The sequence below is a fragment of the Burkholderia sp. Bp8963 genome (assembly GCF_003854275.1).
In the GTDB taxonomy this organism is placed as follows: domain Bacteria; phylum Pseudomonadota; class Gammaproteobacteria; order Burkholderiales; family Burkholderiaceae; genus Burkholderia.
The window spans coordinates 1-55,507 of record NZ_QTQP01000022.1 but is presented as its reverse complement, the minus strand read 5'-3'; the positions used below and the strand labels follow the sequence as shown (position 1 = coordinate 55,507).

Annotated in this window: 56 protein-coding genes and 5 pseudogenes (1 of these 61 cut by a window edge); 27 read left to right on the top strand and 34 right to left on the bottom strand. The window is 66.3% G+C overall.

What is annotated here, in order from left to right; all coding sequences use genetic code 11:
• Positions 1–978, bottom strand: the 5' portion of a protein-coding gene (locus DID96_RS19655) for a hypothetical protein (protein ID WP_260463948.1). Its footprint begins 1,188 nt before the window's first position; only the first 978 of its 2,166 coding nucleotides appear in the window; it begins with the start codon at positions 976–978; its stop codon lies off the left edge, out of view.
• A gap of 67 nt (positions 979–1,045) precedes the next feature.
• A complete protein-coding gene (locus DID96_RS38965; protein ID WP_260463947.1) occupies positions 1,046–1,456 on the bottom strand; it encodes a hypothetical protein in 411 nt (136 codons plus the stop codon).
• 545 nt (positions 1,457–2,001) lie between these two features.
• Here DID96_RS38965 and DID96_RS19645 point away from each other — a divergent pair.
• The 3 genes and pseudogenes from DID96_RS19645 to DID96_RS38960 form a co-directional block, all read left to right on the top strand.
• A complete protein-coding gene (locus tag DID96_RS19645) occupies positions 2,002–2,655 on the top strand; it encodes a peroxiredoxin (protein ID WP_124600934.1) in 654 nt (217 codons plus the stop codon).
• Between the two features lie 195 nt (positions 2,656–2,850).
• Positions 2,851–3,921 (top strand): rhodanese-like domain-containing protein, encoded by a 1,071-nt coding sequence (locus tag DID96_RS19640; RefSeq protein ID WP_124600985.1) that lies wholly within the window; start codon positions 2,851–2,853, stop codon positions 3,919–3,921.
• A gap of 20 nt (positions 3,922–3,941) precedes the next feature.
• A pseudogene (locus DID96_RS38960) lies at positions 3,942–4,145 on the top strand (glutathione S-transferase family protein); the annotation flags it as partial.
• A 108-nt stretch (positions 4,146–4,253) separates the two neighbouring features.
• Here the strand turns inward: DID96_RS38960 and DID96_RS19630 are convergent.
• Both DID96_RS19630 and DID96_RS19625 read right to left on the bottom strand, forming a co-directional pair.
• The gene (locus tag DID96_RS19630; RefSeq protein WP_124600933.1) at positions 4,254–4,946 is read right to left on the bottom strand and encodes a phosphatase PAP2 family protein; all 693 of its coding nucleotides are present in this window, start codon (positions 4,944–4,946) and stop codon (positions 4,254–4,256) included.
• 504 nt (positions 4,947–5,450) lie between these two features.
• Positions 5,451–6,683: an MFS transporter gene (locus DID96_RS19625; RefSeq protein ID WP_124600932.1), complete on the bottom strand. Its 1,233-nt coding sequence runs from the start codon at positions 6,681–6,683 to the stop codon at positions 5,451–5,453.
• 100 nt (positions 6,684–6,783) lie between these two features.
• Between DID96_RS19625 and DID96_RS19620 the strand changes: the two genes are divergently transcribed.
• Complete coding sequence (locus DID96_RS19620) at positions 6,784–7,767, top strand: LysR family transcriptional regulator (protein ID WP_124600931.1); 984 nt, start codon at positions 6,784–6,786, stop codon at positions 7,765–7,767.
• Positions 7,768–7,816: 49 nt separating this feature from the next.
• Here the strand turns inward: DID96_RS19620 and DID96_RS19615 are convergent, their stop codons facing one another.
• The 5 genes from DID96_RS19615 to DID96_RS19595 form a co-directional block, all read right to left on the bottom strand.
• Positions 7,817–8,536: a Crp/Fnr family transcriptional regulator gene (locus tag DID96_RS19615; RefSeq protein ID WP_221624591.1), complete on the bottom strand. Its 720-nt coding sequence runs from the start codon at positions 8,534–8,536 to the stop codon at positions 7,817–7,819.
• A complete protein-coding gene (locus DID96_RS19610; RefSeq protein ID WP_124600930.1) occupies positions 8,529–9,167 on the bottom strand; it encodes a 2-hydroxychromene-2-carboxylate isomerase in 639 nt (212 codons plus the stop codon). The genes DID96_RS19615 and DID96_RS19610 overlap by 8 nt, the downstream gene beginning before the upstream one ends.
• Positions 9,164–9,871, bottom strand: a complete 708-nt coding sequence (locus DID96_RS19605; protein ID WP_124600929.1) for a 3-oxoacid CoA-transferase subunit B — start codon at positions 9,869–9,871, stop codon at positions 9,164–9,166. The genes DID96_RS19610 and DID96_RS19605 overlap by 4 nt, the downstream gene beginning before the upstream one ends.
• A 36-nt stretch (positions 9,872–9,907) precedes the next feature.
• The gene (locus DID96_RS19600; RefSeq protein WP_124600928.1) at positions 9,908–10,675 is read right to left on the bottom strand and encodes a CoA transferase subunit A; all 768 of its coding nucleotides are present in this window, start codon (positions 10,673–10,675) and stop codon (positions 9,908–9,910) included.
• Between the two features lie 200 nt (positions 10,676–10,875).
• A complete protein-coding gene (locus tag DID96_RS19595) occupies positions 10,876–11,361 on the bottom strand; it encodes an SRPBCC family protein (protein ID WP_124600927.1) in 486 nt (161 codons plus the stop codon).
• 283 nt (positions 11,362–11,644) lie between these two features.
• Between DID96_RS19595 and DID96_RS19590 the strand changes: the two genes are divergently transcribed.
• Complete coding sequence (locus DID96_RS19590; RefSeq protein WP_124600926.1) at positions 11,645–12,178, top strand: GNAT family N-acetyltransferase; 534 nt, start codon at positions 11,645–11,647, stop codon at positions 12,176–12,178.
• 160 nt (positions 12,179–12,338) lie between these two features.
• Here the strand turns inward: DID96_RS19590 and DID96_RS19585 are convergent, their stop codons facing one another.
• Positions 12,339–12,923, bottom strand: coding sequence for a TetR/AcrR family transcriptional regulator (locus tag DID96_RS19585; RefSeq protein ID WP_124600925.1), 585 nt, complete (start codon positions 12,921–12,923; stop codon positions 12,339–12,341).
• Between the two features lie 351 nt (positions 12,924–13,274).
• Here DID96_RS19585 and DID96_RS19580 point away from each other — a divergent pair, with 351 nt between their 5' ends.
• Complete coding sequence (locus DID96_RS19580; RefSeq protein ID WP_124600924.1) at positions 13,275–13,979, top strand: SDR family oxidoreductase; 705 nt, start codon at positions 13,275–13,277, stop codon at positions 13,977–13,979.
• A gap of 103 nt (positions 13,980–14,082) precedes the next feature.
• On the opposite strand, the gene fabV is transcribed toward DID96_RS19580, so the two are convergent.
• Complete coding sequence (gene fabV, locus DID96_RS19575; protein ID WP_124600923.1) at positions 14,083–15,285, bottom strand: enoyl-ACP reductase FabV; 1,203 nt, start codon at positions 15,283–15,285, stop codon at positions 14,083–14,085.
• A 359-nt stretch (positions 15,286–15,644) separates the two neighbouring features.
• Between fabV and DID96_RS19570 the strand changes: the two genes are divergently transcribed.
• From DID96_RS19570 to DID96_RS19550, 5 genes are all read left to right on the top strand, one after another.
• Positions 15,645–16,178 (top strand): GbsR/MarR family transcriptional regulator, encoded by a 534-nt coding sequence (locus DID96_RS19570; RefSeq protein WP_026044422.1) that lies wholly within the window; start codon positions 15,645–15,647, stop codon positions 16,176–16,178.
• Between the two features lie 199 nt (positions 16,179–16,377).
• On the top strand, positions 16,378–17,631 hold the full coding sequence (locus tag DID96_RS19565; RefSeq protein ID WP_124600922.1) for an SDR family oxidoreductase: 1,254 nt from the start codon (positions 16,378–16,380) through the stop codon (positions 17,629–17,631).
• Entirely contained in the window at positions 17,628–18,098 is a 471-nt protein-coding gene (locus DID96_RS19560; RefSeq protein WP_124600921.1) for a DUF2269 domain-containing protein, read from the top strand. Before DID96_RS19565 ends, DID96_RS19560 begins: the two co-directional genes overlap by 4 nt.
• Positions 18,099–18,192: 94 nt before the next feature.
• Positions 18,193–19,194, top strand: coding sequence for a DUF393 domain-containing protein (locus DID96_RS19555; protein WP_124600983.1), 1,002 nt, complete (start codon positions 18,193–18,195; stop codon positions 19,192–19,194).
• A gap of 127 nt (positions 19,195–19,321) precedes the next feature.
• A complete protein-coding gene (locus DID96_RS19550) occupies positions 19,322–19,945 on the top strand; it encodes a glutathione S-transferase family protein (RefSeq protein WP_124600920.1) in 624 nt (207 codons plus the stop codon).
• A gap of 78 nt (positions 19,946–20,023) precedes the next feature.
• On the opposite strand, the gene DID96_RS19545 is transcribed toward DID96_RS19550, so the two are convergent.
• Together DID96_RS19545 and DID96_RS19540 are read right to left on the bottom strand one after the other, a co-directional pair.
• Positions 20,024–21,451: a serine hydrolase gene (locus DID96_RS19545; RefSeq protein ID WP_124600919.1), complete on the bottom strand. Its 1,428-nt coding sequence runs from the start codon at positions 21,449–21,451 to the stop codon at positions 20,024–20,026.
• Positions 21,452–21,787: 336 nt separating this feature from the next.
• Entirely contained in the window at positions 21,788–22,966 is a 1,179-nt protein-coding gene (locus DID96_RS19540) for a YncE family protein (protein ID WP_260463946.1), read from the bottom strand.
• A 283-nt stretch (positions 22,967–23,249) separates the two neighbouring features.
• Here DID96_RS19540 and DID96_RS19535 point away from each other — a divergent pair, with 283 nt between their 5' ends.
• The 8 genes and pseudogenes from DID96_RS19535 (at position 23,250) to DID96_RS19510 (ending at position 28,276) form a co-directional block, all read left to right on the top strand.
• Positions 23,250–23,669 (top strand): HIT family protein, encoded by a 420-nt coding sequence (locus DID96_RS19535; protein WP_124600918.1) that lies wholly within the window; start codon positions 23,250–23,252, stop codon positions 23,667–23,669.
• 288 nt (positions 23,670–23,957) lie between these two features.
• Complete coding sequence (locus DID96_RS38360) at positions 23,958–24,122, top strand: hypothetical protein (RefSeq protein ID WP_185732302.1); 165 nt, start codon at positions 23,958–23,960, stop codon at positions 24,120–24,122.
• Positions 24,123–24,287: 165 nt separating this feature from the next.
• A complete protein-coding gene (locus DID96_RS19530; RefSeq protein ID WP_124600917.1) occupies positions 24,288–24,947 on the top strand; it encodes an isoprenylcysteine carboxylmethyltransferase family protein in 660 nt (219 codons plus the stop codon).
• 421 nt (positions 24,948–25,368) lie between these two features.
• Complete coding sequence (locus DID96_RS19525; protein ID WP_124600916.1) at positions 25,369–25,806, top strand: hypothetical protein; 438 nt, start codon at positions 25,369–25,371, stop codon at positions 25,804–25,806.
• A gap of 428 nt (positions 25,807–26,234) precedes the next feature.
• Positions 26,235–27,071, top strand: coding sequence for a bifunctional allantoicase/(S)-ureidoglycine aminohydrolase (locus tag DID96_RS19520; protein ID WP_124600915.1), 837 nt, complete (start codon positions 26,235–26,237; stop codon positions 27,069–27,071).
• Positions 27,072–27,112: 41 nt separating this feature from the next.
• A pseudogene (locus DID96_RS38955) lies at positions 27,113–27,316 on the top strand (VOC family protein); the annotation flags it as partial.
• Between the two features lie 169 nt (positions 27,317–27,485).
• Positions 27,486–27,653 (top strand): hypothetical protein, encoded by a 168-nt coding sequence (locus DID96_RS38350; protein WP_185732300.1) that lies wholly within the window; start codon positions 27,486–27,488, stop codon positions 27,651–27,653.
• Between the two features lie 11 nt (positions 27,654–27,664).
• On the top strand, positions 27,665–28,276 hold the full coding sequence (locus tag DID96_RS19510; RefSeq protein WP_124600914.1) for a trimeric intracellular cation channel family protein: 612 nt from the start codon (positions 27,665–27,667) through the stop codon (positions 28,274–28,276).
• A gap of 92 nt (positions 28,277–28,368) precedes the next feature.
• Here the strand turns inward: DID96_RS19510 and DID96_RS19505 are convergent, their stop codons facing one another.
• The 4 genes from DID96_RS19505 to DID96_RS19490 all read right to left on the bottom strand — a co-directional run bounded on the left by DID96_RS19505 (position 28,369) and on the right by DID96_RS19490 (position 30,941).
• The gene (locus tag DID96_RS19505; protein ID WP_124600913.1) at positions 28,369–28,596 is read right to left on the bottom strand and encodes a hypothetical protein; all 228 of its coding nucleotides are present in this window, start codon (positions 28,594–28,596) and stop codon (positions 28,369–28,371) included.
• Between the two features lie 200 nt (positions 28,597–28,796).
• The gene (locus DID96_RS19500; protein ID WP_124600912.1) at positions 28,797–29,180 is read right to left on the bottom strand and encodes a DUF6232 family protein; all 384 of its coding nucleotides are present in this window, start codon (positions 29,178–29,180) and stop codon (positions 28,797–28,799) included.
• 146 nt (positions 29,181–29,326) lie between these two features.
• Positions 29,327–29,587, bottom strand: a complete 261-nt coding sequence (locus DID96_RS19495) for a DUF2866 domain-containing protein (RefSeq protein WP_124600981.1) — start codon at positions 29,585–29,587, stop codon at positions 29,327–29,329.
• 205 nt (positions 29,588–29,792) lie between these two features.
• Positions 29,793–30,941, bottom strand: a complete 1,149-nt coding sequence (locus DID96_RS19490; protein ID WP_124600911.1) for a porin — start codon at positions 30,939–30,941, stop codon at positions 29,793–29,795.
• A 305-nt stretch (positions 30,942–31,246) separates the two neighbouring features.
• On the opposite strand from DID96_RS19490, the gene DID96_RS19485 reads away from it, so the two are divergent.
• The gene (locus tag DID96_RS19485; protein ID WP_124600910.1) at positions 31,247–32,056 is read left to right on the top strand and encodes a MetQ/NlpA family ABC transporter substrate-binding protein; all 810 of its coding nucleotides are present in this window, start codon (positions 31,247–31,249) and stop codon (positions 32,054–32,056) included.
• Positions 32,057–32,060: 4 nt separating this feature from the next.
• Here DID96_RS19485 and DID96_RS19480 read toward each other — a convergent pair whose 3' ends face one another.
• From DID96_RS19480 to DID96_RS19465, 4 genes and pseudogenes are all read right to left on the bottom strand, one after another.
• The gene (locus tag DID96_RS19480) at positions 32,061–33,176 is read right to left on the bottom strand and encodes a succinylglutamate desuccinylase/aspartoacylase family protein (protein ID WP_124600909.1); all 1,116 of its coding nucleotides are present in this window, start codon (positions 33,174–33,176) and stop codon (positions 32,061–32,063) included.
• Between the two features lie 249 nt (positions 33,177–33,425).
• Entirely contained in the window at positions 33,426–34,208 is a 783-nt protein-coding gene (locus DID96_RS19475; RefSeq protein ID WP_124600908.1) for an ABC transporter substrate-binding protein, read from the bottom strand.
• 290 nt (positions 34,209–34,498) lie between these two features.
• Positions 34,499–34,726, bottom strand: a pseudogene (locus DID96_RS19470) (LysR family transcriptional regulator); the annotation flags it as partial.
• A 17-nt stretch (positions 34,727–34,743) separates the two neighbouring features.
• A complete protein-coding gene (locus DID96_RS19465) occupies positions 34,744–35,337 on the bottom strand; it encodes a hypothetical protein (RefSeq protein ID WP_124600907.1) in 594 nt (197 codons plus the stop codon).
• 201 nt (positions 35,338–35,538) lie between these two features.
• Between DID96_RS19465 and DID96_RS19460 the strand changes: the two genes are divergently transcribed.
• Entirely contained in the window at positions 35,539–35,949 is a 411-nt protein-coding gene (locus tag DID96_RS19460) for a DUF1801 domain-containing protein (RefSeq protein WP_124600906.1), read from the top strand.
• Positions 35,950–35,988: 39 nt separating this feature from the next.
• On the opposite strand, the pseudogene DID96_RS38950 reads toward DID96_RS19460, so the two are convergent.
• Positions 35,989–36,153 (bottom strand): annotated as a pseudogene (locus DID96_RS38950) (MarR family transcriptional regulator); the annotation flags it as partial.
• On the opposite strand from DID96_RS38950, the gene DID96_RS19450 reads away from it, so the two are divergent.
• Positions 36,134–36,745: a glutathione S-transferase family protein gene (locus DID96_RS19450; RefSeq protein WP_124600980.1), complete on the top strand. Its 612-nt coding sequence runs from the start codon at positions 36,134–36,136 to the stop codon at positions 36,743–36,745. The pseudogene DID96_RS38950 and the gene DID96_RS19450 sit on opposite strands and share 20 nt — an antisense overlap.
• 40 nt (positions 36,746–36,785) lie before the next feature.
• Here the strand turns inward: DID96_RS19450 and DID96_RS19445 are convergent, their stop codons facing one another.
• The 10 genes from DID96_RS19445 to DID96_RS19400 all read right to left on the bottom strand — a co-directional run bounded on the left by DID96_RS19445 (position 36,786) and on the right by DID96_RS19400 (position 46,794).
• A complete protein-coding gene (locus DID96_RS19445) occupies positions 36,786–37,493 on the bottom strand; it encodes a GntR family transcriptional regulator (protein ID WP_124600905.1) in 708 nt (235 codons plus the stop codon).
• A 64-nt stretch (positions 37,494–37,557) separates the two neighbouring features.
• Positions 37,558–38,595 (bottom strand): proline racemase family protein, encoded by a 1,038-nt coding sequence (locus DID96_RS19440; RefSeq protein ID WP_124600904.1) that lies wholly within the window; start codon positions 38,593–38,595, stop codon positions 37,558–37,560.
• A 12-nt stretch (positions 38,596–38,607) separates the two neighbouring features.
• Positions 38,608–40,089: an aldehyde dehydrogenase family protein gene (locus tag DID96_RS19435; protein ID WP_124600903.1), complete on the bottom strand. Its 1,482-nt coding sequence runs from the start codon at positions 40,087–40,089 to the stop codon at positions 38,608–38,610.
• Between the two features lie 15 nt (positions 40,090–40,104).
• Positions 40,105–41,364, bottom strand: a complete 1,260-nt coding sequence (locus DID96_RS19430; RefSeq protein ID WP_124600979.1) for an FAD-binding oxidoreductase — start codon at positions 41,362–41,364, stop codon at positions 40,105–40,107.
• Between the two features lie 29 nt (positions 41,365–41,393).
• Positions 41,394–42,419 (bottom strand): 4-hydroxyproline epimerase, encoded by a 1,026-nt coding sequence (locus DID96_RS19425; RefSeq protein WP_124600902.1) that lies wholly within the window; start codon positions 42,417–42,419, stop codon positions 41,394–41,396.
• A gap of 56 nt (positions 42,420–42,475) precedes the next feature.
• Positions 42,476–43,354 carry a dihydrodipicolinate synthase family protein gene (locus DID96_RS19420; protein WP_124600901.1) on the bottom strand — a complete coding sequence of 293 codons (879 nt, stop codon included), beginning with the start codon at positions 43,352–43,354 and terminating at the stop codon, positions 42,476–42,478.
• 26 nt (positions 43,355–43,380) lie between these two features.
• Positions 43,381–44,046 carry an amino acid ABC transporter permease gene (locus DID96_RS19415; protein WP_124600900.1) on the bottom strand — a complete coding sequence of 222 codons (666 nt, stop codon included), beginning with the start codon at positions 44,044–44,046 and terminating at the stop codon, positions 43,381–43,383.
• A 10-nt stretch (positions 44,047–44,056) separates the two neighbouring features.
• Positions 44,057–44,728, bottom strand: a complete 672-nt coding sequence (locus tag DID96_RS19410; RefSeq protein WP_124600899.1) for an amino acid ABC transporter permease — start codon at positions 44,726–44,728, stop codon at positions 44,057–44,059.
• A gap of 10 nt (positions 44,729–44,738) precedes the next feature.
• Positions 44,739–45,578, bottom strand: coding sequence for an amino acid ABC transporter ATP-binding protein (locus tag DID96_RS19405; protein ID WP_124600898.1), 840 nt, complete (start codon positions 45,576–45,578; stop codon positions 44,739–44,741).
• A 382-nt stretch (positions 45,579–45,960) separates the two neighbouring features.
• A complete protein-coding gene (locus DID96_RS19400) occupies positions 45,961–46,794 on the bottom strand; it encodes a transporter substrate-binding domain-containing protein (RefSeq protein WP_124600897.1) in 834 nt (277 codons plus the stop codon).
• A gap of 339 nt (positions 46,795–47,133) precedes the next feature.
• On the opposite strand from DID96_RS19400, the gene DID96_RS19395 reads away from it, so the two are divergent.
• Complete coding sequence (locus DID96_RS19395) at positions 47,134–48,321, top strand: M20 aminoacylase family protein (RefSeq protein ID WP_124600896.1); 1,188 nt, start codon at positions 47,134–47,136, stop codon at positions 48,319–48,321.
• 283 nt (positions 48,322–48,604) lie between these two features.
• Positions 48,605–49,759, top strand: coding sequence for a branched-chain amino acid ABC transporter substrate-binding protein (locus DID96_RS19390; protein ID WP_124600895.1), 1,155 nt, complete (start codon positions 48,605–48,607; stop codon positions 49,757–49,759).
• A 65-nt stretch (positions 49,760–49,824) separates the two neighbouring features.
• On the opposite strand, the gene DID96_RS19385 is transcribed toward DID96_RS19390, so the two are convergent.
• The gene (locus DID96_RS19385) at positions 49,825–50,613 is read right to left on the bottom strand and encodes an IclR family transcriptional regulator (RefSeq protein ID WP_124600894.1); all 789 of its coding nucleotides are present in this window, start codon (positions 50,611–50,613) and stop codon (positions 49,825–49,827) included.
• 213 nt (positions 50,614–50,826) lie between these two features.
• On the opposite strand from DID96_RS19385, the gene pcaF reads away from it, so the two are divergent.
• Positions 50,827–52,029 carry a 3-oxoadipyl-CoA thiolase gene (pcaF, locus tag DID96_RS19380; protein WP_124600893.1) on the top strand — a complete coding sequence of 401 codons (1,203 nt, stop codon included), beginning with the start codon at positions 50,827–50,829 and terminating at the stop codon, positions 52,027–52,029.
• 177 nt (positions 52,030–52,206) lie between these two features.
• Here the strand turns inward: pcaF and DID96_RS19375 are convergent.
• Positions 52,207–52,437, bottom strand: a pseudogene (locus DID96_RS19375) (DUF523 domain-containing protein); the annotation flags it as partial.
• Positions 52,438–52,681: 244 nt separating this feature from the next.
• Here DID96_RS19375 and DID96_RS19370 point away from each other — a divergent pair.
• Positions 52,682–54,226 (top strand): PAS domain-containing methyl-accepting chemotaxis protein, encoded by a 1,545-nt coding sequence (locus DID96_RS19370; RefSeq protein ID WP_124600892.1) that lies wholly within the window; start codon positions 52,682–52,684, stop codon positions 54,224–54,226.
• A gap of 305 nt (positions 54,227–54,531) precedes the next feature.
• The coding region (locus tag DID96_RS19365) for a PAS domain-containing protein (protein ID WP_148094507.1) at positions 54,532–55,507 on the top strand (976 nt) is incomplete at its 3' end.

Here is a 55,507-nt window from a genome sequence, read left to right as displayed (position 1 = left end):
GCCCTGAGGGCTCGTCGATGTGTACACGCAGGGGTTGTTGGGCTGGCAGTTACCGTTTCTGACGTCGTACCACAGGCCCGTATAGTCCGACACCGCATACGGGAAGATCTCGTCCGGAATGCCGTTGTCGTCGACCTGCGGATCCATGTACACGTGCCGCACGCCGACGAACAGCCCACGCGTGACCCAGTTGACGAGGCCGTACGACAGCGTCATCGAGTGCATCAGATACGGATTGTTGTCGAACGAGACCGCCATGATCTCGCGCGACGTGCTGTCGCCCGCGACGGGCGTCGTGTTGCCGAACAGGCAGGTCGACGCGACCGAATACGTGACGTTGTTGGTGCCCGTGCCCTGGACCTGCGTCGTCGTCGTCGTGCCGGCCGGCAGCGGGCTCGCGGGCGACATGAAGTACGTCCACGCGTTCTGCACGGTCAGCGGGTTCGCTGCGCTCGTGCCGGCGTTCATGTACGCGAACAGCGTCTTGCCGGTGGCCGTCAGCGTCGTGTTGAGCGGCGATGCCGTGGTGTCGCGGTAGCCGACGTACTGCATGCAGCCTGTGTCGCCCGGCCACGTGTAGACGCTCGCGAGCCGCACGTTGTACTTGAACTGGTAGCGCGCGAGCGTCGTCGCGAGCGCGCCGCCGGTGAACGGGTTCATGAACCGGGCATCGCTGATCGGCATGATGATGCCCTGGTACTTCGCGTGGTCGCCGGTTTCGAGCGCCGGCAGCGTCGGATTGTTGGTGTCGTAGCTGTAGATCGTGTACGGCACGCCCAGGCGATCGAGAATCGTCTGTGTCGCCTGCAATTCAGGACTGTTGCCGGCCTGCTGACTGGCGAGCACCAGCACCTTCAGGTCGATCTGCGCATCAGCCGGAACGGCCTGCGCGACCTGGGCGGCGGCGCACAGCGCCGCGGCGGCCAGCCCGCGCACCACGGGCCCCGGTTTGCAAAAAAACGTTCGCGTTGCAGTCATGGCAAACCTCACGTATCGGTTATCTGATCGATGAACCTCTTCCCCGACAATGAAGCGACCGTGGCGCTTATAGCGGATTCGGCTTGATCTTCTGCTTGCTGTTCACTTCGCTTGGATGCGGGCCGGTCGGCAGCGACGGGAATTTGGCCGCGATGCTGCCTTTCACCGGCAGCGAGCCATGACCAACATGGCGTTGTGATTTGCCGGCAGCGAATGCCGCGGGCGAACCGAGCGCGGCGGCCGCGACGGCCCCCGCACACAGGCCGGTCAGCAGCGCGCGCCACACGCTCGGCGATTCGTTCGTACGTCGTACTTTCATGGTGTCCTCCTGAAGCGACTGACGTTGTTCGATACGTTGCAAAAACGACTTACTGCCCGGCGGCCTGCCCGGCATGTATGTCGGGCAGCGGCCCCTGGAATCGGTGGGGTCAACAAGACGGATTTCCCGTACCGGCCGGCGGCCGGTCTGGCGCGGCATCAGTGGTGCGGTGGCGCGGCCGCATGCGTGCGGGCACGTTCGAGGTGGTGTCGTAACGCCGGTGCCGCGCGTCGACGATTTTGAGGGGGAGGCAAGCGAGCAATGTGCCACGCGATTCAAGTCAATGATTTCATTGGTGATTTTTTTCCATATGGGTAAGGTTCCCCATTTCGGCGCGAGAAAAACGTTTCATAGGTGATCCGCCTGCCGACACGCGCGGCGCCACGCGCGTGGCCTCATGCGGCGTCTGCATGCGTGCGGGCGGTTTTGCCGCGCGTTGCGCCGGCATGATTGCGAGTGTTGCGCACGCGTATCGTGCGTTGGCGCACGCAGCGAACTGCTGCCCGTGACGCGCGCATTTTGTCCTAACCTTTAAACGCGCGCGGGGTGGCGCGCGTCCCGCCGGTGGAGGCTTGCGCGCCGCCGGGCCGGACGCGGGCACCGGCGTGCGCGGCAGTCGCCAGCGTTACGTTCGACGAATCAGGGCGCGGCCGTGCCGGGGGCGGCGCGGGCGTCGTGAGGGTTCCATGCCATGGAGGACGAAAATGTCGATTCGACTAGGAGAGGAAGCGCCTGATTTCACCGCCGAGACCACCGAGGGGACGATCCGGTTCCACGAGTGGATCGGCGACCAGTGGGCGATCCTGTTCTCTCATCCGAAGGATTTCACGCCAGTGTGCACAACCGAGCTCGGCTACATGGCCGGGCTGAAGCCGGAATTCGACAAGCGCAACACGAAGATCATCGGGCTCTCCGTCGATCCCGTCAGCGATCACCAGAAATGGGTGAAGGACATCGAGGAGACGCAGGGGCACGCGGTCAACTATCCGATGATCGGCGACGACACCCTGACGGTCGCGAAGCTGTACGACATGATCCATCCGAACGCGAGCGGCGGCCCGCGCACCGCGGTCGACAACGCGACGGTGCGCTCCGTGTTCATCATCGGGCCGGACAAGAAGGTCAAGGCGATGCTGGTCTATCCGATGAGCGCCGGCCGCAATTTCGACGAGGTGATGCGCCTGCTCGACGCGCTGCAGCTCAACGCGCAGCATACGGTCGCGACGCCGGTGAACTGGAAGCCGGGCGACGACGTGATCATTCCGACGTCGGTGTCGGACGACGACGCGAAGCAGAAATATCCGCAGGGCTTCAGGACCCTGAAGCCGTATCTGCGTTACGTGACGCAGCCGCGCTGACGCGGCCCGCGCCGCTTGTCCCGCGCCGCGTATGGCGGCGCGTAGCGAGACGCCTATTGGGACACGGATGGCGGCGCGATTTCATGACGGGGGCGGATCGGCCGGCGAGGCGGGCCGATCGCGTCGACGGGCGGCAGGGCGGCGCGCGGCGCCGGCCGTGCCGCGCGCGGGGACTGGCGACGGAGTGACATCGTGGTGATCTTCCGGCAACTCTTCGATCAGCAATCGTCCACCTACACGTATCTGCTGGCCGACCGCGCGTCGCGGGAGGCCATGCTGATCGATCCGGTGTTCGAGCAGGTGCGCCGCGACGCGGCGCTGCTCGACGAGCTCGGGCTGCGGCTCGCGATGACGATCGACACGCACGTGCATGCGGACCACGTGACCGGCGCGTGGCTGCTGAAGCAGCGCACCGGCAGCGCGATCGCGTTTTCGGCGGCGAGCGGCGCGCAGGGCGCGGACCGCTATCTGCGCGACGGCGACCGCTGCCCGTTCGGCGGGCGCGACCTGACCGTGCGCGCGACGCCGGGCCATACGAACGGCTGCATCAGCCTCGTGCTCGACGACGAGTCGATTGCGTTCACCGGCGATTGCCTGCTGATCCGCGGCACGGGCCGCACTGATTTCCAGCAGGGGGATCCGCGCGCGATGTACCGCGCCGTGCACGGCCGGCTCTTCACGCTGCCGGAAACCTGCCTGCTGTATCCGGCGCACGACTATCGCGGGCTGACGGTGACGAGCGTCGGCGAGGAGCGGCGTTTCAACCCGCGCCTCGGCGGCGATCTCAGCGAGGACGATTTCGCGGGCTACATGACGAACCTCGGGCTGCCGCACCCGCGGCAGATCGACGTCGCGGTGCCGGCGAACCTGAAGTGCGGCCTTGCGGTCGGCGCGCCCGAGCAGCACGCGGAACCCGACTGGGCGCCGCTCGTCTACACGTTCGCCGGGTTCTGGGAAATCGATCCGCAGTGGCTCGAGGATCATCTGAACGCGGTGCAGGTCGTCGACGTGCGCGAACCCGCCGAATTCACGGGGCCGCTCGGGCACCTGCCCGACGCGACGCTGATTCCGCTCGGCGAACTGGCCGCGCGCGCAAGCGAGCTCGGCCGCGAGCGGCCGGTCGTGACCGTGTGCCGGGCGGGCGGAAGGTCCGCGCAGGCGACCGTGATCCTGCGGAACGCGGGCTTCGAGGCGGTCGCGAATCTCGGCGGCGGGATGCTGCGCTGGCGGGCTGAGGGGCGGGTGGTCGTGAATGGCCGGCAGTAGTTCCGGAGACGGAGCGCTGCGCGCGCGGCAACCGCTTCAGCCTCGCCGACTGCGCCGCCGCGCCGTTCCCGTTCTACGCGGACTGTTCGCATCGCATCGATCCGTCGTTCGCGCACGTGATCGCGTACCGGAAGCATCTGCTTGCGCGGCCATCGTTCTCACGTGCGCTCGACGAGGCGCGGCCGCATCGCGGGTTCTTTCCGGTCGGCACACCGGGTCACGATCGATATGCGGCGTGCCGGTCGCGGCTCGCGACGTTGTCGCGCTCGACCGGCAGCGCGCGGCGGTTCGACGTGACAGCAAGAGTGGCAGCATCGCGGCGTCCGTTGCGGTCACATCGTTCGCGAGGCCGACTGCGCGAGCGTCAGCAGTTCGTCGAACTGCGTGATCAGCTCGAAGCACAGCAGGAACGCGAGCGTGTAGGCCGGTGCGGGAAAGCGCTCGATCAACTGCAGCACCGGCCGCGCGCAGCGGGTGCGAACCGCGTCGCGCGTCATCAGCAGCGTGATCGCGACGCCGATCGCCGCGCCCGCGATCAGGTCGGTCGGATAGTGAAAGCCGAGATACGCGCGCGGCACGCAAATGAATACGACGGTGTACAGCAGCGCGAGCACGCCGATGCGGCGCGACATCAGGAAGATGCCGGTCGAGATCGCCATCCACAACATCGCGTGATCGCTCGGAAACGAACTCCACGCCTGCAGCGTCGCCGCGCGCAATTCCGCGGACGGAAAGTGCAGATGCAGTTCCGGGTTGTAGATCGGCCGCACGCGGAACGGCAGATAGTGCGCGAGCAGCCGGCCGCTCGCGAGCGCGGCGAGTCCGCTCGCGAGCGTCGCGATGACCATCTCGCGCTGCCATTCGCTGCGCGGGCCCGGCTGGAACCAGAGCCAGCACAGCACCGGAATCAGCACGAAGCCCTTGAACGTGTACAGGCCCGCGACGACGCGGATCGCGTGGTTCAGCAACGGGCTGAACGTGATGTGGGTCAGGAAGAGCTGGATCGAAGTGTCGAAGTTGTTCATGTTCTGCGGCCCCGGCGGACGCGCAGCGCATGACATGTGCTGCCGGCGGGATCAAAAGCGCGCTCGACAGGCAAGCGCAACGGGGGGCAAGTATGTCACCCGTTATTTCGAAGAAAATGCGAAAAAATTCGGGAAATCCCCAGACGAAACGGGCCAGTGTGTTGGGGCCGGATTCGGCGGCGCCGTGTGGCGCGGCGCGCGAGGAATTCGCGGGCACCGCGCCGATGCGGATGCGGGTGCCAGGAAAATAATTGGGTGAACTGGACAACGCGTTGCGCGTGCAACGTCATTGCATCGAGTGAATAGATTTGCTTCGTCGTGCGGCGGAATCTGCCGCGTGACGCGCATGCGCGCCAGCGCCTGTCGAAAATAAAAGAAAAGACGGGCAAGCACGATGTGCTGCCCGTCCGGGGTACCGTGGTGCGATCGCATGGGCCGCGGTGATCACACGTATCACACGTATCACACGGATCGCGCCAATATCGGTCGCGACCCTTCACCGTATCAGCGCCGCCAGATCCGCACGCCGAGCGCCGCGAGCGACGTGACGACGGCCAGCACGATCACCGCATTCCACCCCAGTTGCGCGAGCAACAGACTGCCGATCGCGGCGCCTGCCGCCATGCCGATGAACATGCCGACGAACAGCACCGCGTTGAGGCGGCTGCGCGACGCCGGATCGATGCGGTAGACGATCGCCTGATGCGCGATCAGCGTTGCCTGCACGCCGAGGTCGAAGCCGATCGTGCCGGCCGCCAGCAACGCGAGCTGCGCATGGGCGGACATCAGCGGCGCGAGCGCCAGGACGGCGAACGACAGTGTCGCGATGCCGATGCCGAGTCGCGTCACGTGTTCCGGGCCGTGTCGGTCAGCGAGACGCCCGGCGACCGGCGCGGCCAGCGCGCCAGCAGCGCCCGCGAGGCCGAACGCGCCGGCGGCCGCGCTGCCGAGATGGAATGGCGCGCCATGCAGCATCACCGCGAGCGTCGACCAGAACGCGCTGAAGCCCACCGACAGCAGCCCTTGCGCGAACGCCGCGCGCCGCAGCGCGGGATGGCGGCGCCACAGCTCGCCGAGCGAGCCGATCAGCGCGCGATACGGCAACTGCGTCGTCGGCTGAAAGCGCGGCAGGCCGCGCGCGGACACGATGCCGATTGCCGCGACACTTGCGGCGGCGATCACGAACATCGCGCGCCAGCCGGCGTTCGCGGCGACGAAGCCGCTGACGACCCGCGACAGCAGGATGCCCATCAGCAGGCCGGTCATCACCGTGCCCACGACCTTGCCGCGATGCGCGTCGTGCGCAAGCGTTGCCGCAGCCGGCACGACGTCCTGCGCCATCGTCGCGGACAGCCCGATCGCGAAACTCGCCGCGAGCAGCAGGCCGATCGACGGCGCCACCGCCGCAATCAGCAGCGCGACGACGAGCGCGGCCGCCTTCGCGAGGATCACGCGGCGGCGATCGAAGCGGTCGCCGAGCGGCGCGAGCAGCAGGATGCCGAGCGCATAGCCGAGCTGCGTGAGCGTTGGCACGAAACCGACCGCGCGTTCCGACGCGCCGAGGTCGGGCCCGAGCACGCCCAGCATCGGCTGGCTGTAGTAGAGCGGCGCGACCGCGAGGCCGGCCGCGGCGGCGAGCAGCAGCACGAGGCGGCCATCGAGCCGCGTGACTGCGTGAGCCGCATGCGGGGGCGCGAGCGGCGCGCGGGCGGCGGCGGAGTTCGTCGGGGTAGACATGATCGGGTCCTTCTTCGGGTGAGGAGATGGACGCGAGTTTGACGGCCGGCCCGGAACGACGGTAGTACCGTCGCGCGCAGATTTGTTATACGCTCCACGTATGAGCGAGAAACACCCTGTCAAGCCCGCTGCTGGCGGGCATCCGAGCAATGCCACGGTTCCGGTCGACGGCGCCGGCTATCGTTTCGAGCTGATGGAGACGTTCGTGCGCATAGTCGAATCGGGCAGCCTGTCGGCGGCCGCCGCACAGTTGCATACGACGCAGCCGACGATCAGCCGCCGGTTGCAGGCGCTCGAGCGTTCGCTCGGCGTGCGGCTGCTGCAGCGCACGACGCATGCGATGCGGCTGACCGTCGACGGCGAGCGCTGCTTCAAGCGCGCGAAGGAGCTGCTGGCGAGCTGGGCGTCGTTCGAAGCCGACCTGCGCGGCGCGCAGGAGGAGCCCGAGGGGCTGCTGCGGGTCGCGGTGCCGCACGCGTTCGGCCAGGAACGCTTCGTCGGGCCGCTCGCGCAATACTTGCGCGCCTGTCCGCGCGTGTCGGTCGAATGGTTGCTGCAGGACGAAGTGCGGGATTTCATCGGCAGCGGCATCGACTGCGCGATCCAGGTCGGCGAGCCGACCGATCCGGGCGTCGTCGCGATCCGGCTGTCGAACGTGCCGCGCTTCGTGGTTGCCGCGCCGTCGGTGCTGGACGGCGCCGACGTGCCGGCCGATCCCGACGCGCTCGCCGCGTTGCCGTGGCTCGCGTTGCGCACGTATTACCGCAACGAGCTGGCGCTCACCCATCGCGTGACGGGCGACACGCGGCGCATCGCGATCCGTCCGCGCATCAGCACCGCGAACCTGTATGCGCTGCGCAGCGCGGCGCTGCTGGGCGTCGGAGCATGTGTCGGGTCGTCGTGGATGCTGGACGACGATCTCGCGAACGGGCGCCTCGTGCATCTCGCGCCGCAATGGGAGGCCGCGCCGCTGCCGGTCTATCTGACCTATCCGCATGCGCAGTTCTATCCGTCGAGGCTCGTGCGGTTCGTCGCGCTGACGCGCGACGCGGTGCCGGCGCTCGTCGAGGCGCGGGAACCGTGACGCGCGCGGCCAGCGTGGCCGGTTCGTGCGGCGGCGGCCGACGCCGCGGTTACGCGCCGTACTCGCGCAGTCGCGCGAGGTCGACCACGGTGACGCCGCCGTATTCGAGCCGTACGAGCCCTTCCTTATGCAACGCCTTCAGCGACTGGTTCGCGACCTGTCGCGTCATGCCGGACAACAGGCCGAGTTCTTCCTGTGTGATCTCGAGGTGATCGCCGCCGCCAGGGTAGAGCACCGGATTGAACAGCGACGCGATGCACCGCGCGAGCCGTGGCGTCGCGTCGAGCAGCCGGTCGTATTCGAGCAGCGCCATGAAATGCGACAGTCGCTCGTTGAGCTGGCGCACGAGGAAGCGATTGAACGCGACACTGTGCTCGACGAGCCACATGAAGGTCGGCCGGTCCATGAAGGCCATGCGCGTGTCGCGCAGTGCGACGATGTCGTAACGGCGCGGTTCGTTCTTCAGTACCGTGCCTTCGCCGAACCAGCCGCCCGCCGGCACGCCGGTGAACGTGACGCTGCGTCCTTCGGGCGACACCGTGCCGATCTTGATCAGCCCGGTGACGACGCCCGTCCAGCTTTCCAGCACCGTGTGCTTCGGACAGATGCAGGCGCCACGCGCGTAGGTTTTCTCGACGATGCCCGTGCACGCGCGCTCGGCCTCGTCGTCAGGCAGTTCGATCGACCACGCGGCGATATGCGCGAGGCGTGCGCGGCCGATGCCCGGGCGGGCCTGGGCCGTGCCGGGCGGCGCGTTGCGCTCAGTCACGGACCAGGCCGTCCGGCAGCGTGCTGATGCGGCGCACTTCCGGCGAATCGAGCCAGGCGCCGGACTCGACGCAGTCGATGAACATCGCCGTCGAGTCCTCGCCCCAGAACAGGTTGCCGTCCAGTTCGAAGGTCGGCACCCCGAACACGCCGTGCGCGATGGCATCATCGGTGTGGGCGCGCAGCGCATCTTTCACGGCCTGCGTTTCGACGGCGTCCACGCCTTCGGGGAAACCGAGCGCATCGCACAGCGCGGCGAAGCCTTCCGGCGACGCGATGTCGTGCCCGTCGCGCCAGATGTGGCGGAAGATCTGCCGGATCGTGTCGAGCGAGCCGCCGAGCGCGATCGCGAGCCGCAGCGTCTTGACCGGGTTGAACGGATGGGCGGGCGGCATCCTGTAAGGGATGCCGAGCTGGCTGGCGCGATACTGTGCGTGACGATAGGTGAACACGCGCTTGGGACCGATCTGGGCAGGACCTTTTTGTCCCCAGTGCCGCAGCAGCCCGCCGAGCACGATCGGGCGCGGCTCGACGCGCAGCGTCGACGGCAGCTGCTCGAACTGCTCGAGTTGCAGGTACGCGAACGGCGAAACGAAATCGAAGTACCACGTAGCAGTTCTGGCGATGCTCATCGAGCGTGTTCTCCGGGGGGAACCTTGTCGGCCGGCACGCGCAACGCCGGCGCCGGTGTAAACGGTGCGTCGGTCATGGCGCGGATCTCGGCCAGTGTCGCATGCGACAGGATTTCGCGCAGCACCAGGCCGTCGTCGGTCACGTCGAATACCGCATGCTCGGTGACGATCACCTTCACGCACCCGCGACCGGTCAGCGGCAGCGTGCAGCGGGGCAGGATCTTCGAGCGGCCGTGCTTGTCGGTGTGCTGGAGCGCGGCGATCACCGTGCGCGTGCCATGACACAGGTCCATCGCGCCGCCGATGCCGGGCCACCATTTGCCGTCGCGCCGGCATGCCCAGTTCGCCAGGTTGCCGTGCGCGTCGACCTGCAGCGCGCCGAGAATCGTGATGTCGATGTAACCGTTGCGCATCGCGCCGAGCGACGTCGCGAGATCCATCAGCGCGGCACCGGGCGCGAGCGTGATGGGCTCGCAGCCCGCGTTCGTCAGATCGCTGTCGAGCGCGTCGGCGCTCGGCCGGCCGCCGAAGCCGAACGCGCCGTTTTCGGTATGGAAGATCACGCCTGCGTCGGCGTCGAGATAGTTCGCCGTCAACGTCGGAATGCCGAGTCCCAGGTTGACGACCTGGCCCGCGCGCAGTTCCTGCGCGCAGCGTGCGGCGATGCGATGTTTCGGGTTCGCGTGTGTCGTGGGTGCGAGCATGGTGTTCTCTCCTTCGGGGCAGGGGCGGTGAAGCGCTCAGGCTGGCGTGTCGGCGGCTGGCAGGCGCCCGAGACGCGTCCACTGCTGGCGGTAGAGCGCATGCTGTTCGTCGAGCGTCAGCCCCTGCACGACCGCATTGACGAATACGCCTGGGCAGCCGACCCGCTCCGGCGGGATCGTGCCGACTGTGACGATCTCGTTCACCTCGACGATCGTGTAGCGGCCCGCCATCGCGATGTCGCGCTGGTTCTGCAGCGACGTGCCGCGAAACTCGACATTGCCGAAGGTGTCGGCGCGCCAGCCCTTGATGATCGAGACGTCCGCGCGTAGCGGCGGCTCGACGAAGCATTCGCAGCCGTCGACCGTGATTTTGGGCTTGGGCGCATCGCGCTCGGGAAAGAGGCCTGGCTGGTCGAGGATGCCGATGCCGACCGGCACCAGCACGCCGCCGAGCCCCATCGCACCAGCACGCACCTTCTCGGCCCAGGTGCCCATCGGAAAGAATTCGGTCACGCGGACGGCACCGGTCAGGTACGCGTGCGTCGACTCGTCCGTCGTACCGACGTGGGTTCCGATGAACTCGTCGAGCTGGCCGGATGCGAAAAGCTTCGCCTTGAGGAAGCCGCCGCGCAGGCCCGGCGTGTTGGCGATCAGCGTCAGGCCGCGCACGTCGCGGTGCAGCAACGCTTCGATGCACAGCGCGGCTTCGCCCGCGCCGACGAATTCGCCGAGCATCAGCCGGCTGTCCGACCGTACATGCGACACGGCTTCGTCGACCGAAACCACCTTGTTCGCGTAGCGCATGGCCGTCTCCTCGTTTGTGGACATGGCGCGAGTGTAGGCAGGACAGTCAGCGGAGGTTGTCTTCTGGATGACAATTGCGTGCGGCACGACACGACACGACACGACACGACACGACACGACACGACACGACACAGCGGGGCGCGGCGCGATGCGCGATGCCGTGCGCGCCGCATCCGGATGCCGGCTGATGCCGGTCGTGCTCACCGCAGCGTGCACGCCAGTTCGTCGAGCTGGTCGATGCAGATGTTCCAGCCTTCGAAGAAACCGAGGTGTTCGTGCCGGTCACGCGTGGCCGCATCGGGATGCATCACGCGCGCTTCGTAGTGGCAGAGCGCGCCGTCGTCGCGCATCGTGATCACGGCCGTGAAGCCGAGCCATGGCGTGTGAGGCCGCCAGTCCGCCGTCAGCATCGACGTGAACACGAGGCGCGACTCGCGCACGATCTCGAGGAAGCAGCCGGGGTTGTCGCTCGTGCCGCCGTCGGGGCCGCGCATGAACGTGTGGAATGCACCGCCCGGCCGCAGGTCGAACGCGCGCACCTCGGTGGTCCAGGGCTTCGGGCACCACCATTGCTTCAGCAGTTCGGGGTCGGTCCACGCGCGCCATAGCGCGGCGCGTGGGGCGCGCAGTTCGCGGGTGATCACGAGGTCGCGGGTATCGGCGGGTTCGACGTGGCTTGCTGACATGGGCTTGCTCCTGTTCGTGATGGCGCTCGACGAATTCGACCGTGCGATCCGATCGCGCTGACGATCGCGCAGCGCGTCGGGTCGGACAGCGCATGGAATACGTCGCTGACGCCGGTTTGAACGTTGGCTATGCGGCTAAATATAGGACGGCAAGCAGCGAAATGCGATGTCGTGGCAAGATGGCCGGCGACTCGTGCGGAACGGCGCACGCGTCGCGATCGCGTGCGAGTCGCTTGCGGCACACATCGTGCGCACAACACCAACCCGCTTGCCGGAGACCTGCATGACCGCACCCGATATCGTGATCCGCCGCGTGAGCGCGAGCGAAGCGCTCGCCTGTGTCGACGCGCTGGCCGACGTCCTCATCGATTGCGTCGAAGGCGGCGCGTCCGTCAGTTTCATGCTGCCAATCGCGCGCGCCACGGCGCTCGACTTCTGGAAGCGCGTGGCCGACGGCGTTGCGATAGGCGAGCGCATCCTGATCGTCGCGGAGGACGCGGACGGCCGGATCGTCGGCACCGTGCAGGTCGTCACCGCGCAGCCGGAGAATCAGCCGCATCGCGCGGACGTCGCGAAGATGCTGGTGTGCCGGCGCGCGCGGCGGCAGGGGATCGCGGCACGCCTGATGGCGGCGGTCGACGCTACGGCGCGTGAGGCCGGCAAGACCGTGCTGGTGCTCGACACCGTGACGGGCGGCGATGCCGAGCGGCTTTACGAGCGCGCCGGCTGGCAGCGCGTCGGCGTCGTGCCGAATTTCGCGCTGATGCCCGATGGCGCGCCGTGCGCGACGACGTTCTTCCACAAGCAGCTCGTGTAGCGGGGCCGATCGACGCTTCGGCGGCGCCTGTAGCCGCCTGCTCGACATCGTGAAGCCGGGCGGCGTGCTGTACCTGAACTGGCGCGTGTCGGAAGGCGAGAGCCGGCGCAGCATGACGGTGCGCACGCCGTGCAATCGCGCATGCGAGCCGCCCGCAACGTCACGCCGGCGCGGCCGGACTGCCGAGCGCGTCGACGAGCGACGCGCGGCCCGCATCGAGGATTTCGTCGGCGAGCGCCGGATCGACGTCGGCGATCGCACGCGACAGCAACAGCGCACCAACCATCTGGCTGAACACCGCGAGCGCGTCGCGCCGGCTGTCCTGCGCCGACTGGCGATCCGCGGCCACCTGCGCGGCGAGCCGGTCGAGATAGACGGCGAGGCCGCCCGCATAGCATTCGCGCGCGGCGGCGCCGAGCCGCGGTGCGTCGCCGGCGAAACCCGCAAGCGGGCATCCGGCGTCGACGTTGTCGCGATGCTCGGCGGACAGGTAGCGCGTGATCGTCGACGTCAGCGCGCCGCCCGCCGGCGAATCGGCGCGATCCTGCATCGCCTTGTCCATCACGGCGGCCACCAGCGCATCCTTCGACTTGAAGTGGTTGTAGAAGCCGCCTTGCGTAAAACCGGCTTCCTTCATCAGTTCCGTCAGCCCGACCGCGTCGACGCCGCGCGCCCGGAACAGTCGCTCGGCCGCCGCGACGATCGCGCTGCGGTTCTCGGCCGCCTGCTGCCTCGATACGCCCATCGATCACTCCCTTTTTCTGAGATCACGTTCGCTGAAATTCACAATGTCGATCACCATTGACATGACCGAAGCCCGCTGACACAATGCGCCGCAAAGACAATGGTGATCGACATTGACATCGAGTGTAGCCGACTTCGCGCGAACCGCGAAGCATCGGCGGCGGTGCCTGATGTCCGGCGACCGCAGTCTTTTGGGGCGCGAGCGCGGGGCCGGCAAGCCCGGCGCCAGGAACGGCGGCTTGCCGCTGCGCCGCGCGACGTATCGGTATTCATCGCAACTTCGTTTCCACCGGATGTCACGCCCGTCGCGTGCCGGCGTGCGTGCGGTTCAACGACGCTACAAGGAAAGACCATGAAGATCGAAGGCGCTGTCGTGTTTGTCACGGGTGCGAACCGCGGGCTTGGCCTGCAGTTCGCGAAAGAGGCCCTCGCCAGAGGCGCGAAGAAGGTCTATGCGGGCGCGCGCGATCCGGCCAGCGTGACGCTGCCGGGCGTCGTGCCCGTGAAGCTCGACGTCACCGATCCCGCGGGCGTCGCGGCGGCGGCCGACGCATGCCGCGACGTTACGCTGCTCATCAACAACGCGGGCATCGCGCGCGCCGGCAGCCTGGTCGATGTGGACGGGGTCGTCGCGCTGCGCGAGCATTTCGAAACCAACGTGTTCGGGGTGCTGGCGATGGCCCGCGCGTTCGCGGACACTCTGCGCAACCACGGCGGCGGCGCCATGCTGAACGTGCTGTCGGTCGCGAGCTGGATCAACCGGCCGTTCCTGTCGAGCTACGGCGTGTCCAAATCCGCCGCGTGGGCGGTGACCAACGGGTTGCGCCATTCGCTGCGCGAGCAGCATACGCAGGTGATCGGGCTGCATGCCGGGTTCATCGACACCGATCTCGCGCGGGATCTGGACGTGCCGAAGGCATCTCCGGCCGACGTCGTGCGTCTGGCCTACGACGCGATCGAGGCGGGCGCGGAGGAGGTCGCCACCGACGAATTCAGCCGGCAGGTAAAGCAGGGGCTGTCGGAAGGCGTGTATTTGCAGGAACCCGCGGCACACTGACGGTGCCGCGTGACGCGCCGTATGACGAGCCGCACGACGCGCCCAGGTGGCGGCCCGTCGTGCGCAATGCGGTGCACGACGGGTGTCGAGCGCCGCGTGGCGCTCAGGCCGTCAGGTCGGTGATGCCGGGAATCGGCACGTCCGGGTTCACGTCGGCATCGTAGTCGACGCCGGCGATCGCGAAGCCGAACAGACGCAGGAATTCCGTCTTGTAGCCGGCGAAATCGGTCAGCTCGTACAGGTTCGCGTCGTCGACCTGGTTCCACAGCTTCACGACGCGCGACTGCACGTCCGGATCGAGTTCCTTGTAGTCCGCGCGCAGGCGGCCTTCGTCGTCCACGTGCGGCTGCGCACCGTACAGGCTGTCCTTGACCAGCCCGTAGACCTGCTCGATGCAGCCTTCGTGCGTGCCTTTTTCCTTCATCACCTTGAACAGCAGCGACAGGTAGAGCGGCATCATCGGGATTGCCGAGCTTGCCTGCGTGACGACTGCCTTCAGCACCGATACGCGCGCATCGCCACCGAGGCTGGCCAGCTGTTCGCGAATCGCGAGCACCTTCTTGTCGAGGTCCTTCTTCGCCTCGCCGATCGAGCCGTTCCAGTAGATGTCGTGCGTGATCTGCTCGCCGAGATACGTGAACGCGGTCGTCTTCGCGCCGTCGGCCAGCACGCCGGCTTCATGCAGCGCGTCGATCCACATCTGCCAGTCTTCGCCGCCCATCACCGCGACGGTGCCGTCGATCTCTTCCTGCGTTGCCGGCTCGAGCGCGGTTTCGCGGATCACTTCCTTGTCGGTGTCGATGCCGCGGAAGCTGACCGACTTGCCGATCGGCTTCAGCGTCGAGCTGATCACCTCGCCCGTGCGCGGGTGCGTGCGGCGCGGCGCGGCAAGGCTGTAGACGACGAGGTCGACCTTGCCGAGGTCGCGCTTGATCGCATCGATCGTGGCTTGCTTGACCGCGTCGGAGAACGCGTCGCCGTTGATGCTGCGGGCATACAGGCCCTTCGCGGTCGCGAACTTCTCGAACGCGGCGCTGTTGTACCAGCCGGCCGTGCCGGGCTTCGTTGCGGTGCCGGGGCGCTCGAAGAACACGCCGAGCGTGTCCGCGCCGGAGCCGAACGCGGCGGTGATCCGGGCGGCGAGGCCGTAGCCGGTCGATGCGCCGATCACGAGCACCTTTTTCGGGCCGTTGGCGATCGGGCCGTGCGAAGTCACGTAGTCGATCTGTTCCTTGACGTTGGCTTCGCAGCCGACGGGATGCGTCGTCACGCAGATGAAGCCACGCACGCGCGGTTTGATGATCATGGAAACCTCTTGTGTAAAAGCGGAAGGCCTGGAAACGGCAAAGTTCGCGCATTGTAAAGGAAGCGGCGGCCGGCGCGGCGGCGCGAGGGCGATCGCGGCGGTGGTCGCAGCGGTGGCCGCGGCGCAGCCGGGGACGGATCTTCGCTTGCGAACGGCGGCGCTTGCGGGCTCGCGGGCGGCCCGGCGCGCCGGGTCCGCCGGACGGGACGGGGCCGCATGCTGCTTACGCTTCGGATGTCATCGGAATCGGCATGCGCTGTCCATTCGTGAATGGCCTGATGCGGTCGCAGTGGGCCGCCAGCCCGCCGCCGGTTATTTCTCTCTTGACAGAAATAACTGAAAGACCTAAATTTCGCGACATGGAACTCACACCGATTGCCGAACGATTCATTCTCCACTGGGGCGAGATGGGCTCCCGCTGGGGCGTCAACCGCACTGTCGCGCAGATTCACGCGCTGCTGTACCTGCTCGGCCGGCCGGTTGCCGCCGACGAGATCGCGGAGACGCTCAACGTCGCGCGCTCGAACGTCAGCACGAGCCTGAAGGAGCTGCAGGCGTGGCGGCTCGCGAAGGTGGTGCACGTAATGGGCGACCGGCGCGATCACTTCGAGACGTCGACCGACATCTGGGAGCTGTTCAAGCTGATCGTCGAAGGGCGCCGCCAGCGCGAGATCGAGCCGACGCTCGACGTGCTGCGAGATTGCCTCGCGAGCCCCGAGATCGCTGACGAGAGCCGTGAGACCGAGCAGCGGATCCGCGACACGCTGCAGTTCGTCGAGACGCTCACGACGTGGTCGGACGAGATGTTGCGGCTCAAGCCGGACACGTTGATGAAGGCGCTCGGCATCGGCGCGAAGATCAGCCAGACCGTCAGGCGCAAGTCGTCGAAGTAAGCAGGTCGTGCGGGCACGCAGCCCGCTTTTTTTGGGGTGTGAATTTCTGTTTATACAGAAATAACTGTAAATAGAGGATAAAAATGAATGCAACCGCGCTGCTGATGTTCCAGCTCACGGCCCCGATCGCGATCGGGCTCTCCATTGCGTGCTATCTGCCGCGCGATGCACAGCCGGCGCGTGCGGCGGAGGTGTCGGCATGAACATCCTGGTCTGCGGCGCAAACGGGTTCATCGGGCGAGCGCTGTGCGCACGTCTCGAGGTCGGCGGCCATCGCGTGGTGCGCGGCGTGCGCCGCGCGGCGGGGCCCGGCGAGATCGCGATCGACTATGTGCGCGACGTGCGGCCCGAACAGTGGCGCGCGCGGCTCGACGGTGTCGACGCGGTGGTCAATGCGGTGGGGATCCTGACCGAACGGCGCGGTGTGACGTTCGACGCCGTGCACCGCGCGGCGCCGTGCGCGCTGTTCGACGCATGCCGTGATGCCAGTGTCCGGCAGGTCGTCCAGATTTCCGCGTTGGGCGTCGAGCGCGGCGACACCGCGTACTTCGCGAGCAAGCTCGCCGCCGACACATACCTGCAGACGCTGCCGATCGATTTCCGGATCGTGCGGCCGGCGCTCGTATACGGCGCGACGGGCGCGTCCGCGCGCTTCTTCCGGATGCTCGCGAGCGTGCCGGTGCACGTGCTGCCGGCCGGCGGCCGCCAGTTGCTGCGGCCCGTGCACGTCGACGATCTGGCCGAGCTCGTCGTGCGGCTGATCGATCGGTCCGCCGCGTGCGGGCGGATCGTCGAGCTGGTCGGTGCGGACGAAGTCGAGTATCGCGAGATGCTCGCGACTTACCGGCGCGCGATGGGGCTTCCGCCCGCGGCGCGCGTCAGTCTGCCGGGCGCGCTGCTCGCCGCGGCGGCGGCGTTGTTCGACCGGATTCCCGGGGCGATGCTCACGCGCGACACGTGGACGATGCTGCGCGCCGGCAACACTGGCGAAGCCGGCGCGTCGACCGCGGCGCTCGGCCGGCCGCCGCGCGGCCTCCGCACGTTCATCGGCGCGGACGCGGCGGCGTTGCGCGACGAAGCGCTCGCGACCTGGCGGCGTCCGCTGCTGACGGGCGCGCTCGCGATCGTCTGGATCTGGACGGCGCTGGCGAGCGCATTCGTCCATCCGCTGTCCGACAGTCTCGCGCTGCTCGCGCACGCCCACGTGACTGGCGTGCTCGCGTACGTTGCGCTGTACGCGGCCTGTGCGCTCGATTTCGCGTTCGGCATCGCGACCGTCGCCGCGCCCGGCCGCCGGCTGTGGGCTGCGCAGATCGCGCTGATCGCCGTGTATTCCGCGATCATCGCCGTCGCGATGCCCGACCTGCTGGCCGAGCCGTTCGGGCCGGTGCTCAAGAACCTGCCGATCCTCGCGATCCTGGTGATCCTGTTCAGCGAAGAGGTGCGTCCGTGAACATCTATCTCGTCGTCAAGGCGTTGCACATCCTGTCGTCGGTGCTGCTGGTCGGCACGGGCTTCGGTACCGCGTTCTACCTGTTCTTCGCGAACCGCACGCGCTCGGTGCCGGCGATCGCCGCCGTGTCGCGCCTCGTGGTGCGCGCGGACTGGTGGTTCACGACGCCCGCGGTGATCTTCCAGCCGGCGTCGGGACTGTGGCTCGCGCACATGGCAGGCTGGCCGTGGCACACGCCGTGGCTCGTCGCGTCGCTGGGCCTGTATCTGTTCGCAGGCGCCTGCTGGATGCCGGTCGTGTGGCTGCAGATCGAACTGGCCGCGATCGCGGGGCACGCGCATACGAACGGCGCGATCGAGTTGCCCGAGAAGTACTGGCAGTACGCGAAGACGTGGGAATTGCTCGGCTATCCCGCCTTTGTCGCGATGCTGCTCGTCTACTTCCTGATGGTGCTGAAGCCGATTTGAGCGGCGCGAATCGGCTGAGCGCCTGCCCGAAGCATTTGATGAAGATCCGGAAAATTCCCGGATATCGACACGACGACACAAAGGAGTCCAAATGATGAAGCAGGCTGCACTGGTGTTGTATTTCGATGGCAATTGCCCGCTCTGCGTCGCGCAAATGCAGCGCCTCGAAAAGTGGAATACGCGACACGGGCTGGCTTTCGTGGATATCGCCGAGCCGGGCTTCGATCCCGCGTCGCTGGGTGTCGACATGGCCGCACTGAATCGCGAGTTGCACGGCCGCCTGCGTGACGGCCGCGTGCTGACCGGCATCGACAGCGTGCTGGCCGCGTATACGCTGGTCGGGCGCGGCTGGCTCGTCTGGCCGCTTCGGGTGCCCGGCTTGCGCGATGTGTCGGCGGCGTTGTATCGCACCTTTGCACGCAACCGATATGCGCTTTCGCGCTTGCCGGGTTTACGCTCCGAACCGGCATGCGACGGAAAAGCGTGTGGCATCGGCAGGCCGCGCCCGGAGTCCGGGCACCAGGCCGGCATGCATGCGCAGGCGCGTGCGGCGGATCAGCCGTCGCACGACGATGCGCGTCGCCGGGTGGTCTGCTGGATGTATGGCGCGGCCGTCGTGCACCTGATCGTGGGTGCGGCCCTTCCGTGGCTTGCCGGGTCGCCGCTGTTCGACACCTACCACCACGGCATCGAGCAGCATTTCTGGGCCGGAACGGCGCCCGCTCAGGCGCGGGCCCAGCAGATATGGTGGATATCGCTGATCGGCGCCACGCTGCCATCTGCAGCGGTATGGATGCTCGCGCTGGTACACCTCGGCAACCGATTGCGAAAGCGCGCCGTGTGGGGATGGCTGCTCGCGGGTCTGCTGGTCTGGGCGCCGCAAGACCAGCGCGAATTCGTGCGCGTTGCAGCGAGTGTGCTGCGGCGTCCGGTGTGGTTTCACTTGCCTGCCGCGCCGTTGCGCTGCGCGATGGGCGAAATGGCCGCGCTGCTGCTGGACGGGCAGCACGTGATTCCGGCCCGTCTGCAGCAAGACGGCTTTGCGTTCCGGTTCTCGACGGCCGAACAGGCGCTGCGCGATCTGACGCACCGATGATCCGCCGCGTCCGGGCCTCCTCCCGGCTTTTTGCTTTCGACGAGATTGTCGATGGATTCGGCGGAACGGAATCCGGGATAATCAGGCCATTCCGGGATAGCCGTACCCGACTTCACAAGGAGCCAGCATGGTGCAGATTCTCGGCAAGATTCCGTCCATCAACGTGCGCAAGGTGCTGTGGGTGTGCGCCGAACTGAACATCCCGTTCGAACGCGAAGACTGGGGCGCGGGGTTCAGGTCGACCGACGATCCGACCTATCTCGCGCTGAATCCCAACGGCCTCGTGCCGGTCATCAAGGATGGCGATTTCGTGCTCTGGGAGTCGAACACGATCATCCGCTATCTCGCGAACCGTTACGGCGGCGACGCGCTCTATCCGGCCGACCCGCAGACGCGCGCGCGGATCGATCAATGGATCGACTGGCAGGGCTCGGACCTGAACCGTTCGTGGGTTCCCGCGTTTCAGGGCCTCGTGAGAAAGTCGCCGGACTTTCAGAACCCCGACGCGATCGCGCGCTCGATCGCCAACTGGACCAAGCACATGCGCGTGCTGAACGCGCAGCTCGAAGCGACCGGCGCATTCGTCGCCGGCGACCACTTCACGCTGGCCGACGTGCCGATCGGCCTGTCGGTGAATCGCTGGGCCGGTACGCCGTTCGAGCATCCGGATTTGCCGGCCGTGTCACAGTATCTCGAACGTCTTGCCGCGCGTCCGGGATTCGAAGCGTACTGCGGCAGCCAGCAGCCGTGATGGTCGCGGCGCAGGCCGTCGCCGGCGCGCGCCCTTGCGTGTCGGGGCGTGTCGGCACGTGTCGGCTCGCCCCGGCCTTCATTCGCGGTGCGCGGGAATCGCGGCGAGCACGCGCGTCAGGAACGCTTCGTGATTCCACGCGGATTCCGGCCGCGATAGCCCGAGCCGCACGACGACGAGCTGCCGGCTCGGCACCACGCTGACGAACTGGCCTTCGTGCCCGACCGCGTGGAATGCGTCGGCCGGCAGCGCCGGCGCATGCGGATCGGTGTCGTTGAACGGCTCCGGCACCTTCACCCACAGATGCGCGCCGAAATCCTTCCGCGGCGCCTGTGGCGTCGCGCGCGTCAGGTAGCCCACCCAGCCTTCGGGCAGCAGTCGCTTGCCGTCCCACACGCCGCCCTGCAGCAGGAATTGCCCGAACCGCGCCCAGTCGTGCGCGCTCGCATACATGAACGACGCGCTTTCGAGCGTGCCGGCCGGATCGGGCTCGAAGATACTGTCGCGCATCCCGAGCGGGGCGAACAGCGCGCGGTGGGGGAATGCGAGATAGTCGGCTTCGGTCCCGCCGATCACGTCGCGCATCACGCGCGCGAGGATCGCACTCGTGCCGCTCGAGTAGTGCCAGCGCGTGCCCGGCGTTGCCGCCAGCGGCTTGGCCGACGCGAACCGGGCCGTATCGGGCTGCGTGAACAGCATCACGGCGACGTCGGACAGCGGGTCGTCATAGTCCTCGTTGAACTTCAGGCCGCTCGTCATGCGCAGCAGTTCGTCGAGCGTGATCCGCGCGCGCGGATCGCCGCTGCCGCGCCATTCGGGCAGCAGCGCCGAGCTATCCGGCGCGAGCTTGTGCTGCGCGACGAGCATGCCGATCAGCGTGGCGGTCACGGTCTTGGTCATCGACCAACCGGGCAGCGGCATGTCGGCCGAAAACCCGGGCGCATAGCGCTCGGCGATCAGTTGCCCGCGATACAGCACGACGACTGCACGCGTGCGGCGCGGCCGGGCGGGATCGGGCTCGTCGAATGCGCTGGCGATCGCCGCCTGCAGTTTGCGCGTGTCGACGCCGGCGGGCGGTACGGTTGGCACCATCGGCGTGATCGGCGCGGACTGCACCGACTGCACAGACGGCGGATCGGACGCGGTTTCGCCGGCGGCCGGCAGCGCGCTTGCCGACGGCCCGAGCGCGAGCGTGCAGCCGAGCCCCGGCCGGAACTCGGCTTCGCGCTCGGCGAAGCCGACGAAGGTGGCGCGTGCGCGACGGTGTTCGGCATCGAGCGACGGATGAACGAGCTTGAGCAGCGGGTGGACGCCGGCCATGATGTCGACGTCGATCACCGACGCCGCCGGGCGGCCCGATACGAACACGCCCGAGCACAGCGCCTTCGCCGCATAGCCGGTCGCGATCGGCGCGAGACGCGACAACGTATGACCGACGTAGCCGAGGGCGGCAGCCAGCACGAGCGCGGCGCCGCGCAGCATCAGCTTCCTGTAGGGTGTCGTCATGCGCGAGCGTCCTCGGTTGTCGGCCGTCGGGAAACGAACCGGCAGTGTCGCAGGTTCCGGCGCGCGCTGGCAATCGCGCATGCGTAATGCCGCGGTAGGCCGGGGCCGGTCGCGGTCATGCTGCCCGCCGCGCGCGAAGCAAATGTGTCAACGTCGCGGAGCGCGTGGTGGGCTGCGTGCTACCGATGTCGTGCCGGCAGGCGAGATTGAACGGCCGACGGCGGTGCCGAAGGCCGGCCAGGCGATACGCGTCGTTGCCGCTGCGCGCATCGCCTGTATCCGAAGAATGGGCAGCCCGCGCGATACGACGTGCGCGGAGCCCGCACGTTCACCGCGTCACTGGCTGTTGTTGTTGCTGTCCAGACGCAGCGTCCAGACGGTCGCGGTGTTCGTATTGTCGTTGACGGCCGCGAACTGCGGCTGGCCGTTGATGTCTCGCCCGAATGCGAGGCCGAAGGCCGCGCCCGGCACGATGTCGACCTGCATCTGCGCGATGAAGCGGCCGTCCACCGTGAATTCGACGATTTCGCTCGGCTGCGCCGCGTCAGCATTGACCGCGTCGCCGTTGGCGGTCACGAGATGGCCGTTCGGTGCGAGCGCCAGCGCAAGCGGGCCATGCAGGTGCTTCTTGTCGAAATAGATCAGCCTGCCGACGCCGGCATTTCGGGTGGTCGACGCGGCGTTCTGGATCGCGAACACCGCGTTGTCGCCCGTGGAGGCGACATAAAGGACGTCGCTGTTCGGGTCGTACGCGAGCCCGGTTGGGCCGACCACTAGCGCACTGGGATCAGGCCGGATCGTATAGCCCGACGCGATGATGCGCGAGGTTGGCGGCTGCAGCATCGTGACGCCGTTGTTGTTGTCGAACACCAGTTCGATCCGCGACACCGTGCCGTTCAGCACGTTCGATACGAACGCGGTCACGTGCTGGCCGCGATCGATCACGGTCATGTCCCACGGCCCGTCGAGCAGCGTGGCGTCAATCAGTTGTTTGACGAGGCCGCCTTGCGGATTGATGACGAGCAGCGAGCCCGGCCCGTTGATGGTCTTGCCGTCCGGCGTCGGCACGTTGCCGACCAGCACGAAGCCATTGCGCAGCACCGTGAGCGCGGTCGTGAGGCCCAGGTTCTGGCCTTGGAAGAAGAGTGTCGGCGAGTTGTCGGGCGACAGCTTCACGATCGTCGTGCCGGTGCCTTGCAGGTTTGCGCTGTTGTTGAAGTTCGACACGATGACGTCACCCGGTTTCAGCGCGCTCCATGTCGGCACGCCGGGCGGGACGAAGGCGATGCCGTACGGATTCACGTCGCCGTTGGCGGGCACCGTCGATGCGATCACGGCCGTCGGCGGCAGGATCGTTTCGCCGCCGGCCCAGGCGACGGTCGACGACAGCGCGACGAGGCCCGCGCCGCAGGCCGCGCGCCGCAGCACGCGCGCGAGCGCATGCGAGGTGCGTGCGAAGGCCGGCAGGCTGGCAGCGGGAGGGTCGGGGGAAGCACACGAAGGGAGAGGGTTCATCGTTGACTCCTTTTGACGATCAAGAGAAATCAACCCGGCTGCCGGCCAGCGCAGACAACGGGTGTCCGACGCCGGTTCGCGGCGTGACGGCGTGAACCGACGCTTGCAGTAAACGGCTTGCAGCATGCGGTTATTCCATCTGTTTACGCGCATTGCATGCGAACCGACATCGATTGTTTGCGGCGCGGCCTGCACCGCCTGACAGGTTGAAATCCGTGCCGCCGTCGGCTGATAATCGTCCGGACTCGACCGATCTCCCAGCCATCGTTTTTCGGAAACTGCCATGTCCTACGACAACAACAACCCGTTCGCAAAAATCCTTCGCGGCGAACTGCCGTGCATCAAGGTCGCGGAGGACGACACCACGCTCGCGATCATGGACCTGATGCCGCAGGCGGACGGGCACGTGCTCGTGATCCCGAAGGAAGCCGCGGCGGAAATCTTCGACCTGTCCGCCGAATCCGCCGCGTCGTGCATCCGGATGACGCAGCGCGTCGCGGCCGCGGTGCGCGGCGCGCTGAAGCCGGACGGCATGTTCATCGGACAGTTCAACGGCCGCGCGGCCGGCCAGACGGTCGCGCACGTGCACTTCCACGTGATTCCGCGCTGGGAGGACGTCGCGTTGCGAATGCACGCGCGCGATGTCGCCGATGCGGCGACCCTCGAATCGATCGCGAAGCGCATCCGCGAGCAGTTCGTGTAACCGTGTAACGGAGCCTGGCGCGCAACGTTGTCCCGCAGGCAGGCGCGCACGCGGCGGCGCGCCGGGCGGCTGTGACCGGGCCGGCCGCATTGTTTCAGCGGTCACAGCAGGTAACACGTGTAACGTCCCCCGAAACTCGGCGCGGGGGCCTGGCCGCTACACTCGATGCATCGATTCATCGAGTGATATGTGGAGGGCGGACTGACCCTTTCGTATCGGGTGCGTCTCGCGTCATCGCGAGGCGGCTTTCGCAAAGTGTCATGCGTCTTTCGCGCCGGGAACCAGCCCATGTCCAGACTTCTCGTTACGCTCGCCCTGATCAGCGGCCTGTGCGGCTGCGTCGTTGCGCCGCCTTACGGCTACGCGCCGGCGCCGGCCTACTATGGCTATGCGCCGGCGTACTATGCGCCGCCGGTCAGCATCGGCATCGGCGGCGTGTTCCACGTCCGCTGACGCATTGCCCCGATACCCGCCCTCGCCGGGGACGTGCCGCCGCATCACATGAGGCGGCACGCGTCGGGCGTCTTTTCCCATCCTGTCCTCGGCCGCGCGCCCGCATGCGGCATTGGCCCCGCGTCCTATACTTCTGCGGAAAGCGCGCATTCAACCGAGGCAGCCATGACGCTCACGCCGAAGGTCGCGATCCTGTCGATCGCGGCTACGTTCGTCTATCTGGGGCTCGCGATCGTCGGCAGCGGCGGGTTTGCCGCGTTCTTCTCGCATCCGCCGCTGACGGTCGTTGCGATCGCCACGCTCGCGATGACTGTCGTCGCGCTGTTCAGCAGCGGGAACCTGAGTGCCGGCGACCGGGAGGCGCGCGACAACCGCTGGGTGCTCGCGGTGTTTGCCGTGATCGGCTTCGCGTCCGCGTTCCTGCCCGCGTACACGGATCGGCTCGGGTTCTGGACGTTCGACGGCGATACGCTGCGCTGGATCGGCGTCGTGCTGTACTGCGCCGGCGGCGCGCTGCGGATGTGGCCCGTGTTCGTGCTGGGCCGCCGCTTCAGCGGGCTCGTCGCGATCCAGCCCGGCCACACGCTGGTGACGGGCGGCATCTACCGCCACATCCGCAACCCGAGCTATCTCGGCCTGCTCGTCAATGCGCTCGGCTGGTCGCTCGCGTTTCGCTCGGGCGTCGGTGTGCTGCTGACGGTGCTGAGCCTCGTGCCGCTCGTCGCGCGCATCCGTTCCGAAGAGGCGCTGCTGCGCTCGCATTTCGGCGCCGAATACGACGCGTATTTCGCGCGGACGTGGCGGCTGATTCCCGGCGTCTACTGACCCCTTTGCGCACCGGCGCAGCGGCATGCGCGACAGCGTGTGCCTGCCGCTGGGCGACATCGCGAGCCGCCGGACGACATCGCGCGCGATGTGCCGATCGAGGCCGCCGGTTGCGTTCGCACAACGCCGCAAAGGGGGATTTCAGAGGGACGGAACCCGTGTCGATGCGCGCGGAAACCCGCGCCGACAGGGGCTTCCAGCCCGGGCACGAAGCATGCGGTAAGCCTTTCCGATCGGCACACAACTTGTTACCAGAATGTTCGGGGCAAGCGTTGGGGACCGGTGCTATTCTTCGCCGCAAGCTCATTGAAATGAATTCGTCCGACCCTCCGCACAATGCATCGAACGGGCCGGTCGACACGAATCGTCATACCAGAGCGAACCCTCGATAACCAGATTGCGAACAAGGAAGAATACGGGCATGTGGAAGAAGATCGCTCCCACTCTCGTCGTCGCCGCTCTTGCTGGCGCGACTGCGCTGCCGGCGGCAGCTAGCGACTTGAACAACGCGCTTGGCGGCGCGCTCGGCGGCGTAGCCGGCGCGGCGGTCGGCGGCGCGGTCGGCGGACGCACCGGCTCGGTGATCGGCGGCGCGATTGGCGGTGGCGCTGGCGGCGCGGTCACCGCGAACCGTCACGAGCGCACGGGCGCGATCATCGGCGGCGCGCTCGGCGGCGGTGCAGGCACCGCGGCGGGCAACGCGATGGGCGGCCGCACGGGCGGCCTCCTCGGCGCGGCCGTCGGCGGCGGCGCGGGCGCGGCACTGGGCGGCAACCTGTCGCGCAACTCGTATGGCGGCGACGATGACCGCGGCTATCGCCGTCACCATCGCCATCACCATCACCGCGACTGGGACTGATCGTCCCCGCGTGACACGCCGACGCGAGCAGTGCGCGACTTGCGCACTGCCGTACACGGCGGCCACGCTCAAGACCCGGCCGGGCGGCTCGAGCCGCTCGCGTCCGCCGGGCAACGCAAGTTTCCTCGCTGTACCCGATCCCCTGAATCTCTCCCGATCCGCACGCGATGCGCGTGTGTCCTGATCGCGCGATCGTCGTCGCGATGCGCGTCGATGCGTATCGCTGTCTTGCTGCCTCGCTGCATCCTTCTCCCTCTTTCCGCACACCGTTCCGCGCGTCACGGGTAGTGCGAAAACGAATGCAATCCATCGCGACATTTAATTGGTGAATCGCGACCGACTCCGATATCGTCAACGTTGCCCGCGTAGCATGCGCGCCCCGGACATCGAGTGCGCCGGGACCGGACCAACCCATTGCCTGGATGCCTATGTCTAAGACAACGTATTACGCGCCGCATGGCGGCCACCCGCCGCAGACGGATCTGCTGACCGATCGCGCGATGTTCACCGAAGCGTACGCGGTCATTCCGAAGGGCGTGCTGCGCGACATCGTGACGAGCCACCTGCCGTTCTGGACGAACACGCGCCTGTGGGTGCTCGCGCGTCCGCTGTCGGGATTCGCGGAGACCTTCTCGCAGTACATCGTCGAAGTCAGCGCTGGCGGCGGCAGCGACAAGCCGGAGCAGGACAAGGAAGCCGAAGGCGTGCTGTTCGTCGTCGAAGGCGAGGTGGAGCTGACGCTGCAAGGCACGAAGCATGAGCTGCAGCCGGGCGGCTACGCGTTCATTCCGCCGGGCGCGGTGTGGGCGCTGCACAACGTCAGCGACGCCGCCGCGCGGTTCCACTGGATCCGCAAGCGCTATCAGGCGGTCGACGGCGTGCCGCTGCCGGAAGCGTTCGTGACCAACGAGCAGGATATCGAACCGATTCCGATGCCGGGCACCGACGGCGCCTGGGTGACGACGCGCTTCGTCGACATGAGCGACATGCGCCACGACATGCACGTGAACATCGTGACGTTCCAGCCGGGCGGCGTGATCCCGTTCGCGGAAACGCACGTGATGGAGCACGGCCTGTACGTGCTCGAAGGCAAGGCCGTCTACCGCCTGAACCAGGACTGGGTCGAGGTCGAAGCGGGCGACTTCATGTGGCTGCGCGCGTTCTGCCCGCAGGCGTGCTACTCGGGTGGCCCCGGCCGCTTCCGCTACCTGCTGTACAAGGACGTGAACCGTCACATGAACCTGACGCTGAACGCGCCGCGCTGAGCCGCGCGCATTGCGTGTTCGCTGGACAGGCCCGCCGGTGCAAGCCGGCGCATCTTCACCTGGCGTTCACGGCCGAGAATCGCCAGCGGGTCGACGCTTTCCATCGCGCGGCGCTGGATGCGGGTGGCAAAGACAATGGTGCGCCCGGCACGCGCCCGGACTACCACGCGAACGACTATGCGGTCTTTGTCATCGGTCCGGACGGGCACGACATCGAAGTGGTTTGCCACCAGGCCGAGGCCTGATCTTTCCATCGACCGGACCGACAGCGGCAACGTGCCGCTGTCGCACCCACCGAAGCAGCATCGGCAGCCGTCGTGCAATGCGCTCGCCGACGGGTTGATCCGCACGGTTGCCAATGCGCTCGCACGCCGTTCCTAAATAAAATTCAGCCAGCCAAACATTGGCTAAAGAATGTTCCGGATTCCGGGCATCCCTTCGACAATGCGCGCCTTTCGCGATGGATGGCGGCGTGTCGCGCGCCATGCCGTCGCGGCATCGCAGAAGGAACCCGACATGATCGACGCCACCGCTTCCCCGCCACCCGAACCTGTGCTCGACCTGTTTCGAACCGAAGACTGAGGCACGGCGACATGCATACGCTTTATCTGATCGCGATCGTTGCCGAAGCGATGTCGGGGGCGCTGATGGGGATGCGGCGCGGGATGGACCGCTTCGGCCTCGCGCTCGTCGGCGCGGTGACGGCGCTCGGCGGCGGCACCGTGCGCGACGTGCTGCTCGGCCACTATCCGCTCGGCTGGATCGCGCATCCCGAGTATCTGGTCATCACGCTCGCCGCGGCGACCTTCGCATCGTGGGCGGCACGCCGTCTCGCGCGGATGAAGACGCTGTTCGTCACCGTCGACGCGGTCGGCCTCGCGGCGTTCACGATCATCGGCTGCGACATCGGCGCGAAGACCGGCAGCGCGCCGATCATCATCGTGCTGGCGGGCGCGATCACCGGCGTGTGCGGCGGGATGCTGCGCGACCTGCTGTGCAACGAAATGCCGCTGATCCTGCGCGAGGAGCTGTATGCGAGCGTCGCGTTCTGCACGGGCACGCTTTATGTCGGCTTGCAGCATCTCGGCGTCGATGCGGGTGTCGCGACGGTGGTCGCGCTCGCTGCCGGCTTCACGATGCGGATGCTCGCGGTGCAGTTGGGCTGGAAGATGCGGACGTTTGGGGTGGCCGATGTCGAGCATTGACGGTCGCCGGTTTCGACCCTCGTTGTTGCGAATCCATAGCAACGCTCGATATGCGCGGGCGTCATCACGTCGCGCCGCGCAGACGCGGCGCGTTACGACAGCGATTCGAGGCGGATCAGCAGATTGCGCGCGTGCGCAATGAACGCATCGTGCATGTCGCGCTCGCCGCGGACCTCGAGATTGGCGTCTTCCGCGAACGCGATCTGCTCGGCGTAGATTTCGCCGAGCGCACGGCGTGCGTCGGGGGGCAGCGCACGGATCATCGAGACGAGCAGCAATTCCTGCGCGCGGAGCACGCCGGACAGCGATTGGACGTTCATGCCGACCTCTTCGAACGATGTGGCGCCGGGCGCCGGTCTTTTCATACTAGGCGGTTGCCGCGCGAACGTCGCGATCGTCGACGCCGTGGCCCGGCGAGAAGCGGAGAAGCGGAGAAGCGCGCGTTTGCGCGAGCGCACGCATCCAGCAGGCTCCCTGGCCCGCAGGACGAACGGCAAAAAGGGAATTGACGCGAGGAAACTCAGCCGGCCGCGGCGCTCGCCTGCGCATCGCGCACGACCTGCGCCACCCGCTCGACGAATTCCGCATCGATGCTCGACAGCGCTTCGCGCCTGCCGTCGGGCATCTCGACGATGAGCCGGTACGTGACGTCCTGCGTCGTCCACGCGAGGTAGCCGACCACCACCAGCATCACGCCGACGACAAGTGTGGCGCTCGATCCGACCATTCCGCCCACGGCGGTCGCGACGGCGCCGATCAGCGAAATCAGCGACGGGAGGAGAATGTTCTTCGGGACCGTGACGACATCGACATCGCGAATGTCACGCAGTGAAAAGATTTGCCCGGCGGCCGACAGGCCGTTGCGCGTGACCGTCACGCCTCGTTCGTTGAAAGCGTTTTCCATCGTGTGTTGCGTGGACGAAAACGCGCAGCGTAACAGACTTCATTGCCGCGTCGAACGAGACCGAGTGCCGCACGCGTAAGTGAGGGACAGACGGGCGGAACGGACGGGCGTGCCGAACGGGCGGAAATGGCCGGAATGACGGGGTTTCAGAACTGCAGCCGGCCGTCGCCGTACAGGCGTCCCGGCACGTGCGACGCGACCACTTCGGCGATTTGCTCGTCGGTCGCGTCGGCCGGCACGATCTGGCGCCGCGCGGGCGCGTCCATATGCATCGTCCATTCGACGAGCCGGTACGGGCGCCCCCACGGGCGCTGCATTTCGACTGACACGCGACAGCTCTGGACGGGCAGCGAGTGCCGGCGCGTCAGAATCGTGTGCAGATGGCTGAAAACGGTATCTTCGATCATCATGGCCTCCGATCCTGTCCTTGGGTTGGACGGCGGCTGCGCCACCGCTTTCAAAAAAAAAGCCGCCGATGCTCAGGCGGCCAACAGGGGGGGTGAGTGCATCGTCTCAGCCCAGAATTAAGCGAAACTTAAAAGTGCATAAAAAAGCGCCCCGCCTGGAGGCGGGGCGCTTATGCCGTCGTGATCCGCGTGTTAAGCGAATGCTTTAGAACTTGTGACGGATACCGACGCGAGCAGCGATCTGGTTCGACGAGCCGGTGCCCGACGTACCGAAGTAGCTCGACGCGCTCGAACCGATCTGCGCCTGAACGTTGTTGCCCGAGGCCTTTTGGTAGATCACGAGGCCGTACACGTCGGTACGCTTGCTGAGTGCGTAGTCGAGCGCGAGGTCGCCCTGGTTCCAGTGAGCCGAGCCGCCGTTTTGCGTTGCGTTCGTGTACGTGTAGCCCGCAGCAGCCGACAGGGCCGGCGTGAATGCGTATTTGACGCCTGCTTCATACGCGTTGTAGAACGTGCCGCCCGCACCGGAGACCGTCTTGAACTGCGTGCGCGTCCAGAGCGCCCATGCCGTTGCCGGGCCCCAGATGTAACGGCCGCCGACGCCGTAGGTGCGCAGGTCGCTGACGTTGCCCGTGGTGACGTTCGCGAACGTCGTCGAGAAGGCCGGCGACGAGCTGCCCGGGAAGCGGATGTCCGTGTACGCGGCGCCGAGTGCGAACGGGCCGTTTGCGTAGTTCAGGCCGAAGCTGTACGCACGCGACGACGGGTTCGTCGCCGTCGTCGGCGCGCCCGCGAAGTCGGTCGAGTTCGAGAAGCCGTACATCGCGCCGAACGTGAAGCCGGCGTAGTTCACGCTCTGGAACTTCACCGCGTTGTTGATGCGGCTCGACGTGAGCTGGTCGACGTCGTTGGCGTGGTACGCGTAGTTGCCTGCGACCGTGTTGCCACCGGTCGAGTAGTTCGCGCCGAGGACGTCGGTCGAGAACGAGTACTGGCGGCCGAACGTCACCGTGCCGAATTGATCCGTGCTCAGGCCGACGTATGCCTGACGGCCGAACATCGCGCCGCCCTGGCCCGCTGCGCCGGTGCCGACGTTGAAGCCGTTTTCGAGCACGAAGATCGCCTTCAGGCCGCCGCCCAGGTCTTCCGTGCCACGCAGGCCCCAGCGGCTGCCTTGCGCAATGCCGTCGTCGAACTTGAACAGCTTGCTGCCCGCGGCACTCGCGGTTTTGGTGCTGTGATTCACATAGCTGATACCTGCGTCGATCAGGCCGTACAGCGTGACGCTGCTTTGTGCGTGAGCGGCGCTAGCCGTCGCTGCCAGAATGGCTGCGGTCAACAGTTTCTTGTTCAAAGGATTCTCCGAGCGAGTAAATTGCGTGTCCAGTTGCGGTTCCGGCGCTCTGACGGCGCTCTTGCGGACCGGCCGCAACTTTATCGGCGGGGCACGTAATGAATGTGACAGCTCTTGTCATATAGATGCAGTGTGGTGCCGATGCGACACTTAATCATGCCCGCTTGCACGCGCGGCGGTTATGCCGAATTCGTCTGTTGTTTGATTCCGTTCGGGAATTTGCACATGAAATAAGCTTGGTTGGTGCCGGCCGGGCCCCGTGGGACGATGCGCACTCTTACAACGACACGAACAGAGGACACCCCATGCGACGCTCGATCTGGTTGACCGGCCTTGCCGCGCTCGGCGCGGCCCTGACATTCGCGGCGCCCGGCGCGCACGCGGAATCGCAAGCCCTGAAGATCGGCACGATGAGCGGCCCCGACGCGCAGATCTGGGCCGAGGTGACGAAGGTGGCCGCGCGCGACGGCCTTGCGATCAAGGTCATCGAATTCAACGACTACGTGCAGCCGAATGCGGCGCTCGACGCGGGCGATCTCGATGCGAACGGCTTCCAGCACCAGCCGTTTCTCGACAGCCAGATCAAGCAGCGCGGCTACAGGATCGTCAACGTCGGCCTGACCTACACGTCGCCGATGGGCTTCTATTCGAAAAAGCTCAAGTCGCTCAAGGACTTGCCGGTCGGCGCGAAGGTCGGCATCCAGAACGATCCGTCGAACGGCAACCGCGCGCTGCTGCTGCTGCAGAAATACGGCGTGATCAGGCTGAAGCCGGGCGTCGGCACGAACGGCGTCAACGCGACGCCGCTCGACGTCGCCGAGAACCCGAAGAAGATCAAGCTCGTCGAGCTCGACGCCGCGCAACTGCCGCGCGCGCTGCCCGACGTCGACGCCGCGTCGATCAACACCGACTACGCAGTGAAGGCAGGGCTCACGCCGGTGAAGGATGCGATCGCGATCGAGGATCTGAAAGGCCCGTACGCGAACCTGATCGCGGTGCGTGCGCAGGACCGGGACAAGCCGTGGGTGAAGAAGCTCGTCGCGGCCTACGAGTCGGACGACGTGCGCCAGTTCATCAACGCGAAGTTCGGCGGCGCAATCGTGCCGGCGTTCTGAACGCTCAGGCCGTCAGCAGCGAACCGGTGCGGAACGGCGTCGCGCCGGCGATGCGCGCGACTTCCATGCCGGCCGTCGCGAAGCGCACGACCTGGCGCGCATACATCACGCCCGACACGCTGCTCTTCAGCGTGACGACGCGATCGGCCAGCGGATCGACGATGTCGACCACCTCATCGCCGGCCTCGATCCACGCGCCGACCGGCATGCGGAACACGATCACGCCCGACATCGGCGCGACGAGCGGATCGGTGCCCGCGAGCGGCGTCGCCGGATACGCGAGCGGCGGCAGCGGTGCGGGCGTGCCGTCGACCACACCGCGGACGGTCAGGTATTCGACGATCGCCTGCGAATCCTTTTCCGCGAATTCGTACGACACGTCGCGCTCGCTGCGCAGCTCGATCGTGACCGAGATCGCGCCGTTCGGAATCGGGAAGCGCCCGTTGAAGCGCTCGCGCAGATCCGACCAGCAGAAGCTGTGGATCTCGTCGAACGGGTTGCCGACCGAATTCAGCGCGAGCAGCGACGCCTGCGCGTCGAGGTAGCGCGCGAGCGGCTCGACGTCTTGCCACAGGTCGGGGTTCGTATACAGGTGCATTACCGCATCGTTGTCGCAATGCAGGTCGAGCACCACGTCGGCGTCGTACGACAGCTTCTGCAGCGCGAGGCGCTGCGATTCGAGCTCGGTGCGCGGTGCCTGCTCGTCGAGCGCTTCGCGCATCGCCGCGCGCACGATCGCGACGTTGCGCTCGGCGTCGTCGGTCAGGCGGGTTTCGATGCGCGGCAGCACGAGCGCCGCGAGATCGTAGAAATTGCGGTTGAAGTTCTGCATCGAGCCGAGCTCGAAGCGGCCGAGGTGGTCGCCGAACACATGCTGCGACAGCCCGATCGGGTTCGGCACCGGCACGATGACGACTTCCCCGCGCAGCTTGCCGGCCGCCTCGAGCGCCGCGAGCTTGCGGCGCAGCAGCGTGGCGACCAGCATGCCGGGCAGTTCGTCGGCGTGCAGCGACGACTGGATGTAGATCTTCTTGCCGCCGCGCGGGCCGTAGTGGAAGCTCGTGATCTGGCGTTCGGTGCCGACGGCGGGGGAAATCAGCGGATGGGTCTGCGTTTGCATGATGAGAAGAGTGCGGCGCAGCCGCGAATGATCCGGTGTGCGTGGAAGATCGATTGTACGTTGCCTTCCGCGAACCCATCAAACGGGCTCCGGAACACCGTTTTTTCCGTTGAAAATCATTCAGTTGACGCGAAAAAAATCAGCGTGCGCGCGGGTGCGTGCCGCACGTTTCATTGCGCGCGCGCATAAAAAAACGGGCTCCGCGAGGAGCCCGTCTGCGTGCGCGGAACCCGCGCGCTTGTTTGCCGCTTACTTGCCGTAGACGTCGAAGTCGAAGTACTTCTTCGCGATCTTGTCGTACGTGCCGTCCTTGCGCATGTCGCCAATCGCCTTGTCGATCTTCGCCTTCAGGTCGGTGTCTTCCTTGCGCAGGCCGATGCCGGCGCCGTTGCCGAGCGTCTTCGGATCGTCGATGTCGCCGCCCGCGAACTGGAAGCCCGCGCCGCGCGGCGTCTTCAGGAAGCCGATGTCGGCCTGCACCGCGTCCTGCAGCGCGCCGTCGAGACGGCCCGCGATCAGGTCGGCGTACACCTGGTCCTGGTTCTGGTACGGCACGACCGTCGCGCCGGCCGGTGCCCAGTGGACCTTCGCGTAGGTCTCCTGGATCGTGCCCTGCTCGACGCCGATGCGCTTGCCCTTCACCGACGCTTCGGTCGGCATCAGGTTCGCGCCTTTCTTCTCGACGAGTCGCGTCGGCGTGTTGAACAGCTTCGTCGAGAACGCGATCTGCTCTTCACGCGCCGGCGTCATCGACATCGACGACAGCACGCCGTCGAACTTGCGCGCCTTCAGTGCGGGGATCATGCCGTCGAAGTCGTTCTCGATCCACACGCACTTCGCGTTCATGCGGCGGCAGATTTCGTTGCCCAGGTCGACGTCAAAGCCGATGACCTTGCCATCCGTACCTTTCGATTCGAAAGGCGGGTAGCTTGCGTCGACGCCGAAACGCACGGTCGTCCAGTCCTTCGCGTACGCGCTGCCGGCCGATACGGCGAGCAGGGCGACGGTCACAGCCGCAAGAATCTTTTTCACCAGGTGACTCCTCATTTTGTTCGATGGGTGCGCGGTTGTGCCGCGCCGTATGCCTTCGGCCCGGCGCGGCTTCGCGTCGGACTGTCCGTTTCGCCTGCCCGATGGGGGCGCGCGACGTGCGGAGATTATCAAGACAAAATACCGGTGGTGCGCCTAGGAGATGCCCCGATAGCCGCCAGCCGGACCGAACGGCGGCGCCACCGCATCCGCGCAACCGTTTCGAGTACAGGAACGATTGAGCCTGGCGTTTCGTTGACTGCTTGCCGCAGGCAGGTGACGAACCGCGTGACGAACATCGTCTGCATCACGCAGTGCGGAAACTGATTGGCGCGTACGGTGACGATCCACCCGGCTTCGAGCATTTCCTCTAGGCGGCGCGTGTGCGCGAGCGGGTGGCCGTCGCGCATCACGGCCACGAACCCGGTCGAGGACAGCGGCGATTGCGTGAAATCGCGGTCGAGCGCGGGCACATGGTGCGTTGCAGCGATGTCGAGCGTGCCGTTGCGCAGCTGTATTAGCAGACCCTGCGCAGACCCTAAGCCATCGCGCGTTCGATCGCGTTCAGCGTGCGCCGACGGATCCAGCCGCTTGCGGCACGAATCGCGAGCCAGTAAGGCGTGAACAGCACGCGCGTGCGCGTCGTCGGGCAATGCACGAAGGTTTCGGTGCGCAGCACGCGCGTGCCGTCGCTTGTTTCGATGACTTGATAACGCAGCACGAGCCTGGCGTCGCGCGCGTCGTCGTGCTGCATGAACGCGGCGGCGTCATGGATCGTGGCGAGGCCGAAATCGGGACGCCAGAACCGTCCGACGAGGCCCAGCGTGAGCGACCGGTCGTCACGCTGCAACGGCGTGAACGCATGCAAACCGAACGGCGTGCGTTCGTCCCCGGCGCGCCGGTCTCGCAGCGCATCGACGAGCGTCTGCGGCAGTTCGCGAACCGTGAGAAGCGTGTCGACGACAGGGTCGCTGCGCATGTCGAGCGATGCGACGGCGTCGATGATACGCGGCGGCGCCGCATCGATCGGGTTCGACTGATGCCTTTCGTAGAAACCGAACGACGGGATGAACGGCGGCCGGAGCGCGGACGTCGCGGTAGCCGATTCGGATACGATGCCGAGCGCGTTCATGGCGGCTCCGGAGGATAAATCGCGATCGTAGCATCGGCCGCGCGACGGTGTCGGGATGTGGAACCCCGCCGCTGGTTCCGTTGCGCGTCGGGCATCCACATCCTCGCTTGACTCGGGCGCGGTGTCGCCTATAGTGACCGGCAGCGTGCGAAGGCCGCACCGTGACGCCGGGCAGGCGTTGCTGCTCGAGGAGAACAGGACATGAAGCATGACGGGCCGCAGGACAGCAAGTCTCCTTCCGAACTGATCGACGGGAGAATCGACGAACTCGGCGACTGGCGCGGCGAAACGCTCAGCCGGCTGCGCGCGCTGATCAGGGAAGCCGACCCCGACGTCGTCGAGGAGTGGAAATGGCGCGGCGTGCCCGTGTGGTCCGATGGCGGCATCATCTGCACCGGCGAGACCTACAAGAGCGTTGTGAAGATGACCTTCGCGAAAGGGGCGGCGCTGGCGGACCCCGCCGGCCTGTTCAATTCGAGCCTCGAAGGGAACACGCGGCGTGCGATCGACATTCGCGAGGGCGACGCGATCGATGAGGCGGCGCTGAAGACGCTCGTGCGCGCGGCCGTGTCGCTGAACAAGTCGAAAGCGAAATCCGGTGTCAAAAGGTGATTCTCGGCTAAATGACGCCGCCAATCGACATCGTGAGCACTACGAAAGCGCGCGCAACTGTTGGCGCAACTGATCGACCTCGCCCGGCGCAAATTGCTGCTCGATATCGGCATGCGCCTGTTGCCACAACGGGAACGCGTTGGCGAGCAGCCGTTCGCCGGCGGGCGTCAGGCTGAGCAGGCGGCTGCGCCGGTCGTCCGGAACCCGTTCGCAACGCGCGCTTTGGGGGCTCAAGGAACTTGACGCGGATTTCGAATTCATCTCGGTCAACCTGCTCGAAGGCGAGCACAAGCGGCCCGAATTCCTGCGCATCAATCCCGCAGGCAAGGTTCCCGTGCTGGTGGACGGCGATCTCGCGATTCCCGAATCGGCTGCGATCGTGCTGTATCTCGCGGACAAGTATCCGCAGAAGGCGTTGTTGCCCAGCGATCTCGCCGAGCGGGCGCAGGCGTACCGCTGGGTCATGTTCGCGGTTACCGAACTCGAACAGCCGCTGTGGAGAATCACGCGGCACACGATGCTCTATCCGCCGGACAAGCGCCTGCCGGCCGATATCGCGCTCGCACGCGAGGATTTCGTCGCGATGGCGACGATCCTCGAAAAGCATCTCGAAGGGCGGCAATTCATCGTCGGTGAAACGCTGACCGTTGCCGATTGCGTGACCGCGTATCTGATCGACTGGGCCAACGAATTTCACCTGATCGACGGATTCCCGCAATTGCGCGCGTATCTCGAACGCCTGTATGCACGACCGAGGGCGCCGCAGCGGATTGCCGAAGCGCGCAGGGCGGCGTGAGATCGAGGGACGGCGCGAAGGACGGCGCGAAGGCCGGTGCTTACAGAATCGCCATCGATTCAGTCATGTTCTGCTTCATGTAATCGAGAAAGCGCTTCTGGAACAGCATCGTATGGTCGTGCGCGGCTTTCTCGGCCGCGTCCGCGTCGCGCCGGGCGATCGCGTCGATCAGCTCGTCGTGGTCGCGACCGAGTTTGGCAGCAGTCGGCGAACTCACGGTGAAATCGAAGTGCAGGTGCAGCAGGCGCTGCCCCTCGCCGAGCAGACGCTCGTAGTAGCCGATGAAGTACGGGTTGTTCGCGGCATGGGCGATGGCCATGTGCAGCGCCTTGTTCGTCTCCGACATGGCCTGGAAGTCGCCGCTGTTGACCGCATCCATGTAGATGTCGTCGGCCTTGCGGATCTTCGCGAGATCCGCGTCGGTCCGCTGGGTTGCCGCAAGCCGGGTGACCGCGCGCTGGATCAGATCGAGCGCCGAGATGTACTTCGGGAATTCCTCGATCTCGAACGGCGTGACGAGCGTCGTCCGGTTCGGCAGGATCGTCACGAGCCCTTCGCTGCTCAGGCGCGCGAGCGCGTCCCGCACCGGCGAGCGCGACAGCCCGAACTGGGTGGCCAATGAAATTTCGTCCAGCTGGACGCCGGGTTTCAGCTTGAGCGTCAGAATCTGCTTGCGCAGTTCTTCATAGACGTACCGCCCGCCATGCCGGCGGCCGCTCCCTTCGGTTTCAACGGCCTCTTTACTCATCACGCCACCATTCATGTAATCGGCTCGGGCAGCCGAGCGCGTTCTCGAGTTTAGCATCGCCGCCTCACGTCCCTGCCGAATCGAAACCGTCGCCCCAGGTGTCGCTTAGCATGAATCCTGCCGCGAGCGGATCGTCCGGATCCACGCCGAGCTGCTGGATGCCGTAGACCCACGCGCGCCCCGTAATGCGCGGCAACACCGCAGGCTTGCCGCCCACTGCGGTCAGCCCCAGCAGTTCCACGGTGAATTCTCCGCCGATCGTGGATCGCGACGTGAGGCGCGCGCCGACCTGCACGCGTTCGCGCGCGGCCAGCGTCGCGAGGTTCGCCGAGCTTCCGGTGCCGCACGGCGACCGGTCGACGCGGCCCGGCGGCAAGGTCGTGCAGGTCTGGTAGAGCGTGTCGCTGACACGGTTCCGGAACATCACGTACGCGATCTCGTTGATTTCCGCGTGAAGCGGGTGCTGCACGGAAACCTGGCGGTTGATGAGGCCCTTCAGCCGTACCCCGTGCATCGCCAGTTGTCGCGCATTTTCCGGCGCGATGTCGAGCCCGATCTGGCCGACATCGACCAGCGCGTAGTAGACGCCGCCGAACGCGATGTCGACCTTGATCGTGCCGAACTCCGGCGTTTGCACGTCGACGTCGAGATGCTCGACAAAGGACGGCACCATGTCGAGCGATACGCCGGTGCAGCGGCCGTCAACGCAGGTTGCCCGGGCCGTGACGAGGCCGGCCGGCGTATCCAGCACGACCGTCGTTTCGGGCTCCTGCATCGGCACCATCCCGAGTTCGAGCAGGGCTGTCACGACGCAGATGCAGTTGCTGCCCGACATCGGATGCGCCTTGTCCGCCTGCAGCACGATGAAGCCCGCATGCGCTTCCGGCCGGGTGGGCGGCAGCAGCAGATTGACCGACATCTGCAGGCAGCCGCGCGGCTCGAGCACGACGAGCCGCCGCAGGCTGTCGTCGACCTCGTTGATGTAGTTCATCTTGTCGAGCATCGTCTTGCCGGGCACGTCGATGACGCCACCGGTAATGACCTTGCCGATCTCGCCTTCGCAGTGGACGTCGACGAGCTGCAGTGTTTTCTTCCAGCGCATGATCGAATAGCCTTACTTGATGTACCAGCCCCACGGCTTGTCGCTGTCGTAGCGCGTGATCTGCTTGACCTCGAGGTAGTTGTTCAGGCCCCACTCGCCGAGTTCGCGCCCGATCCCGCTTTGCTTGTACCCGCCCCACGGCGCTTCCGTAAACGTCGGCTGCGAGCAGTTGATCCAGACGATGCCGGCGCGCAGCAGGCGGGCAACCCGCTCGCCGCGCGCCAGATCGGCCGACATGACTGCCGCGGCGAGACCGAAGCGCGAGTCGTTCGCCGACCGGACCGCTTCGTCCTCGTCGTCGAAGGGGCGGATGCAGACGACCGGGCCGAAGATCTCCTCGCGCCAGATCCAGCTGTGTTCCGGCACGTCGGCGAAGACGGCCGGCTCGATGAAATACCCTTGATCGAGATGCGCGGGCCGCCGGCCGCCGACGACGAGCCGCGCGCCTTCCTGACGGCCGCGCTCGATCGTTGCCAGCACCTTCTCGTACTGCGCGCGGTTCACCAGCGGTCCAAGCAGCACGCCGTCTTCGAGACCGTTGCCGATCGTGATCCTGCGCGTTTCCTGCGCGAGCCGCTCGACGAGCGGTTCGTACAGCTTGCGTTGCACGAGCACGCGCGACGTTGCGGAACACACTTCGCCCTGGTTCCAGAATATGCCGAACATGATCCATTCGACCGCGGCTTCGATGTCGCTGTCGTCGAACACGATGAACGGCGATTTGCCGCCGAGTTCGAGGCTCACGTTCTTGATGTCGCGTGCGGCGGCCTGCATGATGCGGCTGCCGGTCGGCACGCTGCCGGTGAATGCGAGCTTGTCGATGCCGGCGTGCTCGCTGAGCGGTGCGCCCGCGTCCGGACCGAGGCCCGTCACGACGTTCAGCACGCCGGCGGGAAGCCCGGCCGCGTCGGCGATGCCGGCCAGCTCCAGTGCGGTGAGCGGCGTCAGTTCGGACGGTTTCAGCACCATCGTGCAGCCGGCCGCGAGCGCGGGCGCGACTTTCCAGGCAGCCATCAGCAGCGGAAAGTTCCACGGGATGATGGCGCCTGCGACGCCGATCGGCTCCTTCCTGACGATCGAGCTGAAGCGGTCGTCCGCCAACGCAACTGCCGTTTCCGTGGTGCTGTCGAGCCGTTCCGCCAATCCTGCGTAAAACTCGAAGCAACCCGCGGCGTCGCCGAGATCCCACAGTGCTTCCGGCAACGGCTTGCCGTTGTCGCGCACTTCGAGCTCGGCCAGTTCCGGCAGGCGATCGCGGATGCGTTGCGCGATCCCGCGCAAAACCGCGCCGCGCGCGGCGCCGGACATCCGCGGCCACGGGCCGTCATCGAATGCGCGGCGCGCCGCATCGACCGCCAGATCGATGTCCTCGGCGGTGCCGGCGGCAACGCTGGCGATCACGGTTTCATCGCTCGGGTCGAGCGTGTCGAAGGTTTGCCCGCGAGCCGGCGCAACCCAGCGGCCGTCGATAAAGAGTCGTTCGTAGGATTTCATCAAGAGTCCAGAATGTCAGATGAATCGATAAGCACTGAATGGCGTCAGATCCTGACGCGTCGAACGGCCGGTGACGAGGTCGCCGATCAGGCGTCCTGTCGTCGCGCCCAGCGTGAGGCCGAGCTGGCCATGGCCGAATGCCATGAACGTGTTCGGCAGCCGCTTCGAGCGGTCGATGATCGGCTTCGTATCCGGCAGGAACGGCCGATAGCCGACGCCGTATTCGACACGCGCGGTCTGCAGCGCCGGCAGGATGCGTTTTGCTTTCTCGAGGATGATGTCCGCGCGCTTGAAGTTCGGCTTTGCATCGCGGCCCGCGAACTCGATCGTCCCGCCGATCTGCAGGCCCCGCGTCATCGGGCTGAAGCAGAAACCGCCGTCCGCATAGATGACCGAATGCCGGAACGCGACGCCAGGCTCCGCCAGCAGCGCCTGATACCCGGCGATGCCTTCGAGCGGAACGCGCACGCCGAGCGAATCGAAGAACTGCCGCGAGCCTGTGCCGGCCGCCACGACGACATGATCGGCGGCGACGCGCTCGCCGTTCGCGAGCGTGACGCCCGTCGCGCGCCCGGAGGCTTCGTCGATGCGCACGGCGTTCGTGCGGAGGCGACGCCCGCCCTGCGACACGAAACTCTCGGTCAGCGCCGCGATGAAACCCTCGGTATCGCTGACTGCGCGCCAATCCGGGAACAGCAGGCCGTGCCGGAACTTGCCGGCCAGCGCCGGTTCCAGGTCGCCGATCTCCGCGGCGGTGAGCCGTTGCGACCGGAATCCCAGCGATTGCCGCAGATCGAGGTGCGGTTGCTCATGCGCGATGCCGGCCGGATCGTCGAACACTTCGAGCACCGGACGCTCGCCCATCAGCGTCGGGTTCCCGCACGCGTCGAGCAGTGGCGCGTAGTCGCTGTAGACATCGTGCGTGAGTGTCGCCATCGCTTGCGCGATCGACACGATCTTCGCGTGACGCGCCGATGCGACGAACCGGAAAAACCATGGCAGGATGCCCGGCAACGCGCTCGGCCGCAGCGCGAGCGGCCCCTTCTGGTCCAGCAGCCAGCCGGGAACCTTCATCAGGATGCCCGGCTTCGACAGCGGAATGACTTCGCTGACCGCCATCTGGCCGCAACTCCATTTGGCGGTGCTGTCGCCGGGTGCGGCCGGGTCGATCAGCGTGACGGCATGACCGTCGCGCTGCAGATAGAGCGCGCAGCATACGCCGACGATCCCGCCGCCGATCACGACGGCCGGTTGCCGGCGCGACGCATCTGGCATCGCAGGGGTGTTCTGTTGCGGTACGGCGTTCAATTGACGAACTCCTGCAGGCTGAAGCCGTGTGCATACGGTTGGGACGCGTCGACGCGATACCGGGCCTGCCCCGTCACCCACGCACGTCCTTCGATGCTCGGAAGTATCGCGTCGAGACCGCTGTTCAGGCGCGTCGTCGATTCCACCCGGCCGATGAAGCGGCTGAGGATCAGACTCTCGTGGCAGAACGCTTCGCCTTCCTTCAGCCAGCCGCGCGCAAAGCGCTGCGCGACGCGGGCCGAACTGCCGGTGCCGCACGGCGAACGGTCGACGAGCGTGTCGCCGGCGATCACGACCGCGCGGCCATGTGCATCGCTCGCGACGGGGCGTCCGGTCCACATGCAATGCCTGACGCCGCGAATCGCGGGATGGTCGGGATGGACGACGTCGATCGTCTCGTTGACGGCACGCTGCACGTCCCGTCCCCACGCGAGCAGTTCGTCCGGTGTTAAATGCTCGCAGCCGGGGAAGCGCTCCTGAACCTCGACGATCGGATAGAAGTTGCCGCCATATGCGATGTCGACCGACAGTTTGCCGAGCGCGGGCACGACGATTTCGACGTCGCGATGAAGCAGGAAGCTCGGCACGTTCGTGAAGCGCACGGAGGCCACCCGCTCGCCGTCCGCGCCGTCCATATCGTAGCGCGCGACGATCTGGCCCGCCGGGACATCGACCGTGACGATCCCCGGCCGCTTCGGCGTGATCAGCCGCTCTTCGAGTGCGAACGAAATCGAGCCGATCGTTGCGTGCCCGCACATCGGCAGGCATCCCGACGTCTCGATGAACAGCAGGCTGAAGTCGGCGTTGTCGCTGAGCGGCGGATAGAAGATCGTGCCGGACATGTGCGCGTGGCCGCGCGGTTCCAGCATCAGCGCGCGGCGAACCCAGTCGTGATGCTCGACGAAGTACTGGCGGCGCGCGTTCATCGTTGCACCCTGCAGCGAAGGCGCGCCGTCGATCACCATGCGTACCGGCATCCCCTCGGTATGGCCTTCGACACAGGTAAAGCTGTAAATCGACATGTTCAAGTTCTCGCGTCACCGCCCCGATGCCGGCCGGCATCGGGGCGCGGTAGGCATCACGCCTGGGAGGCTTCGAAAACCGCGCGGAATTCCGCCTTTTCCTGGTCGGTCAGCGGCTGCAGCGGCATGCGTGCATTGCCGACCTTGAAGCCGGCGAGTTCGCAACCGTACTTGACCTTCTGGATGAACTTGCCGGACTCCATGCTGGCCATCACCGGGAACAGCGAACGCATCACGCTTTGCGCGCCTGCCAGATCGCCGGCCGTGAACTTGTCGTAAAAGCTGACGACCTGCTTCGCAAAGCAGTTCGCCGGCCCGCAGATCCAGCTCGTCGCGCCCCAGATGAAGAAATCGAGCGCCTGGTCGTCCGAGCCGCACGACAGCTGGTAGTGATCCTTGTATTTGCCGCCGATCTCGATCGCGCGCAGCAGGTTGCCGCTGCTTTCCTTGATGCCGATCACGCGCGGGTGATCCTTGAACGCGTCGAGCACGCCGTAGCCGACTTCGACGTTCGTGCGCACCGGGTAGTTGTACAGGATCACGTTGACGTCCGGCACCGCAGCGAGAATCGCTTCGTAGTGGCCGATCAGTTCCTGCTGCGACGGCAGCGCGTAGTACGGCGGCGCGATCAGCAGGTTCGTGTAGCCCGAGTCGCGTGCCTGCCGCACCTGCTCGATGACTTCGCGGGTCGACGAGCCGTTTGCCCCGACGATGAGCTCGCCGCGCGTGCCGACCACTTCGCGAACGGTCTTCATGACCGCGCGGCGCTCTTCGTTCGTCAGCGCATAGTATTCGCCCGTCGAGCCGAGCGGGACGAAGCCGCTGACGCCGGCGTCGAGCTGGAATTCGAGGATCGACGCGAGCGTGTCGTGATCGATTGCGCCCGACGCGTCGAACGGCGTGACGAGAGCGGGCAGGATACCTTTCAATTGCATGAGATTTCTCCGGCTTGACGAGAGAGTTAATAGGCGTAGCGCCTGAGCATCCTGGACTCCACTACACCGACCAGACGGGTCAGCGGAAAGGCGACGAGGAAATAGATGACGGCGACGGCGGTCAGAAACTCGACCGGCCGCGCGGTGCTGTTCGAGATGTTCTGGCCGACGAACATCAGGTCGGCGACGCCCACGGACGAGATCAGCGCGCTTTCCTTGAACAGGCTCACGATGTTCGACAGCAGCGGCGGAATCGCGCGCAGCAGCGCTTGCGGAAAGATCACGTAGACGATCTTCACGTGCGGCGACAGGCTGAGCGCGATGCACGCGTCGTGCTGTTCGCCCGCGATCGACTTCAGCGAACCGCGAAACGTCTCGCTGGTGATCGCGGCCATGTAGAGCGTCAGCGAGATCAGCACCGACAGGTACGGCGGAATCGGCAGCCGGAACACGACCGGGAAGCAGAAGAACACCCAGAACAGCTGGATCAGCAGCGGCGTGCCGCGGAAGAACTCGACGTACAGGGTGGTCGGCCCTTTCAGCCAGCGCGACGGCGACATCCGCAGCAGGCTCAGCATGAAGCCGAGGAGGCTGCCGACGATCGCGCACGTGACGGTGAAGGCAAGCGTCAGTCCGAGGCCTTTCGCGAGCACGAGCCAGTACGGCCAGACGACGGAAAAATCGAGGTTCACGGGTTTCTCCTCAGCGCTGCACGGCGGCGTCCTGGCGACGCTCGACGACATGAACGAGTTTCGCGATCGGCAGCGACAGCGCGAAATACACGAGCGCGACGACCGAGTACGTCTCGAGCGGTCGATAGGCCTCTGTCGCGAGGCTCTTCGCGACGTACATCAGGTCGGCCACCGCGACGATCGCGACCAGCGCGCTCTGCTGCAGGCTGCCGATGCCGTTCGTGAGCAGGACCGGCATTGCGCTGCGCAGCGCTTGTGGCAGCACGACGTAGAGCGTGCGTTGCCACGGACGCAGGCCAAGTGCAACCGACGCGTCGAGATGCTCTTTCGGCACGGCCTGCACGCCGGCGCGGTAGGCCTCGGCATTGAACGCGGTCAGGTTCAGGCCGAGCGCAAGTACGCCCATCGTCACCGGGTCGATGAACACGTCGACGATCATCGGGATGCAGTAGAAGAACCAGACGATCTGCAACAGCGCAGGCGTGCAGCGAAAGAACTCGATGAAGAGCTGGGCTGGCCAGCGCACGACCGCCCAGCGGCTCATCGCGAGCAGGCACAGCAGAAAGCCGAGCACGAGCCCCATCACGTTGGACGCGATGGCCAGCTCGAGCGTGACCTTCAGGCCTTCGAGCAACGCACCCACGCTGCCGGCCAGGAAACTGAAATCGAAGTGGTAGTTCATGGCTTCGGCCTCAGTCGAGATGCAGGACTTTCTCGAGGAATTCGCGGGTGCGCGCTTCCTTCGGACACTTGAAGACTTCAGCCGGCGCGCCTTCCTCGACGATCTTCCCGTTTGCGCAAAACACGACGCGTGTCGCAATGTCGCGCGCGAAATGCATGTCGTGCGTGACGATGATCATCGCCATCTTCTGTTCGGCGAGCTTGAGCATCACGTTCTGCACCTCGACGACCATTTCCGGGTCGAGCGCGGACGTCACTTCGTCGAACAGCATCAGCTTCGGTTCGAGCATCAACGCACGCGCGATGGCCACGCGTTGTTTCTGGCCGCCGGACAACTGGCTCGGATACGCATGCAGCTTGCTCTCGAGGCCGAGGCGCGCGAGATACATGCGCGCGCGCTCGGTTGCTTCGGCCCTGGAGATGCCGCCCACCTTGACGGGCGCCAGGACGAGATTGCCCAGCACCGACAAATGAGGAAACAGCGTGTAGTGCTGGAACACCATGCCGATCTGCTTCTGCAGCTTCGCATCGATCCGCTGGCCGCCGCGCGTGTCGGCGCCGCGGATGTACGGCTTGTCCTGGAACGCGATTTCGCCGCGTTGAATGCCTTCGAGACCCATCATCACGCGCAGCAGCGAGCTCTTGCCGCTGCCGCTCGGGCCGATGATCACGAGCCGATCGTCGGCGCGCATGTCGAGGCTCATGCCGTCCATGACCACGAGGTTCGGCCCGTACGACTTGTACACGTCGTGCAAGCGGACGAATTCGGCGGCGGGTGCGGACGAGGTGGGAAACGTCATCGAATGGGGCTGCGCGTTCGACCTGACGGCCGTCGTTTGAGGCAACAACATGGCGTTCTCTCCAGCGGCGCCTGGCGTCGGCGCTCAAGGTACGAAACAGAAGCATGCGTGGCGGCATGACCTCTCAGGTGGACATTCTTGTGCTCTTTGTTGTGTACAACGATGTATGCATATTAGAGCGACGAAATTTGGGCTGTCAATCGCAACGGGTTTTTCTGCGGGTAATCACCGACGGAATGGATAGCGGTCGACGGAAGGCCATGTGATCAGGGAAACGGCGAATCTGGGGGCAATGACGCCGCGTCGCGTCGCGTGGCACCCGCCACGCGCAATGGGGATGGATTGCCGGCGGGCGCAGCGCGCGCGACGAGCGGCCGGGCGAGGCTGCCCGGCCGCCGCAGAGGGCGATACGGATGTCCGGGTGAGCGGGCGCTTACTTGCCCGGCACCAGCATCGCTTGTACGGACGTCTTGATCAGACGGTTGACCGCGCCGGACTTGACCTGCTGCGCCAGGTACTTGTTGAGGACGTCGAGGTCGGCCTTCGGGGTGTCCTTGCGCAGCCCGAACGCCACCTCCTGTTGCGCGAGCGGCGGCGTCGGACCGAAGCTGGTCGCCCATTCAGGGTGCGCTTCCGTCAGCAGCATGTTGGTGATGTTGGCGTCCGCCAGGAAATCGGCTCGCTTCGAGATCAGCGCGAGGCGCGTTTCATCGTTACCGGGCAGCCGCATGATCCGCGCCTTCTTCAACTCGGCCGAAATCGCCTTGTCTTGCGCCGTACCCGACATGACCGCGATCGTCACGTCCGGCTTGTCGATGTCGGCAATCGTGCGCGGAGTCTTGGGTGCTTTCGGGTTGTTCTTGTTGTAGACGAACGAAACGTTGTAGTCGGTTGCGGGCGCGGAGAACGCGACGGCCTTCTCGCGCTCCGGCGTGTCGTTCAGCGCGAGCGACAGGTCCCACTTGTCCGACTGCAGGCCGGCGACGATGTTGTCCCAGGTCGTGTCGACGAACTCGACTTTCACCTTGAGCACGTTCTGCCCGAAGTCGCGACACAGTTCCGAGAAGAAGCCGCTATAGGCCCCAGTCTTCGGGTCTCGCATCACATAGGGCGGCGCGACGGCCGCGCCGCAGCGCAATACGCCTGCTTTCTTCACACTTGCCCACGCACCGGTTTCGTCCGCGTGCGACGACGTGGCGGCGACGAGCGCAGTTGCCGCGATGAAGCCGGCGACCATTTGACGGGTAAAACGAGACAGCCGAATCATGTTGACCTCTCTCTGACCAAGGGGAATCCCGTATGAAGCATGCATCTGCCACACAATCATGTGTGTTTTATTGTGTGCAGCATTGCATGCATATTAGGAGGCTAAAAATTCGACTGTCAACGGGGGTTGCCCTAGTGGGTGGGGGTGGGGTGGTCGGTGACGAATCGCGCGACATCGCGCATGACCGGGATGGATCGGTGGATCGGGAGACTGCGTCGCGGACGCTTGTAAAAAATTTCACATCGTATTGAATCGAAATCGGCTCGATATACTGGCTCGCTTTCCACGCCGCCGCAGTCACGTGCGCCGGACCGCCAGACAGGAAGCCGGAGCCCATTCATGTCCGATACCCGATTCACCGAAGTCGAAGATCTGCAAACCGCCACCGCCGGACTGCGCGAGATCCGCCATCACATCCACCGCCATCCGGAACTCGCGTACGAGGAAGTCGGAACGGCCGCGCTCGTCGCCGAGCGGCTCGAACAATGGGGCTGGCAGGTCACGCGCGGCGTCGGCAAGACGGGCGTCGTCGGCACGCTGAAAGTTGGCGACGGCACGCGCAGCATCGGCATTCGCGCCGACATGGACGCGCTGCCGATCCACGAGGCGACCGGCCTGCCGTATGCGAGCGCGACGCACGGCAAGATGCACGCATGCGGGCACGACGGCCACACGACGATGCTGCTCGGCGCCGCGCAGCATCTCGCGAAGACGCGCAACTTTTCCGGCACCGTGCACCTGTATTTCCAGCCGGCGGAAGAGCATGGCGTCGACAGCGGCGCGAAGAAGATGATCGACGACGGCCTGTTCGAGCGCTTCCCGTGCGACGCGGTGTTCGGCATGCACAATCATCCGGGTGCGGCGCCCGGCGTGTTCCTCACGCGGCGCGGTCCGTTCATGTCGGCGGGCGACAAGGCGATCATCACGATCGAAGGCGTCGGCGGCCACGCGGCGCGCCCGCACCTGAGCGTCGATCCGGTCGTCGTCGCCGCGAGCATCGTGATGGCGCTGCAGACAATCGTCGCGCGCAATGTCGATCCCGCACAGCCGGCAGTCGTCACGGTCGGCTCGATGCACGCGGGCACCGCGAACAACGTGATCCCGCACGGCGCGCGTCTCGAACTGAGCGTGCGCTCGTTCAGCCCCGACGTGCGCGCGCTGCTGAAGCGCCGCATCGTCGCGATCGCCGAGTCGCAGGCCGCGAGCTACGGCGCGATCGCGCATGTCGAGTACATCGAAGGCTACCCGGTGGTCGTAAACTCGGATGCGGAAACCGATTTCGCCGCGCAGGTCGCGCGCGAACTGGTCGGCGACGCGAACGTCGTCGAGCAGGCCGACCTGCTGATGGGCAGCGAGGATTTCGCGTTCATGCTGCAGCAGCGCCCGGGCTCGTTCGTGCGGCTCGGCAACGGCGCAGGCGAAGACGGCTGCATGGTCCACAACCCGAAGTACGACTTCAACGATCGCAACCTGCCGATCGGCGCGGCGTTCTGGACGCGCCTCGTGGAGCGCTATCTCGGCCGGTAACGCCGGCGGCGCACGTCGTCGGCGTGCCTGGCCGACGACTCCCCGCATGCGACATGACGCGGCGCCGCCGAACAGGATTCATATCCCGTTCGAACCAAATTTAGTGCATGATCACCGGCGTCGAGAAAGCGACCGCCGGACGCGAGCGCTGCGCGCAGGCGATCCGCCCCGTGGGGCATGGGGCTTTGCCGATCAAGCTGACAGAGCCTGGGAATCCGGCCGAACCGATCGAGACGTCGATAGAACGATCAGATAAAACGATCAACTTCTTTGGAGAGGGCAGATGGAACGAAACATTGCGGTCAAGCTGTGCAAGCCTGTACTCACTGGTGCCGTCGCAACCCTGGCCTTTGCCGCCGCGGCGTCCGCGATGGCCGATCAGGTCGTCAAGATCGGCAGCGTCGAACCGACGACGGGCGGCATTGCCCACCTCGGCAAGGACAATGAAAACGGCGCCCGTCTCGCGGTCGAGGAAATCAACGCCAAGGGGCTCACGATCGGCGGCCAGAAGATCACGCTGCAGCTCGACGCACAGGATGACGGGGCCGACCCGCGGCAGGCGACGCAAGTCGCACAGAAGCTCGTCGACAACAAGGTCGTCGCTGTCATCGGGCACCTGAACTCCGGCACGTCGATTCCGGCGTCGAAGATCTATAGCGACGCGGGCATCGTGCAGATCTCGCCGTCGGCCACGAACCCGACCTACACGCTGCAAGGCTTCAAGACAACGTACCGCGTCGTCGCGACCGATGCGCAGCAGGGCCCGGCGCTCGCGAGCTATGCGCAGTCGAAGGGTATCAAGAGCGTGGCCGTCGTCGACGATTCGACCGCTTACGGCCAGGGTCTCGCGAACGAGTTCGAGAAGAAGGCGAAGGCACTCGGCCTGAAGGTGGTGTCGCACGACGCGACGAACGACAAGGCAGTCGATTTCCGCGCGATTCTGACCAAGATCAAGGGCGAGAATCCGGACGCGATCATGTACGGCGGCATGGACGCGACGGGCGGCCCGCTCGCGAAACAGGCGAAGCAGCTCGGCCTGCGCGCGAAGGTCCTGTCGGGAGACGGCGTGTGCACCGACCAGCTGGCCGAGCTGGCCGGCCCGGCGGCCGACAACGTGCTGTGCTCGCAAGCCGGCGCGGCGCTCGAGAAGATGCCGGGTGGCGCGGCGTTCCAGGCCAAGTACCAGAAGCGCTTCAACCAGGGCATCAAGTTCGACGCGCCGTTTGCGTATGACGCCGTCTACATCGTCGTCGACGCGATGAAGCGTGCGAACTCGACCGATGCCGCGAAGATTCTCGCGGTGATGCCGTCGACGAAGTATGACGGCGTGATCGGCACGACGACCTTCGACCCGAAGGGCGACCTCACGCACGGCATCATTTCGATCTACGGCTACAAGAGCGGGAAGAAGACCTTCCTCGACCAGGTCAAGATGTAACCAACGGTAGCGCCGCCTGCAACGATCGCGCGTTGACGTGCGATCGTTGCAGGCGGCGTGCCGCGTCACCCCCTTCGCGCAACCAGCTCCGACACGGTTTGCGCGGCCTGCTGCAACGGGCCGAGAAACTCCTTCACCATCTGCTTCGCGGAATGGCGCTGCGCATTGCCGCTGACGTTCATCGCCGCGATGATCTGCCCGCGCCGGTTGCGGATCGGCGCCGAGATCGACAGCAGACCCACTTCCAGTTCCTGGTCGACGATCGCCCAGCCCTGCTGGCGCACCTGTGCGATCGTGGCCTTCAGTTCGCCGAGGTCCGTAATCGTGCGCGGCGTGTGCGCGCGGATGGGGCTCTGCGCGAGCGTCTCGTCGAGCGCCGCGTCGTCGAGCGCGGACAGCAGCACGCGTCCCATCGACGTGCAGTACGCGGGCAGCCGGCTGCCGATCGACAGGTTGATCGTCATGATCTTGTGCGTCGGCACGCGCAGCACGTAGACGATCTCGGTGCGGTCGAGCACGGCCGCCGAGCAGCTTTCGTGAATCTGCGCGGAAAGCTGCTCCATCACCGGTTCGGCGAGGTTCCAGAACGGCATCGACGTCAGGTATGCGAAGCCGAGCTCGAGTATCTTCGGCGTGAGCCGGAACAGCCGGCCGTCCGCCTCGACGTAGCCGAGCGTCTGCAGCGTGAGAAGGATCCGGCGCGCGCCCGCGCGCGTCAGGCCCGTCGCCGACGCGACTTCGGTGAGCGTCTGTTCGGGATGGTCCGAGTCGAACGCGCGGATCACGGCGAGCCCGCGTGCGAACGACTGGACGTAGGAGTCGCCGGGTTTGGCCTGGATGTCTTCGGTAGTCATGACCTGTCGGAATATCGTGCAGCCGAGAAGATAGCGCATGGGGCCAGACACGCCAACCGCACGGCCGTCGCCGGCGCTTGACAGGTCGTCCCCGCACTCCCTATGATGCCCTGAACGTTCGATAAGCGATCTTATGTTCGTATATAGAACATTTAAGCGCATCCCGGCGAACCATGCAACGGGGGGCGCCCGTTCCATTACCCGGAGACACTGATGACCGAAGCTTTCCTGTGTGACGCGATCCGCACCCCGATCGGGCGTTATGGCGGCGCGCTGTCCGGCGTGCGCGCCGACGACCTGGGCGCGGTGCCGCTCAAGGCGCTCGTCGAGCGCAACCGCGATGTCGACTGGTCCGCGGTCGACGACGTGATCTACGGCTGTGCGAACCAGGCCGGCGAGGACAATCGCAACGTCGCGCGCATGTCGCTGCTGCTCGCGGGCCTGCCGCAGGTCGTGCCGGGCTCGACGATCAACCGCCTGTGTGGCTCGGGGATGGACGCGGTCGGTGCCGCCGCGCGCGCGATCAAGTCCGGCGAGGCCGCGCTGATGATCGCGGGCGGCGTCGAGAGCATGACGCGCGCGCCGTTCGTGATGGGCAAGTCGGCGAGCGCGTTCGCGCGGCAAGCCGACATCTTCGACACGACGATCGGCTGGCGTTTCGTGAATCCGCTGATGAAACAGCTGCACGGCGTCGATTCGATGCCGGAGACGGCCGAGAACGTCGCGACCGACTACAACATCAGCCGCGCCGATCAGGACCTGTTCGCACTGCGCAGCCAGCAGAAGGCCGCGCGTGCGCAGCAGGACGGCACGCTCGCCGAGGAAATCGTCGCGGTGACGATTCCGCAGAAGAAGGGCGATCCGGTCGTTGTCGCGCGCGACGAGCATCCGCGCGAGACGTCGCTGGAAACGCTGGCGAAGCTCAAGGGCGTCGTGCGGCCGGACGGCACGGTGACGGCCGGCAACGCATCGGGCGTGAACGACGGTGCAGCCGCGCTGCTGCTCGCGAACGAGGAGAGCGCGAAGCGCTTCGGCCTGATCCCGCGCGCACGCGTGCTCGGCATTGCGACCGCGGGCGTTGCGCCGCGCGTGATGGGCATCGGCCCGGCGCCGGCCACGCAGAAGCTGCTCGCGCGGCTCGGCATGACGATCGACCAGTTCGACGTGATCGAACTGAACGAGGCGTTCGCGTCGCAAGGTCTCGCGGTGCTGCGCATGCTCGGCGTCGCGGACGACGATCCGCGCGTGAATCCGAACGGCGGCGCGATCGCGCTCGGTCACCCGCTCGGCGCGTCCGGCGCGCGTCTCGTGACGACCGCGATGTACCAGCTGCATCGCACGAACGGGCGTTACGCGCTGTGCACGATGTGCATCGGCGTCGGTCAGGGCATCGCGATCGCGATCGAGCGCGTCTGACCTGAAGTGATGCGGCGAAGCGGCCGGAGTCGGCCCGCTTCGCCGTTGCCGATCGCTTTTCCAATCTCATTCCCGACCGCGTTCCCGATCGCGTTGCCGCGCAGCATTGGCGAGCGCGCTCCGATCGATGGACCACGCGGCACGACAACCGCCGTGCCGAACGGGCCTCCCTCCCCCTCAGGAAATTTGCGCGAGGCGCGCGCTGAGCGCGTCGATCTCCGTATCCGCGAACACCTCGATGCCATGCTGCCGCAGCAACGCTGCCGTGACGCCGGCGCCGGCATGCCGCCGGTTCGCGAAACTCCCGTCATAGATGAAGCTGCTTCCGCACGACGGGCTCCCGTCGGCGAGCACCGCAAATCGGCAGTCGTGCGCGCGCGCCAATGCCAGCGCGGCCTCTGCGCCGGCGAAGTGCGATAACCGGAAACGCTTGGCGGGACGGGCTCAAGCCGGATTTCCGGACACGATCCTTGACGCAGATCAGAACACGCCGAATTTAGAAGTGGTTTTCGGCGCGAGGGGTAAGGTTTTCGAAAAGATTGCCGAAAGTACAGGGGTCTGACCAGAATCGTGCGGGTGCGTCCCGCATGCGACCGGTCCCGAGTCTTCAATCCTGAGGCGGGCGAGAGACCCGCCGTTCGGAGCCCAGCACATGCGCAACAACCAGCCCGTCACGCAACGCGAGTTCGAGTTTCCCGACGACGCGACGCTGATGTCGACCACCGATGCCAACAGCATCATCACCTATGCGAACGCGACCTTCATCCAGGTGAGCGGGTTTGCCGGCGACGAGCTCGAAGGCCAGCCGCACAACGTCGTGCGTCACCCGGACATGCCGAAGGAGGCGTTCGTCGACATGTGGGCGACGCTGAAGGGCGGCGAGGCGTGGTCCGCGCTCGTGAAGAACCGCCGCAAGAACGGCGATCACTACTGGGTGCGCGCGAACGCGGTGCCGGTGATGCGCAATGGCGAGCCGCAGGGTTACATGTCGGTGCGCACGAAGGCGCCGCGCGACGAGATCGCCGCCGCCGAAGCGCTGTATCGCGACTTCCGCGAAGGCCGGGCCGGCAGCCGCCGGTTCCACAAGGGGCTGATCGTCCGCACGGGGCTGTTCCGCATCGCGTCGCTGTTCCAGACGATGTCGGTGCGCTGGCGGATCCACGCGGCGCTGCTCGCGATGGCGCCGGCCGTCATTGGCGCGGGCTGGGCATGCGGCCTGGCGGGCGGACCGCTCGCGGCGTTCGCGGCGGCGACGGTCGGGATCGCGGTGGCGGCCGGCGCGTGGCTCGACGCGCAGATCGTGCGTCCGCTGAAGCGGCTGCGCGACCAGGCGCTGAACGTCGCGACCGGCGAGAGCCGCCGCGGCGTGCGGATGAACCGCGTCGACGAGATCGGCATGACGCTGCGCACGATCAACCAGCTCGGGCTGATGTTCCGCTGGCTCGTCGACGACGTCAGCGAGCAGGTGCACAACGTGCAGCGCGCGAGCAACGAGATCGCGCAGGGCAACAACGACCTGAGCGCGCGCACCGAGCAGGCCGCGTCGAGCGTGCAGCAGACGGCGGCGTCGATGGCGGAGATGACGGCGACCGTATCGAGCAACGCGGAGACGGCGGTGCAGGCGAACCAGCTCGCGGTGACCGCGAGCGACGCAGCCGAGCGTGGCGGGCAGGCGGTATCGGAGATCGTCACGACGATGAACGACATCACCGCGAGCTCGCGCCGGATCTCGGACATCATCGGCGTGATCGACGGGATCGCGTTCCAGACCAACATCCTTGCATTGAACGCGGCGGTCGAGGCCGCGCGGGCGGGCGATCAGGGGCGCGGCTTCGCGGTTGTCGCGGGCGAGGTGCGGGCGCTCGCGCAGCGCAGCGCGAATGCGGCGAAGGAGATCAAGACGCTGATCGAGAACAGCGTCGGGCGGATCGCGTCCGGTGCGCAGCTCGTCGACGACGCGGGCCGGACGATGGAGGACATCGTCGCGCAGGTGAAGCGCGTGTCGGACCTGATCGCGGAGATCAGCGCGTCGACCACCGAGCAGAGTTCGGGCGTCGCGCAGGTCGACCAGGCGGTCGTGCATCTCGACAGCATCACGCAGCAGAACGCGGCGCTCGTCGAGCAGAGTGCGGCGGCATCGGAGAGCCTGAAGCAGCAGGCAACGCGGCTGGTGGATGCGGTGAACGTGTTCAGGTGACCGCATCCCCTTCCGGTTATTTATCTGTCAACGCGACGCGTAGGGATTGCCTCTGAATTGATCGGCGGATAAGCGTCAAACCCTTGCCGGGCGTGGCTCGTGGTTCATCAATAAACAAACCGTTTGATGAGCGCATGAAGGCGCAAATTTAGTGCATGTTTTTCCCGAGTATGGGTCATGTTTCCGGAAATCGTGCCGAAAGCATGAGGGTCTGACCAACCGCATGCGGATAAACCGCGATGCATCGAGTCTCGATTCGTCAATCGACAAGCGGGCGCAAGATCCGCCAATCGGAGCCCCATACCATGCGCAACAACCAGCCCGTCACGCAACGCGAGTTCGAGTTTCCCGACGACGCGACACTGATGTCGACCACCGACGCGGAAAGCTACGTCACCTACGCGAACGCCGCATTCATCCAGGTCAGCGGATTCTCTCCCGAGGAGATCGAGGGCCAGCCGCACAACGTCGTGCGTCACCCGGACATGCCGAAGGAGGCGTTCGCCGACATGTGGGCGACGCTGAAGGGCGGCGAGCCGTGGACCGCGCTCGTGAAGAACCGCCGCAAGAATGGCGACCATTACTGGGTGCGCTCGAATACGGTGCCAGTGATGCGCAACGGGCAGCCGCAGGGCTATATGTCAGTGCGCACGAAGGCGTCGCGCGACGAGATCGCGGCCGCCGAAGCGCTCTACAAGGAATTCCGCGAAGGCCGGGCGGGCAACCGTCATTTCCACAAGGGGCTGATTGTCCGCAAGGGTCTGGCCGGCTTCACGTCGCTGTTCCAGACGATGTCGGTGCGCTGGCGGCTCAATGTGTCGCTGCTCGCGCTTGCGCCGGTCGTGGTGGGCGCGGGCTGGGCATGCGGCCTGCAGAGCGGCCCGCTCGCGGCGTTCGCGGCGGTAACGGTGGGCGCAGCCACGGCCGCCGGCCTGTGGCTCGATGCGCAGATCGTGCGTCCGCTCATGCAGTTGCGCGACCAGGCGTTGCGCGTCGCGACCGGCGAGAGCCGCACCGGCGAGCAGATGAACCGTGTCGACGAGATCGGCATGACGCTGCGCACGATCAACCAGCTCGGGCTGATGTTCCGCTGGCTCGTCGATGACGTCAGCGAGCAGGTGCACAACGTGCAGCGCGCGAGCAACGAGATCGCGCAGGGCAACAACGACCTGAGCGCGCGCACCGAGCAGGCCGCGTCGAGCGTGCAGCAGACGGCGGCGTCGATGGCGGAGATGACGGCGACCGTATCGAGCAACGCGGAGACGGCGGTGCAGGCGAACC

Bases quoted from the DNA above. Each gene is read 5' to 3' on its own strand.
- DID96_RS19520 (WP_124600915.1), top strand. From the start codon at position 26,235: ATGTCTAAGACAACGTATTACGCGCCGCATGGCGGCCACCCGCCGCAG.
- DID96_RS19570 (WP_026044422.1), top strand. From the start codon at position 15,645: ATGGAACTCACACCGATTGCCGAACGATTCATTCTCCACTGGGGCGAG.
- DID96_RS19645 (WP_124600934.1), top strand. From the start codon at position 2,002: ATGTCGATTCGACTAGGAGAGGAAGCGCCTGATTTCACCGCCGAGACC.
- DID96_RS19585 (WP_124600925.1), bottom strand. From the start codon at position 12,923: ATGGGCGTATCGAGGCAGCAGGCGGCCGAGAACCGCAGCGCGATCGTC.
- DID96_RS19530 (WP_124600917.1), top strand. From the start codon at position 24,288: ATGACGCTCACGCCGAAGGTCGCGATCCTGTCGATCGCGGCTACGTTC.
- DID96_RS19600 (WP_124600928.1), bottom strand. From the start codon at position 10,675: ATGCGCTACGCGAACAAGGTGGTTTCGGTCGACGAAGCCGTGTCGCAT.
- DID96_RS19610 (WP_124600930.1), bottom strand. From the start codon at position 9,167: ATGAGCATCGCCAGAACTGCTACGTGGTACTTCGATTTCGTTTCGCCG.
- DID96_RS19620 (WP_124600931.1), top strand. From the start codon at position 6,784: ATGAGCGAGAAACACCCTGTCAAGCCCGCTGCTGGCGGGCATCCGAGC.
- DID96_RS19460 (WP_124600906.1), top strand. From the start codon at position 35,539: ATGAAGCATGACGGGCCGCAGGACAGCAAGTCTCCTTCCGAACTGATC.
- DID96_RS19555 (WP_124600983.1), top strand. From the start codon at position 18,193: ATGAAGCAGGCTGCACTGGTGTTGTATTTCGATGGCAATTGCCCGCTC.
- DID96_RS19605 (WP_124600929.1), bottom strand. From the start codon at position 9,871: ATGCTCGCACCCACGACACACGCGAACCCGAAACATCGCATCGCCGCA.
- DID96_RS19510 (WP_124600914.1), top strand. From the start codon at position 27,665: ATGCATACGCTTTATCTGATCGCGATCGTTGCCGAAGCGATGTCGGGG.
- DID96_RS19565 (WP_124600922.1), top strand. From the start codon at position 16,378: ATGAACATCCTGGTCTGCGGCGCAAACGGGTTCATCGGGCGAGCGCTG.
- DID96_RS19495 (WP_124600981.1), bottom strand. From the start codon at position 29,587: ATGATCGAAGATACCGTTTTCAGCCATCTGCACACGATTCTGACGCGC.
- DID96_RS38350 (WP_185732300.1), top strand. From the start codon at position 27,486: ATGTTCCGGATTCCGGGCATCCCTTCGACAATGCGCGCCTTTCGCGAT.
- DID96_RS19370 (WP_124600892.1), top strand. From the start codon at position 52,682: ATGCGCAACAACCAGCCCGTCACGCAACGCGAGTTCGAGTTTCCCGAC.
- DID96_RS19545 (WP_124600919.1), bottom strand. From the start codon at position 21,451: ATGACGACACCCTACAGGAAGCTGATGCTGCGCGGCGCCGCGCTCGTG.
- DID96_RS19395 (WP_124600896.1), top strand. From the start codon at position 47,134: ATGTCCGATACCCGATTCACCGAAGTCGAAGATCTGCAAACCGCCACC.
- DID96_RS19445 (WP_124600905.1), bottom strand. From the start codon at position 37,493: ATGAGTAAAGAGGCCGTTGAAACCGAAGGGAGCGGCCGCCGGCATGGC.
- DID96_RS19480 (WP_124600909.1), bottom strand. From the start codon at position 33,176: ATGCAAACGCAGACCCATCCGCTGATTTCCCCCGCCGTCGGCACCGAA.
- DID96_RS19410 (WP_124600899.1), bottom strand. From the start codon at position 44,728: ATGAACTACCACTTCGATTTCAGTTTCCTGGCCGGCAGCGTGGGTGCG.
- DID96_RS19400 (WP_124600897.1), bottom strand. From the start codon at position 46,794: ATGATTCGGCTGTCTCGTTTTACCCGTCAAATGGTCGCCGGCTTCATC.
- DID96_RS38360 (WP_185732302.1), top strand. From the start codon at position 23,958: ATGTCCAGACTTCTCGTTACGCTCGCCCTGATCAGCGGCCTGTGCGGC.
- DID96_RS19390 (WP_124600895.1), top strand. From the start codon at position 48,605: ATGGAACGAAACATTGCGGTCAAGCTGTGCAAGCCTGTACTCACTGGT.
- DID96_RS19485 (WP_124600910.1), top strand. From the start codon at position 31,247: ATGCGACGCTCGATCTGGTTGACCGGCCTTGCCGCGCTCGGCGCGGCC.
- DID96_RS19580 (WP_124600924.1), top strand. From the start codon at position 13,275: ATGAAGATCGAAGGCGCTGTCGTGTTTGTCACGGGTGCGAACCGCGGG.
- DID96_RS19425 (WP_124600902.1), bottom strand. From the start codon at position 42,419: ATGTCGATTTACAGCTTTACCTGTGTCGAAGGCCATACCGAGGGGATG.
- DID96_RS19440 (WP_124600904.1), bottom strand. From the start codon at position 38,595: ATGCGCTGGAAGAAAACACTGCAGCTCGTCGACGTCCACTGCGAAGGC.
- DID96_RS19405 (WP_124600898.1), bottom strand. From the start codon at position 45,578: ATGTTGTTGCCTCAAACGACGGCCGTCAGGTCGAACGCGCAGCCCCAT.
- DID96_RS19420 (WP_124600901.1), bottom strand. From the start codon at position 43,354: ATGCAATTGAAAGGTATCCTGCCCGCTCTCGTCACGCCGTTCGACGCG.
- DID96_RS19535 (WP_124600918.1), top strand. From the start codon at position 23,250: ATGTCCTACGACAACAACAACCCGTTCGCAAAAATCCTTCGCGGCGAA.
- DID96_RS19550 (WP_124600920.1), top strand. From the start codon at position 19,322: ATGGTGCAGATTCTCGGCAAGATTCCGTCCATCAACGTGCGCAAGGTG.
- DID96_RS19430 (WP_124600979.1), bottom strand. From the start codon at position 41,364: ATGCCAGATGCGTCGCGCCGGCAACCGGCCGTCGTGATCGGCGGCGGG.
- DID96_RS19465 (WP_124600907.1), bottom strand. From the start codon at position 35,337: ATGAACGCGCTCGGCATCGTATCCGAATCGGCTACCGCGACGTCCGCG.
- fabV (WP_124600923.1), bottom strand. From the start codon at position 15,285: ATGATCATCAAACCGCGCGTGCGTGGCTTCATCTGCGTGACGACGCAT.
- DID96_RS38965 (WP_260463947.1), bottom strand. From the start codon at position 1,456: ATGCCGCGCCAGACCGGCCGCCGGCCGGTACGGGAAATCCGTCTTGTT.
- DID96_RS19625 (WP_124600932.1), bottom strand. From the start codon at position 6,683: ATGTCTACCCCGACGAACTCCGCCGCCGCCCGCGCGCCGCTCGCGCCC.
- DID96_RS19525 (WP_124600916.1), top strand. From the start codon at position 25,369: ATGTGGAAGAAGATCGCTCCCACTCTCGTCGTCGCCGCTCTTGCTGGC.
- DID96_RS19385 (WP_124600894.1), bottom strand. From the start codon at position 50,613: ATGACTACCGAAGACATCCAGGCCAAACCCGGCGACTCCTACGTCCAG.
- DID96_RS19590 (WP_124600926.1), top strand. From the start codon at position 11,645: ATGACCGCACCCGATATCGTGATCCGCCGCGTGAGCGCGAGCGAAGCG.
- DID96_RS19500 (WP_124600912.1), bottom strand. From the start codon at position 29,180: ATGGAAAACGCTTTCAACGAACGAGGCGTGACGGTCACGCGCAACGGC.
- DID96_RS19595 (WP_124600927.1), bottom strand. From the start codon at position 11,361: ATGTCAGCAAGCCACGTCGAACCCGCCGATACCCGCGACCTCGTGATC.
- DID96_RS19540 (WP_260463946.1), bottom strand. From the start codon at position 22,966: ATGAACCCTCTCCCTTCGTGTGCTTCCCCCGACCCTCCCGCTGCCAGC.
- pcaF (WP_124600893.1), top strand. From the start codon at position 50,827: ATGACCGAAGCTTTCCTGTGTGACGCGATCCGCACCCCGATCGGGCGT.
- DID96_RS19505 (WP_124600913.1), bottom strand. From the start codon at position 28,596: ATGAACGTCCAATCGCTGTCCGGCGTGCTCCGCGCGCAGGAATTGCTG.
- DID96_RS19630 (WP_124600933.1), bottom strand. From the start codon at position 4,946: ATGAACAACTTCGACACTTCGATCCAGCTCTTCCTGACCCACATCACG.
- DID96_RS19435 (WP_124600903.1), bottom strand. From the start codon at position 40,089: ATGAAATCCTACGAACGACTCTTTATCGACGGCCGCTGGGTTGCGCCG.